We start from the raw sequence: 57,671 nt of genomic DNA on the forward strand, positions 1-57,671 counted from the left end.
TTCTTCGTTGGCCTACCAGTTCCTCGATCGCGCTTTAAGCTAGGCGCATGGAACATCGTTTTAAAAGCATGCGTTTCTTCAACCGGTGTTAAATCTTTGTATTTCGTAACCGCAATTTTAGCTTCAACCCTGTTAGATTGTAATTCTACTACTTCGATAATTTTTTTCTCTATTCCTTTCGAAACTTGATAAACTTCACCAATCTTCACAATAGCCGAAGGTTTAACATTTTGTCCGTTAAATTTAATACGTCCAGCCTTACACGCATCCGTTGCCAAACTACGGGTTTTAAACAAGCGGATTGCCCATAGGTATTTATCAATTCTTAATTTTTCTGCTTCTGCCATTAAAACAATAATAATCAAATCAAAGTTACAGTAATAAATAAAATTCCTTTATTTTGTAAAAAATTAAAATACCATGATCGAAGATTTAAAAAAGCTAATAGAAGCCGCTTGGGAAGACAGAACGTTATTGGCCTATAGCGAATATTGTGAAGCTATTGAAACCGTAATAAAAAGACTTGATGCAGGCGAATTGCGTGTTGCTGAGCCCATCTTAAATACTTGGGGAATTAACGAATGGATTAAGAAAGCGGTAATTATGTATTTCCCTATTCGGGAGATGAAAGAGATAAAAGCGGGTCCTTTTGTATTCCATGATAAAATGGAATTAAAAACTGATTATAAAACTTCGGGCGTGCGTGTGGTTCCTATGGCAAGTGCACGTTATGGCTCATTTTTAGCTAAAGGGGTAATTATGATGCCTTCGTATATAAACATTGGTGCTTATGTAGATGAGGGCACTATGGTTGATACCTGGGCTACCGTAGGTTCTTGTGCCCAAATAGGCAAACGCGTGCACTTAAGTGGTGGCGTGGGCATAGGTGGTGTTTTAGAACCCGTTCAAGCCGCTCCCGTAATTATTGAAGACGATTGCTTTATTGGTTCGAGGGCTATTGTTGTTGAAGGGGTTAAAGTGGAAAAAGAAGCTGTACTAGGTGCAAACGTGGTATTAACCGCCTCTACAAAAATTATTGATGTGACGGGTTCAACTCCAATTGAATATAAAGGAATTGTTCCTTCTCGGTCGGTAGTAATACCAGGTTCGTATACCAAAAAATTCCCAGCCGGAGAATTTCAGGTGCCATGTGCTTTAATTATTGGAAAAAGAAAAGAATCGACCGATAAAAAAACCTCTCTTAATGATGCATTGAGAGAAAATAATGTAGCAGTTTAAGTTTGATGAAAATAGGATTCGATGGCAAACGTGCAGCAAATAATTTAACTGGACTGGGTAATTACAGTCGTTCGTTAATTGAACATATGGCTGATCAGTTTCCAGAAAATGAATATTATCTTTACACTCCAAAGATTAATGCCACCATTAGAAAATATTCCCTATTTTCTAAAAAAAACATTAAACTCCAATTTCCACCAAAAAACAGCACTTCGCCTATTTGGCGAAGCGTTGGTATTGTTTTACAATTGGTAAAAGATAAAATTGATATTTTTCATGGCTTAAGTCACGAAATCCCATTTGGTTTAAAAGAAAATGGAATAAAAAGCATTGTTACTATTCACGATCTAATTTTTCTGGTAAAGCCACACTATTATAATTTGTTCGACCGAATTATTTATAAATATAAGAGTAAGTATGCTTGCAAGCATGCTGATAGGATTATAGCGATTAGTGAGCAAACTAAAAAAGATATCGTGCGCTTCTACCAAATAGATCCTGCTAAAATTGAAGTTATCTATCAAAGTTGTGATGATCAGTTTAAAAAGCTGTTGGGTGAAAATGAAAAAGAATTTCTTCGTAAAAAATACCAACTTCCACTCAATTACATTTTAAATGTCGGCACGATTGAAGCTAGAAAAAATCTTTTATTGCTCATAAAAGCTTTACCACTTATCGATCCAACTTACACACTTGTGATCATCGGAAAAGAGCAATCATATGCCCAGCTGATCCGAAAAGAAATCAACAATTTAGATTTGCATAAGCGTGTAGTCTTTTTAAGAGATGTTCCTTTTAATGATCTTCCCGGAATATATCAAATGGCGAGAATTTTTATCTATCCATCGCACTACGAAGGCTTTGGCATACCGATAATAGAGGCTTTGTTTGGAAAAGTACCCGTTGTTGCTACAACAGGCTCTTGCTTAGAAGAGGCTGGCGGACCAGCTAGTAGATATGTTTCGCCAGATAATAGCAATGAATTAGCTGATGCAGTTAACCACATTTTAACAGACGCGCAATTGCAAGAAAGCATGAAGCAAAAAGGCTTAGCATACGTTCAGAAATTTAACAATAAATTGCTTAGTCAGCAATTATTGAATTGTTACCTAAAAATATAACCCATCTATTTTTTCTTAACTTGGTAAAGCAATATAATTTATTTAAACCCTGATGAAAGTAGTATTTGATTGCGAACGAATGAAATATCCATATACTGGATTATTTGAATATTGCCAAAGATTAGCTTCAAATCTAATTTCATTAAAGCAAAAAAACGATGAAATAGTACTTTATCTGCCTGAAAAAGCTAAACTACATTTTAATGCTGAGGTAAAAATCATCAACCAAAAAAGTTTACACAAATTTATATTCCCAACTATAGATAGCAACATTGATATTTGGCATACCACTCATCAAACATCGTGGTATGTTCCACCAAGGAAACGGCATATTAAACATGTTTTAACTATTCATGATCTCAATTTTTTGCATGAAGAAAAGTCTCTTTCAAAATGCGAAAAATATTTAAAAAAAATTCAAGATAATATTGATCGTTCAGATTGTTTAGTGGCTATTTCTGAATTTACCAAACAAGATATTTTAAAACATCTCAAAGTAGATATACCCATTAGCGTAATTTATAACGGTTGCGATCTAAAAACATTTCCTAATTTTAACTCGCCAAATTTTAGGCCTACGGCGCCATATCTTTTTAGTTTAGGTACCGTAAATCCTAAAAAAAATTTCCACGTGCTACCTTGCCTCCTACAAAACAACACTTATCAATTAATAATTGCAGGCAAAGCTGATAAAAACTATGCCGATAGAATAGTGCAAGAAGCCGAAAAATACGGTGTAGCCGACCGAGTTTTTATTATCGGAGCAATAACCAACGAAGAAAAATATTGGTACTATAAAAATTGTGAAGCCTTTTTGTTTCCTTCCATTGCCGAGGGTTTCGGCATTCCTGTTATCGAAGCAATGAGTTTTGGGAAACCGACGTTCTTATCAAAATCGACTTCGCTGCCAGAAATTGGTGGTAAAAACGCTTATTATTTCGAGAATTTTGATTCGTTAACGATGGTGAAAAATTTCAACGAGGGTTTTGCGCACTATGAGGGAACCAACCCATCAGTGGCAATAATTAATCACGCCAAGCAATTTAATTGGCAAAAATGTGCTAGTGAGTATTTAACCCTGTACAAAAGTTTAATGTAACAATGGAGAAAAACTGTGTAGTTGTTTACCCAATTTATAAGGCCCCGAGTAGTATCGAACTTAACTTTTTAGAAAATGGCATTAAAGTAAATGCCGATTTTGAACAAGTTATCGTTGCTCCAGAAAGCTTAATCATAAACCATTCATTTGGCATTTTGCAGAAGATAAGAATCAAACGGTTTAATGATCGTTATTTTGAAGGTATTGAAGGATATAACTGTTTAATGCTAAGTAAAGATTTTTACTCTTCATTTATAGAATTTGAATTTATGTTAATACATCAACCTGATGTTTATTTATTTAAAAATGAATTAGCTTATTGGTGTAAAAAAGATTACGCGTACATCGGTGCCCCATGGTTTAAACCTGAAAAAATTGGCAGAGGTAAAATTTATGGTTTTTTACACCAAAAAATATGGCAAACTTACCTAACGAAAAAGAGAAAAAACGGGTGGTTATACAACAAAGTTGGTAACGGCGGCTTATCACTGCGCAACATTCAGAAAGCAATTGAAACGCTGAATAAAGCACCTTTAGCTTTAATTAATGCCTATATTGCTACAGTTTCACCTCACTATAACGAAGATATTTTTTGGTCTATTGAGGCACCAAAAATAATCGACTTTAAAATTCCAAAATGGGATGAAGCCCTGCGGTTTGCTATAGAATTTGACCCTAGAAAAGCTTATTCATTTTTAAATCAAAATTTACCCTTCGGGTGTCACGCTCCTTTAAAGCATGAACCCGAGTTTTGGAAAAAATTTATACCTATACTTAACTAATATGAACGTAGAAATTAATAACGCATTACAAGCATTAAAAAGCGGGGGCGTAATCTTATATCCTACCGATACCGTTTGGGGCTTAGGTTGCGATGCCACCAATGAAGAAGCAGCTGCTAAAATAAATGCCATTAAAGGTAGAGCTACTGATAAGAGTTTCATTGTATTGTTAAATTCTGCCAATCAATTACCAAGTTACGTAACTGAAATTCCAGATGTTGCTTATGAGTTAATTGAGTATACAGAAAATCCATTAACCATTATTTTCTCTGGAGCAAAAAATTTAGCAAAAAATGTAATTAATGCCGATGGAACAGTAGGTATACGTGTGGTTGAACACGCATTTTGCGAGCAACTCCTTCAACGTTTTCGTAGACCAATAACCTCAACTTCGGCCAATATTTCTGGTCAGCCTACCCCACAATTTTTTGATGAAATTTCGCAGGAGATTATTGATGCAGTAGATTATGTAGTCGACTTTGAGCAAGAACTTCGCATTCCAAAAAAACCCTCAACGATTATAAAATTAGGTCCGTCAGGACAGTTTGAGTTTATTAGGAAATAGAGCTTAGTAGTAACCCTTTTCCCATTTTACATTTTACATCTTACATCAAACCCGATTGTTTTTACTAATTTCGTCCAATAATTGTCATCCAGCGCGCGGCGAAGGATCTTAACTATGTATAAATCCCTGAAAAATCCAATATTCAATGTTCTTGCAACCTTAGCCGAACAAACCAAAACAGAAGTGTTTGTAATAGGTGGCTTTGTACGTGATGTTTTCTTAAATCGTCCTTCCAAAGACATCGATATTTTGGTAATTGGAAATGGGATAGATTTTGCCGAAAAAGTTGGGCTTAAATTAAAAACAAAAGTTGCGGTATTTAAGAATTTTGGAACAGCAATGTTAAAGCATGGCGATCTAGAGATCGAATTTGTGGGTGCCCGAAAAGAATCATATCGCTCTAATTCGCGAAAGCCAATCGTAGAAAACGGTACTTTGGCCGATGATCAGCTTCGTAGAGATTTCACCATCAATGCATTAGCAATCTCATTAAATAAAGTTAATTATGGAGAAATTGTTGATCCATTTAATGGGATTGAAGATTTAAATCATAGGTTAATACGAACCCCATTAGACCCTGCAATTACGTTTTCCGACGACCCATTACGCATGATGAGGGCCATTCGCTTTGCTACGCAACTAAACTTTGAAATTGACAGTAAAGCAATAGCAGCGATAAAAAATCAGAAAGAGCGCATTAGTATTGTTTCTAAAGAAAGAATTACCGACGAACTTAATAAAATTATCCTAGCAAAAACACCATCAATTGGTTTCAAACATCTATTTGATACGGGGCTTTTACAGCTTATTTTTCCTCAAATGGCAGCACTTTACGGTGTTGAAATTATTAAGGGAAAAGGACATAAAGACAACTTTTATCACACTTTGCAGGTTTTAGATAACATTTGTGAGCATACCGACGATCTATGGCTACGGTGGGCAGCAATATTGCACGATATTGCCAAACCGCCAACCAAAAGATTCGAGGAAGGACACGGGTGGACTTTCCATGGTCACGAAGATAAGGGGGCTCGAATGGTACCTCAGATTTTTGCGCAATTAAAACTCCCTCTCAACGAGAAAATGAAGTTCGTTCAAAAACTGGTACAATTGCATTTACGTCCCATTGTTTTAGCTCAAGAAAAGGTTACGGATTCGGCAGTTAGACGTTTGCTTTTCGAAGCCGGAGAAGAAATCGAAAGTTTAATGATTTTGTGCAATGCAGATGTAACCACAAAAAATGAGTACAAAATTAAAAAGTACCGCAATAATTTCGAACTGGTTAAGCAAAAACTAAAGGATGTTGAAGAAAGAGATCAACTCCGTAATTGGCAACCACCAATAAGTGGAAATGATATTATGCAAACTTTTGGCCTTCAGGCGGGTAAAGAGGTTGGTATTTTAAAAAATGCAATTCGCGAAGCCATATTAGAAGGCGAAATTCCGAACAGCTATGAAGAAGCTTTCCATTTTATGAAACAAAAAGCGACAGAATTGGGTTTAAAAGTAATCAACGACTAAAAAGCCCTCCCAAAATATATTTTATTTCCTTAATTTTACACCCAAGAAACAGCATAACGAATGGCAATTTATAGATTTAGAATTTCTTTTGAAGATTTTGATGATGTGGTGAGAGAAATTGACATCAAAACCAATCAAACCTTCGAAGATTTACACCGTGCATTTCATCGCTCAACCGGATACGATGCAGATAAATCATCCTCATTTTATGTAAGTACCGATAATTGGATAAAGGGAGACGAAATTGCTATGTTGCCAAATCAACGTAAAATAGATAATGGCGTTACGTTAATGGAAAAAGCAAAGCTGAGCAGCTTTGTCGATGATCCTCACCAAAAATTTTATTACATCTATAATTTCGAGCGTCCTTTCGATTTTCATGTCGAACTGATTAAAATTATCTTAGAAAATGATCCTAATATCGAATATCCCTTCTTAGTGAAAAGCACTGGCGAAGCACCAAAAATTATCGATAAAAATAACATGGCTGCGTTTACGGCAAGTGCTGCCGTAGCCTCAAGTGAGTTCGATTTCTTAAATGAGTTAGATTTTGTTCCTGAAGATACCGAAGAGTTAGAAGCCATGGGGGGTAGAGGCATCAATGCTGAAGAAGTTGATGAAGATAGTGAAGCGGAAGAAGAAAAAGACGACTTTGCCGAAGGTGATGATTTTGAAGAAGATTTTGGAAGTTCCAATAATGACGAAGATTATTAGCCCCTCCTTGTTTGTCATTTCGAATGAGAAACGAGCAGAAAACTAGCCACAGATTCTCCAATAGATCTCTTCTATGGTCGAAAGGGCGAATTACGATACTAAAATCCTGATAGTAAATGTCGCAAAAGACTTTAATAGTAGTGGTAGGACCAACGGCAATCGGTAAAACTTCGTTGGCAATAGCCTTGGCCAATTTTTACCATACCGAAATTATTTCAGCAGATTCCCGTCAATTTTTCAAAGAAATGAACATTGGAACGGCAAAGCCTTCGAAAGAAGAATTAGCGGCAGCAAAACATCATTTTATTAACTCACATAGCATAAATACCTTATTTAGTACAGGCGATTTTGAAGTTGAAGCCTTAAAATTAATCGACGAACGGTTTAAAATACACGACATACTGATTATGGTGGGTGGTTCTGGCTTATACATCGATTCGGTTTGTAAAGGATTAGATCAGCTGCCCGAAATAGACCTAAGCATCCGAGAAGAACTTAATCAACAATTTGCAAATCACGGAATAGTTTCTATCCAAAATCAACTTCAAGACGTGGATCCTGAGTACTTTTCTAAAGTAGACCAGTCTAATCCACAACGCATGATTAGAGGGCTGGAAGTTTTCTTATCCACTGGGCAAAAACTTTCGTCTTTCTTAACGGCAAACAAAAAAGTAAGGCCGTTCAATAGTATAAAAATCGGACTAAACTCAGACCGTTCCTTGCTGTATGATCGAATAAACCAGCGCGTAGATTTGATGCTGGAAGCTGGCTTACTTGATGAAGTTAAATCACTAATGCCTTATCGGCCCCTCAATGCCTTAAATACGGTAGGCTACTCAGAATTATTCGATTATTTAGATGGAAAAACAGATTTGGCATCTGCAATTGCGATGATTAAACAGAATACCCGTCGATTTGCCAAACGCCAACTAACATGGTTCAGAAAAGATGAAAGTACGAATTGGTTTGAGCCCGAAGAAACGGAGAAAATTTTAATCCGCATTAGCCAATTAGTGAATTTGCAAATTAGCTAATTTACAAATTCACTATTTTAGGCTTGAGCCGTTGGTCCGCCAAAATTTAAAGGAAAGCCAACTGCTTCCTCTTGCATTTTAATTTTCCCATTTATCGCTTCGAACTTCTCGATATTATCTTGCATAGCCTGCATTAATCGTTTGGCATGCTCTGGTGTTAAGATAATTCTGGATTTTACCTTTGCTTTTGGTACGCCGGGCATTACTCGGATAAAATCTAATACAAACTCTGTATTAGAGTGGGTAATAATGGCTAAATTAGAAAATATACCTTCGGCAATTTCTTCCGATAATTCTATGTTAATTTGATTTTCGTTCTGTTGTTCTTCCATGATGGTCAAAAATAAAAAAAAATCCCGACGTTATGTCGGGATTTAATATAAGTAATCAGATAAATTTTACGCCTCTACTTCTTCTTCAGCTTTAGATGCTAATAATTTATCGTACTCTTCTTGAGAACCTACAATGATACGCTCATAGCCACGTACACCAGTACCTGAAGGAATCAAGTGACCAACAATTACGTTTTCTTTTAAGCCTAACATGTTATCACGTTTACCCGCGATAGCAGCCTCATTTAACACCTTAGTGGTTTCCTGGAAGGACGCAGCAGAGATAAATGATTTTGTACCTAACGATGCTCTAGTGATCCCCTGTAGAATTGAACTCGCTGTTGCAGGTTGTGCATCACGTACTTCAATTTGCTTTAAATCTTTACGTTTTAATTGAGAATTTTCGTCTCTTAATTTACGTAACGATAAAATCTGACCTGGTTTTACCAAATTCGAATCACCCGCATCTACAACTACTTTTTTATCGTAAATTTCATCGTTCTCTACTTGGAAATCCCAACGATCTACCGAGTCATTTTCTAAGAAACGTGTATCACCTGGGTCTTCGATATGCACTTTTTGCATCATTTGGTGTACAATTACTTCAAAGTGCTTATCGTTAATTTTCACACCCTGCAAACGGTAAACCTCTTGGATACCATTCACCAAGTACTCTTGTACAGCCGCAGGGCCTTTAATGGCTAAAATATCGGCTGGAGAAATAGACCCGTCAGATAACGGCATACCCGCTTTAACAAAGTCGTTATCCTGTACCAAAATGTGCTTAGACAATGGTACTAGATATTTTTTAACTTCTCCATCTTTAGACTCAATCGTCATCTCGCGATTACCACGTTTAACACCGCCTAAAGTTACTACACCATCAATCTCAGTTACTACAGCTGGGTTAGATGGATTACGTGCTTCAAATAACTCGGTCACACGTGGTAAACCACCTGTAATATCTCGGGTTTTACCTGTTGCACGAGGTATTTTAACTAGAATTTGACCAGTTTGTACAGATTCGCCTTCGTCGATCGCAATGTGCGCACCTACTGGAATGTTATATCCTCTAATTAAATCCCCTTTTTTATCAACAACTCTAATCGACGGATTTTTTGTTTTATCACGTGTATCGATAATTACTTTTTCACGGTGACCAGTTTGCTCATCTGATTCTTCACGGAAAGTTACTCCTTCAACAATAGCATCGAACTCGATTTTACCTGCAAATTCAGAGATAATAACAGCATTGTATGGATCCCATGAACAAATTTTATCTCCTTTTTTGATCTTATCGCCTTCCTTAACAAATAAGAATGCACCATAAGGAATATTGTTGGTTACAATTATTTTGCCAGTTCCAGGTTCAATAATTTTAAACTCTCCCGAACGACCCAATACGATATCAGTTTTACCTTCTTCGGTATTCGTTTCTACAGTACGTAAGTTTTCGAATTCGATAACGCCATCAAATTTAGCATTGATCTGCGATTCTGCAGCAATGTTCGATGCCGTACCACCTACGTGGAATGTACGTAACGTTAACTGTGTACCTGGCTCACCGATAGACTGTGCAGCAATTACACCAACAGCCTCACCTCTTTGAACACGTTTACCAGATGCTAAGTTACGACCGTAACAAAGGGCACAAACCCCTCTTTTGTTTTCGCAGGTTAATACCGAACGAATTTCTATACCCTCTAAAGGAGATTCTTCAATTGCTTTTGCAATTTCTTCAGAAATATCCTCACCTGCACCAACTAATAAAGCTCCATCTAACGGATTAAATACATCATGAAGTGAAATACGACCCAAAATCCTGTCATATAACGGCTCAACAATATCTTCGTTATCCTTTAACGCGGTAGTGTACATACCTCTTAAGGTACCACAATCTACTGCATTCACAATCATATCTTGTGCAACGTCGTGCAAACGACGAGTTAAGTAACCCGCATCCGCAGTTTTTAACGCTGTATCGGCCAAACCTTTACGTGCACCGTGAGTAGAGATAAAGTACTCAAGTACCGATAATCCTTCTTTAAAGTTAGATAAAATCGGATTTTCAATAATCTCACCACCAGAACCTGATTTTTGAGGCTTAGCCATCAAACCACGCATACCGCATAGCTGACGAATTTGCTCTTTCGAACCACGTGCACCAGAGTCGAGCATCATATACACCGAGTTGAACCCTTGGTTATCGCTCGATAATTGAGTCATCACGAAGGAAGTTAAACGATTGTTAATACGTGTCCAAATATCGATAATTTGGTTGTACCGCTCGTTGTTGGTAATGAAACCCATGTTATAGTTGTTTCTTACCTCTTCTACTTCAGTTGCAGCTTGCTCTAATAAGGTATGTTTCTCTACTGGAATATTTACATCCATTAAGTTAAACGATAAACCACCTTGGAATGCCATTTTGAAACCCAATTCCTTGATATCATCTAAGAAACGTGCCGAACGTGCCATACCCGTCATCTTAACTACCTCACCAATAATATCTCTTAGCGATTTTTTAGTTAATAATTCGTTAATATAACCTACTTCCTCAGGCACCATTTGGTTAAATAGTACTCTACCTACTGTAGTTTCCGTTAATTTATTTACAATCGTGCCATCTTCTTGTTTTACATTCACTTTTACTTTAATAAAAGCGTGCAAATCAATTTTCTTCTCGTTGTAAGCAATAATTACTTCTTCTGGAGAATAGAATGACTGATCTTGACCTTTAACTACGCGTCCCTCATCAGTTCTACGGCCTTTAGTAATGTAATAAAGACCCAAAACCATATCTTGAGATGGAACCGTAATAGGTGTTCCGTTTGCAGGGTTCAAGATGTTGTGTGCAGCAAGCATCAATACTTGGGCTTCCAAAATCGCAGCATGACCTAAAGGTAAATGCACAGCCATCTGGTCACCATCAAAATCCGCATTAAATGCTGTACAAACTAATGGGTGTAATTGGATCGCTTTTCCTTCTACCAATTTCGGTTGGAAAGATTGGATCCCTAATCTGTGCAACGTAGGTGCACGATTTAGCAATACTGGGTGTCCTTTCAATACGTTTTCGAGGATATCCCATACGAGTGGATCTTTTCTATCTACAATTTTCTTAGCAGATTTAACCGTCTTCACTATTCCTCTTTCTATCATTTTGCGAATGATAAATGGTTTGAATAGCTCTGCAGCCATATCTTTTGGTAAACCGCATTCGTGTAATTTTAGGTTTGGACCTACAACAATTACCGAACGAGCAGAATAATCTACACGTTTACCTAATAAGTTCTGACGGAAACGACCTTGTTTACCTTTCAAAATATCTGAAAGCGATTTTAAGGCACGATTACCTTCAGTTTTAACAGCATTTACCTTACGTGAGTTATCGAACAACGAATCTACAGCTTCCTGTAACATACGTTTCTCGTTACGTAAAATAACTTCTGGTGCTTTAATCTCGATCAAACGTTTTAAACGGTTGTTACGAATAATTACACGACGATATAAATCGTTCAAATCTGAAGTTGCAAAACGACCACCTTCTAAAGGTACTAAAGGACGTAATTCTGGTGGAATAACGGGAACAATTTTAATAATCATCCACTCTGGGTTATTCTCAATACGTGTTTTAGCACCACGGAATGCTTCTACAACTTGAAGGCGTTTTAACGCCTCATTTTTACGTTGCTGAGAAGTTTCGTTCGCTGCTTGGTGACGTAAGTTGTACGATAAAGTATCTAAATCAATACGTTTCAGTAAATCTTCTAATGCTTCAGCACCCATTTTGGCGATGAATTTATTAGGGTCTTTATCGTCCAAATATTGATTTTCTTTCGGTAATTTATCTAAAATATCTAAATATTCTTCTTCCGTTAGGAAGTCCATATAATTGATACCTTGATCTGCCATTAAACCCGACTGGATAACTACATAACGCTCGTAGTAAATAATCAGATCTAATCTTTTGGTAGGTAAACCTAAAAGGTAACCGATTTTGTTTGGCAATGAGCGGAAATACCAGATATGCGCAACTGGAACCACCAAGTTGATGTGTCCCATACGTTCTCTACGTACTTTTTTCTCCGTCACCTCAACACCACAACGGTCGCAAACAATTCCTTTATAACGGATACGTTTGTATTTACCGCAATGGCATTCGTAATCTTTTACCGGACCAAAAATACGCTCGCAGAACAAACCATCACGTTCAGGTTTGTACGTACGATAATTGATCGTCTCAGGTTTTAACACCTCACCACTTGAACGCTCTAAGATATTCTCAGGCGACGCCAAGCTAATGGTTATCGAGGTGAAATTGCTTTTTAATTTATTATCCTTTTTGTAAGACATACTAATGTGTTTAAATGTTGGAAGGTTTAAAAAGTTGGAATGTTTAGGCTAACCTTCAACATTCCAACCTTACAACTTTTCAACGTTAGTCTAACGTAATATCTAAACCTAAACCTCTTAACTCGTGTACCAATACATTGAATGATTCTGGTACACCTGGAGTAGGTAGGTTCTCGCCTTTAACAATGGCTTCGTAAGTTTTGGCTCTTCCAACAACATCATCCGATTTAACGGTTAAGATTTCTTGAAGAATATTAGCAGCACCGAAGGCTTCTAATGCCCAAACCTCCATCTCACCAAAACGCTGACCACCGAATTGTGCTTTACCACCCAATGGTTGTTGTGTAATTAGTGAGTATGGTCCGATAGAACGAGCGTGCATCTTATCATCAACCATGTGACCCAGTTTAAGCATATAAATAATACCTACTGTTGTTGGCTGATCAAATTTCTCGCCGGTTAAACCATTATGCAAGTAAGTTCTTCCAGAAGCAGGAACTCCAGCTTTAGCAATCCACTCTTCCACCTCATCATGCTTCGCACCATCGAAAATCGGAGTTGCAAATTTAACGCCCAATTCTTTTCCAGCCCATGCTAAAACAGTCTCATAGATCTGACCCAAGTTCATACGTGAAGGTACCCCCAATGGGTTCAACACGATATCAACAGGTGTTCCATCTTCTAAGAACGGCATATCCTCATCACGAACAATACGGGCTACAATACCCTTATTACCGTGACGACCAGCCATTTTATCTCCTACTTTTAATTTACGTTTTTTAGCTACATAAACTTTCGCCATTTGAACAATTCCTGATGGCAACTCGTCACCAACACTAATTGCAAATTTATCGCGTTTATAAGCACCTAACTCTTCGTTTACACGAATACCATAGTTGTGTAATAACAACTTGATTTGATCATTTTTATCATCATCGGTTGTCCACTTGTATGGATTAATATGTGCATACTCAAGGTCTGCCAATATTTTTTGAGTAAACTTAGCACCTTTAGCGATTAACAATTCTTTGTAAACATTGAATACACCTTGCGATGTTTTACCATTTACAATGGTGAATAATTTATCAACTAATTCGTTTTTAAGGTTCTCTGTAGCTAAATTATACCTCTTATCTAATTTCTCAATTGCCGATTTTTCTTCTGCTTTAGTTGTTTTCTTAGCTCTTGAGAATAATTTAGTATCAATTACTACACCTTTAATCGAAGGGGGAGTTTTTAATGAAGCATCTTTAACGTCTCCGGCCTTATCACCAAAGATGGCACGAAGTAATTTCTCTTCTGGAGAAGGGTCAGACTCGCCTTTTGGCGTAATCTTACCAATTAAAATATCACCTTCTTTTACTTCAGCACCGATACGGATGATACCATTTTCATCTAAATCTTTAGTCGCTTCTTCAGAAACGTTAGGGATATCTGGTGTTAATTCCTCTTCTCCACGTTTTGTATCACGCACTTCCAATTCAAACTCTTCGATATGTAAAGAGGTAAAGATATCGTCTCTAACAATACGTTCGTTAATTACGATCGCATCCTCAAAGTTATATCCTTGCCAAGGCATGAAAGCAACTTTTAAGTTTCTTCCTAATGCCAATTCTCCATTTTCAGTTGCATAACCTTCACAAAGTACCTGACCTTTTGTTACTTTTTCACCTTTCTTAACGATTGGTTTCAAGTTGATACAAGTATTCTGGTTGGTTTTTTTGAACTTCGTTAATCGATAGGTTTTGCTATCACCTTCAAATGAAACTAAACGATCTGCATCGTTACGTACATATTTAATCGTGATTTCGTTTGCATCTACATATTCTACAACTCCTTCTCCCTCTGCGTTGATTAATGTTCTTGAGTCACGTGCAACGCGACCTTCCAAACCTGTTCCAACAATTGGAGCTTCAGGACGTAATAATGGTACGGCCTGACGTTGCATGTTCGATCCCATCAACGCCCTGTTCGCATCATCATGTTCCAAGAAAGGAATCAAAGAAGCAGCAATAGAGGTAATTTGATTTGGTGCAATATCCATTAAGTCTAATTTCTCAGGCTCAATAATTGGGAAGTCACCCTCATAACGCGCTTTAACACGTGTGGTAGTAAAGTTACCCTTATCATCGTATTCTGCATTTGCTTGAGCGATGGTTTTACCATCTTCATCTTCTGCAGAAAGGTAGATTACCTCTTTATCAACGGCAACAATACCATTTTCAACAATCTTATAAGGAGTTTCGATGAAACCTAGATTGTTAATTTTAGCATGTACACAAAGTGACGAAATCAAACCGATGTTTGGTCCCTCAGGAGTTTCAATCGTACATAAACGACCGTAGTGCGTATAGTGTACGTCACGAACCTCGAAACCAGCACGCTCACGTGATAAACCACCTGGGCCTAAGGCCGACAAACGACGTTTGTGCGTAATCTCTGCCAAAGGATTCGTTTGATCCATGAACTGCGACAATTGGTTGGTACCAAAGAATGAGTTAATAACCGACGATAAAGTACGGGCATTAATCAAATCTGTTGGGGTAAATACCTCATTATCGCGAATATTCATTCGCTCACGAATTGTTCTAGCCATACGTGCTAAGCCCACACCAAACTGAGCATATAATTGCTCACCTACGGTACGAACGCGACGGTTAGACAAGTGATCAATATCATCAACCTCTTCCTTAGAGTTGATTAATTTAATTAAGTATTTAACAATCGCAATAATATCTGCTTTTGTTAACACTTTAACATGATCAGGAGTATCCATTTTTAACTTACGGTTAATACGGTATCTACCTACATCACCTAAGTCATAACGTTTATCAGAGAAGAATAAACGCTCAATAATACCTCTTGCAGTTTCCTCATCAGGTGGTTCTGCATTACGCAAAGCACGATAGATGTTTTCAACAGCCTCTTTTTCAGAGTTTGAAGTATCTTTTTGTAAAGTATTGTATATGATGGTATAATCAGCTTGCGATGCGCCATCATCTTTTGACAAGATAATAGTTTTTACACCAGCATCGATGATCATATCGATATGGTCGTCTTCAAGAACGGTATCCCTATCTAAGATTACTTCGTTACGATCTATAGACACTACCTCGCCGGTATCTTCGTCTACAAAATCTTCAACCCATTTTCTTAAAACTCTTGCAGCCAATTTACGCCCAATATACTTTTTCAGACCTGATTTGCTAACTTTTACTTCATCAGCAAGATCAAATAGTTCTAAAATGTCTTTATCAGAATCGTAACCAATTGCGCGCAATAAGGTGGTTACCGGGAATTTTTTCTTACGGTCGATATAGGCATACATTACGTTATTAACGTCTGTAGCGAACTCAATCCAAGAACCTTTGAAAGGAATAACACGAGCAGAGTACAGCTTGGTTCCATTAGTGTGGCGGCTTTGGCCGAAGAACACACCTGGAGACCTGTGCAATTGCGAAACAATTACACGCTCTGCGCCGTTAATCACAAAAGTACCTTTAGGAGTCATATAAGGTATGGTTCCTAAGTATACGTCTTGGATAATGGTTTCAAAATCCTCATGTTCTGCATCGTTACAAGAAAGCTTAAGCTTTGCTTTTAACGGAACACTGTAAGTTAATCCGCGGTCAATACATTCAGGAATGTCGTAACGGGGCGGATCAATAAAATAATCTAAAAATTCTAAAACAAATATGTTTCTTGAATCTGTGATTGGAAAGTTTTCAGCAAACACTTTAAATAAACCTTCGGTGTGACGGTTATCTGAAGTGGTTTCGATCTGAAAAAATTCTCTAAATGATTGCAACTGCACATCCAAAAAATCTGGATAATCTATGATATGCTTACTACGTGCAAAATTTACTCTTTGGTCTACGACTTTATTTGCCAAGGGACTAAATTTAATTTAGTTTAAGAATAAACTATTTGCTTGGTTTGCCTTTAAACGAATCACCAACCAAACAAGATGAAACGTTTATAAACGGGAATAGACTCCGACTTAATAGTCGGAGTCTTAATGCCATGCTAATAACTTTGACAACCTTTGGAAGGTTGTCAAAGTTGGCATGGTAAGCATTGTTGAGAGATTACTTAATCTCAACTACAGCTCCAGCTTCTTCTAATTGTTTTTTAAGAGCTTCAGCTTCGTCTTTAGCAACACCAGCTTTTAATTCTTTAGGTGCACCATCAACTAAGTCTTTTGCTTCTTTCAAACCTAAGCCAGTAAGGTCTTTTACCAATTTAACAACTGCTAATTTAGCACCACCAGCTTCTTTCAATATTACATCAAAAGTAGTTTTTTCTTCAGCTGCAGGAGCAGCTTCAGCAGCAGGACCTGCAACCGCAACTGCCGCAGCAGCTGGTTCGATACCATACTCGTCTTTTAAGATTTGAGCTAATTCGTTAACTTCTTTAACTGTTAAGTTTACCAATTGCTCAGCAAACGCTTTTAAATCTGCCATTTTATTAAGATTTTAAAAATTTACGTAATAATAATTTTGTTTAATTCGAACTTTAGGTGTTCGTTAACCTCTTTCTTGTAGTGTTTTAACAATACCTGCAATTTTCGAACCGCCTGATTGTAATGCCGATAAAACATTCTTAGCTGGTGATTGTAGTAACCCAATGATTTCTCCAATAAGTTCTTCTTTTGATTTAAGACTTACTAATGAATCTAAGTTATGATCTCCAACAAATATTGCTGTATCAATATAGGCTGCTTTTAGTTGTGGTTTATCATTACCTTTTCCTTTTCTAAGGGCTTTGATCAGCTTAGCTGGACCATTACCTACTTTTGAAAACAATAAGGCTGATTGACCTTTTAATGCTACGTGTATCTCAGAAGAGTCGCCTTCCAATCCATCAATCGCAATTTTGATCAATGTATTTTTTGCAACTTTCATTTCGATACCGCTTTCGAAACATTTGCGACGGATGTTATTTACTTTCTCAACAGATAAGCCTGAGGTATCAGCAATATAAAAATTGCCATACTCTTGCATTTTCTCTTGTAGAGCTAAAACTACTTCTTGTTTTTCTTCTCTGTTCATAATTAGATCCCCGCTACTGATTTAGTTTCGATTGCAATTCCAGGACTCATTGTAGAAGACACGTGAATGCTTTTAAAATAAGTTCCTTTTGCAGCAGAAGGTTTTAATTTTGAAATCGTTTGAAGTACTTCTAACGCGTTCTCATATATTTTCTCTGCTGAGAATGATACTTTTCCTATCGAAGCATGGATGATACCAGTTTTGTCGACCTTAAAATCAATCTTACCGCCTTTTACATCAGTCACAGCTTTACCAACTTCGTTAGTTACTGTACCTGATTTTGGGTTTGGCATAAGGTTACGTGGACCTAAAACTCGGCCCAGTTTACCTACTTTTGCCATACAAGCAGGAGTAGTGATAATAATGTCAACATCTGTCCAACCACCTTCAATCTTTGCCACATATTCGTCTAAACCTACGAAATCTGCCCCTGCAGCTTTAGCCTCTTCTTCCTTATCTGGAGTACAAAGAACTAAAACGCGAACAGTTTTACCAGTTCCGTGCGGTAAAGTTGCAATACCACGCACCATTTGATTGGCTTTACGTGGATCTACTCCCAAACTCACATCGATATCAACCGATGCATCAAATTTAGTAGTAGTGATTTCTTTTACCAGCGCAGACGCATCCTTTAAAGAATACGATTTACCGATTTCTAGTTTAGCGTGTGCCAGTTTTTGATTTTTTGTTAATTTCGCCACTGTTGTAAACTGTTATTTGTTAATTAATTTGTCCAGGGTGCATCACCACTAACGGTAATTCCCATACTGCGTGCTGTACCTGCTACCATCTTCATAGCAGCTTCGATAGTGAATGAATTTAAATCAGTCATCTTATCTTCAGCAATTGACTTAACTTGATCCCAAGTCACCGAACCAACTTTCTTACGGTTGGGCTCAGCAGAACCACTCGTTAATTTAGTAGCATCCAATAATTGAATAGCCACTGGAGGGGTTTTGATGATAAATTCGAAAGACTTGTCGACATATACAGTAATTACAACGGGTAATACTTTACCTGGCTTATCTTGGGTACGAGCATTGAATTGTTTACAAAACTCCATGATATTAACACCTTTAGCACCTAATGCAGGTCCTACCGGTGGTGATGGGTTTGCAGCTCCGCCTTTGATTTGTAATTTAACAAGTGCACCGACTTCTTTTGCCATTTTCTGATTTGTTAATTGTAATACTCAATGTTAAATATTGGAAGCATGTAACATTTAAGACCTTTTTACTACATAAAATAGCAAAAGGACTGCAAAGATATGAATTATCTTGCAGTCCTCAAATATTTTCTTTAAATAAATTTTATTCTTTTTCTACTTGCATATAGTTAAGTTCCAAAGGTGTTTTACGACCAAAGATTTTAACCATAACTTTCAATTTTTTCTTTTCTTCGTTTACTTCTTCAATAACGCCCGTAAAACCATTGAATGGACCGTCCATTACTTTTACGTTTTCACCAACATAGTAGGCCACATTCATGGTTTCACCCTGTTGGCTCATCTCATCAACCTTACCTAAAATACGGTTAACTTCTGCTTGACGCATTGGGATTGCATTACCAGCTTTATCACCTAAAAAACCAATCACACTATTTACCCCTTTAATAATATGCTCCAATTCTCCATCTAATGTTGCTTCGATTAAAACATAGCCAGGGTAAAAATTACGTTCTTTTGCAATTTTCTTACCCTCTTTCATCTGGTAGTATTTTTCCATTGGAATTAATACTTGAGGAACTAAATGCGAAAGGCCTAAACGGCTAATTTCAGAATCGATGTATTGTTTTACTTTCTTCTCTTTCCCGCTTACCGCTCTAACTACATACCACTTTAACTGATCGTTCATCTAGTATATAAATTAAATTGAGTTATAAAACGTTTCTAAAATAGCTGTAGCACCTTTATCCATTGCAAAGATTACTACTGCAATAATTAATGAAGCTACCAAAACCAATACAGCCGAATTTTGCAACTGACCCCATGTAGGCCAAGTTACTTTATCGGTCATTTCTTCGTATGATTCTTTAAAAAATTGAACTACGCCAGCCATATTTATATAAAATTAAAAATTAGCTAATTAGTCGCGATAGCATCGGGACTAATTCTCACATTGTTAGCACGGGAACAAGGATTCGAACCCTGATCAAAGGTTTTGGAGACCTCTATTCTACCATTGAACTATTCCCGTAGACACAATTAGCTAATCAGCAAATTTGCTAATTAGCTAATTGATAGTATTTAAAGTAATTAAACCTTATTTTACAATCTCAGTTACCTGACCAGCACCTACTGTTCTACCACCTTCACGGATAGCGAAACGTAGACCTTTTTCCATTGCGATTGCGTTGATCAATTTTACGTTGATTGTAACGTTATCACCTGGCATTACCATCTCAGTACCTTCAGCTAAAGTGATTTCACCTGTAACGTCTGTTGTACGGAAATAGAATTGTGGACGGTATTTATTGAAAAATGGTGTGTGACGACCACCTTCTGCTTTTGATAATACATAGATCTCAGCTTTGAAATCAGTGTGAGGAGTTACTGAACCTGGTTTACAGATTACCATACCACGACGGATATCAGTTTTCTCAATACCACGTAATAACAAACCTACGTTATCACCTGCTTCACCATAATCAAGGATCTTGCGGAACATCTCAACACCTGTTACAGTTGATTTAAGATTTTCAGCACCCATACCTAAGATTTCAACTGGATCACCAGAGTTGATTACACCACGCTCAATACGACCAGTTGCAACTGTACCACGACCCGTGATCGAGAATACATCTTCTACAGGCATTAAGAATGGAAGATCAGTTAAACGTGGAGGAATTGGAATGTAGCTATCTACAGCATCCATTAACTCCATAATTTTTCCAACCCATTTTGGATCGCCGTTTAAGCCTCCAAGAGCCGAACCTTGAATTACAGGAATATCATCACCAGGGAATTCATAGAAAGATAATAATTCACGAACTTCCATCTCTACTAATTCTAGTAATTCTGGATCATCCACCATATCAACTTTGTTCATGAAAACAACTAACGAAGGTACACCTACCTGACGAGCCAATAGAATGTGCTCGCGAGTTTGTGGCATCGGACCATCTGTAGCAGCAACAACGATAATTGCACCGTCCATTTGAGCCGCACCAGTAACCATGTTTTTCACGTAATCCGCGTGACCTGGACAGTCAACGTGAGCATAGTGACGGTTAGCTGTTGAATACTCAACGTGAGCTGTGTTAATCGTGATACCTCTTTCTTTTTCCTCTGGAGCAGAGTCAATCGAATCAAATGAACGCGCCTCAGATAAACCAGCATCAGATAACACTTTAGTGATAGCTGCTGTTAAGGTTGTTTTACCGTGGTCAACGTGACCGATAGTGCCGATATTTAAGTGCGGCTTGCTGCGGTCAAACTTTTCTTTTGCCATGTTTTTATACTTATTAGTAGGTTAACTTTTTTTATTTATTTATTGTTTTGATACAATTTCAATACAAAAAACCTTGTCTATTCTGCTACTACAGATTTAACAAAGTATTTCGTTCCTTTATTATTACCAGAGCCAACTATGGGAATTGAACCCATGACCTCTTCCTTACCAAGGAAGTGCTCTACCGCTGAGCTAAGTCGGCTTTTTTTTCTTTAGCTCATCAGTTCACTTGTTCTTTTGTTCATTAGGCTACTAGTGAACCATTGAACTCATTTCCCAATGAACCTCCTACGAGCGGAAGACGAGGTTCGAACTCGCGACCTATAGCTTGGAAGGCTATCGCTCTACCAACTGAGCTACTTCCGCTTTTTTTAAATTAGCAAATTGGCCATTTAGCTAATTAGAGTGGGGAGAGAAGGATTCGAACCTTCGAAATCTTGCGATAACAGAGTTACAGTCTGTCCCATTTGGCCGCTCTGGAATCTCCCCCCTTTTATTTCGTATACGCACAAAATAAAAAGAGCCTCCTATCGGGATCGAACCAATGACCTACTGATTACAAGTCAGTTGCTCTACCAGCTGAGCTAAGGAGGCTTATATCTGTACAAACGCTTAAAATTAACGTTTTAGATAAAATTTTAATCTTTCATAGAACTTTCATTTCCCTGGCGACTAACGCCCCTTCCGAAATGGAATGCAAATCTACAAAAATTATTCTTTGAAAAAAATATATTTTAAAAAAAAATTGGCGGATTCTGATCCGCCAATTTCGTACTCATTTATATATAGAAATAGTATCCTAATAATCAGACACTTCATTTGTATTAAGCAACTCTTTGTGCTCACTTAATTTTGCGCGCGTTTTATCTTTATGTTTGGTAATCTGTTTTTTTAACGACTCAATAGACAAATCGGTTGCTTCTTCAAACGACTTGCACTGTTCTTTGGCGAATAAGGTTACGCCAGGAACCATTAATTTGATTTCTGATATTTTGTTTGCTTCATCTTCTACATTTTCTAATTTCAAATAAACTTCTCCCCCAATAATCTGGTCGAAAAATAAGTCTAATTTATCTACTTTCTTCTGAATAAAATCTAACAGTTTTTTGTCTGCATTGAAATGGATTGACTGTACTCTAATTTTCATTTTTCCTCCTTTTTTATGCCTTTGGATGGGCTTGTTTATATATTGATTTTAAGCGTTCAACTGAATTATGCGTATAAACCTGTGTGGCAGCTAATCCAGCATGCCCCAATAATTCTTTAATTGCATTTAGGTCGGCACCGCGATTAAGCAAACTACTTGCAAAAGAATGCCGCAATACATGTGGGCTCCTCTTATCCTGCGTTGATATTAGCGTTAGGTAATGATGCACTATTCGGTAAATCATTTTCGGATAAGCAGCCTTTCCTGTATTGGTAACGATTAAGGTAGTGATTTTGTTATTAAATTTTTGCGCATTTTTGAGTGCAATATAAGCTCCTACCTCCTTTAATAGTAATGAATGCAGGGGCACAATACGCTCTTTGTTTCTCTTACCCAATACTTTAATGGTCGATTCGTAGGTGTTTATATCCGTGTCTTTTAAAAGTAATAATTCTGCTAACCGAATCCCCGTCCCAAAAAGCAATTCCACCACAAGCTTGTCGCGCTGAGAAGAAAAGTCTTCATTAAAAACTGTCGTCGAATCTAACAATTGATCCAACTTGTGCTCTTCTACAAAAACAGGTAGACGTTTCGATACTTTAGGCGCACGAATTAGAAGCATTGGGTTAACACTGAGTATACTTTCCCGTTGCAAATATTTATAAAAGCTGCGAAGCGATGAAATTTTCCTATTTATTGCATTTGCGGAAATCTTATCATCCATTAACGATACCATAAAGCTTCGTACATGGACTGCTTTGCTGGTTAATACCGTTAATTCGTAATTAAGCTGAATGTAGTGCTCAAATTGATGTAAATCTCTTTCATAAGCCAATAGCGTATGGGGTGAGTAGCGCTTCTCGTGCTTTAAATAGGTTAAGAAACTGCTGATGAGCATAAGCATTCGTTCTTCGGGAAGTGTGAATATACAAATAATTAGCGAATTATCCAATTTGCAAATTAGCTAATTTATTGCGCATAAAAAAACCTCGAAACAAAGCTTCGAGGTTTTTTATATTTATACAATTAAGAACTATAACGTTCCTTCTTGGTTCATGTTCTGAATGTAAACAGCGTGTTTAATTTCTGTACGACGAGCGACCGATTTTTTCTCGTATGCTTGACGGCTACGTAATTCTCTCAATACACCAGTTTTTTCAAATTTTTTCTTGAAACGTTTTAGCGCTTTATCTAATGATTCGCCGTCTTTAATGTTAATTATAATCATAACGTGAAATACCTCCTCTCGATGTTTTTAGGATTGCAAAGATAGGAAGTAATATTGAAATAAAAAAATGATTTTTAATTACTTTAATATCTCCCTAGCAATTACAATCTTTTGAATTTCTGAAGTGCCCTCACCTATGGTGCATAATTTACTATCGCGATAAAATTTCTCTACCGGAAAATCTTTAGTATAGCCATAACCTCCAAAAATTTGAACAGCTTCAGTTGCACAACGAACGGCAACTTCTGAAGCATAATACTTTGCCATTGCCGATTCTTTGCTCATCGGTAGGTGTCTATTTTTTAAATCAGCCGCTTGGCGGATTAATAATTCTGCCGCTTCAATTTCTGTAGCCATATCTGCTAATTTAAAACTAATAGCTTGGAAGCTCGAAATTGGTGCCCCAAACTGATGGCGTTCTTTAGCATAGGCCAAGGCCGCATCGAAAGCCCCTTTTGCAATCCCTAATGATAGAGCTGCAATAGAAATGCGACCCCCATCTAGCACTTTCATGGCTTGCTTAAAACCATCGCCTTCGGCACCTAAAAGATTAGCTTTTGGCACCCTGCAGTTATCGAAAATCATTTCAGTAGTTTCTGAAGCGCGCATCCCCAATTTATTTTCTTTTTTACCTGCAGCAAAACCTGGCGTACCACGCTCTACCACAATGGCAGAAATTCCCTTTGAGCTTCCCCCATCTCCTGTGCGCACCATTACTACCGCCACATCTCCAGATTTGCCGTGGGTAATCCAATTTTTAGCGCCATTAATTACATATTCATCTCCATCTAAAACGGCTGTAGTTGTCATACGCAACGCATCAGAGCCTGTATTGGCTTCAGTTAAACCCCAAGCACCAATCCACTCAGCAGTAGCTAATTTTGGCAGCCATTTTTGTTTTTGTTCTTCGGTTCCAAAAGCAAGGATATGCCCAGTGCATAAAGAGTTGTGCGCAGCTAACGATAAACCAATGGAGCCGCAAACGCGAGAAACTTCTACAATTACATCTACGTATTCTTGATAGCCAAAGCCCGAACCTCCATATGCTTCAGGCACTAATACCCCCATTAAACCAAGTTCGCCTAATTGCTTAAAAATAGCTATTGGAAAATGTTGCGCCTCGTCCCATTCCATCAACTGCTGACGAATATTTTTTTCGGCAAAATCGCTTACCATTTTACGGATTAAATCTTGATTTTCTGTGGTTTGGAAATTGAAACCTGCTTGCATATGTGATGAGTTTAAAAAAAGAAATTTTGAAATCAAACCTGTTATAACGCGGCTTGAAATCAAAATTTCTATGGATTTATATTTGGTTGGGAGCAATGATAAGCAAATAATATTACAATGCAAGCATAATAAAAGAGCGCAGAAAATAGAACGTTTTGGTATTTGGTTCAATACCTTTATTGAGGAATTTTTTAAGCTTAAAAACTAGAGAAAAAATAATGGAAAAAATTTAATAAAATTGTTAATGAATTTTAAAATGGACGAACAGTCTTATCGAGACTTAAGTATTTTTAAGAGCGACGAAAATATATTTTCGGTATTCGACCTTTTTAAAAAAACCAAAACTCTTGGTGGCAGAGAACTTTTGAAATATTGGATGAGCAACCCATCAAATGATATCAATATCTTACAAAGGCGATCGGCAGCAATTTCCTTTCTACAAAAATCAAAAATACAGCTACAAATTGATCATAATCATGTCGATTTAATCCTTCATTACCTTAATTATGACCATGGTTATTTAAAGAGAAATATAATCGACTCTTTCGTTCCATGGTTACAAAATCAATTTAAACCCAATCAAAACTACTATGTGGTTCAAGTTGGAATAACGAAACTATTAGAATTGATTAAATATGGTGGCGAATTAATTTCTAGGCTGATTGAAAACGATGTTCCCATTCTTTTACAAGAATTGGCTATGAAATTGAAGAATATAATCGATATTCTAAATATAAATTCCATTGTTTTAAATAAAAAATTAAACTTTTCTCAAATCGGACAATTCGATTTTACATTTCGCAAAACGCATCGATTACTTCTTCTCGACTTATTAAATGTTTTTTATGAATTAGATGTTTTAGAAGCTGTTGCGAATGTTGCGAACACTCGTGGTTTTTGCCTTCCAAGCTATACTATTGAAAAAGAAATAGATTTCCAGATTGATGGGTTATTTCATCCAGTATTTCATCAACCTAATAAAAACAGCTTTAAAATAGACAATAACCTTGTTTTCTTAAGTGGGTCGAACATGTCTGGTAAATCATCGCTATTAAAAGCAGTGGGGCTTTCTATTTATTTGGCACATCTTGGCTTTCCAGTACCTGCCAAGCGCATGAAAACAAGCATTTTTAATGGATTAATTACAACAATAAATTTAGCAGATACCATCGAAAATGGATTGAGCCATTATTACAGTGAAGTAATTCGAATAAAAAAAGTGGCCACAATATTGAAAGAACGAAGTAAGATGTTTGTTATATTCGATGAGTTGTTTAAAGGAACCAATGCAAAAGATGCCTTTGATGCGTCTCTTTTAGTAATTAATAGCTTTTCGGCAATATCAAAATCTATTTTTATTATATCTAGCCATATTACCGAACTTGCCGCGCAGTTAAATGCTGAAAAAGTTACTTTTAAGTATATGGAACATCAAACAGTTGATGGACAACCAATATTTACCTATCAACTAAAAGATGGTATTAGCAAAGATGGCACTGGAATGTATTTTATAGAAAAAGAAGGCATTATCAATTTGTTAAAGCAGGCAAAAACTTAACCATTAAATTTTAATCTTAAAAACTTGTTAAGGAAAATATATTTTTAGAGAAGCTATCCAACCTGTCTTTCCCGTTTAAAAAATCTAAGTTTATTAAAAACGAATAACCAGCTACTTTGGCAGCTAATTGTTCAACTAATTTTGAAGCCGCTACTACTGTTCCACCCGTAGCGAGTAGATCATCGTGAATAAGCACGTGTTGTCCAGCAATAAATGCATCTTCGTGCACTTCCAAGGTTGCGCTACCATATTCTAGAACGTACGACTGTTGTATTGTTTTATAGGGCAACTTTCCAGCTTTACGAATAGGGACGAAGGGGACATTTAAAGCTTGGGCCAATGCTAATCCGAATAAAAAGCCTCGGCTTTCTATCCCAGCTACCACATCGATCTTAATGTCTTTTAACTGTAAAGCAAGTGCATTTGTAATTTCGGCACATAGAACAGAATCCATTAATATTGGGGTAATATCTTTAAAAATAATTCCAGGCTTAGGAAAGTCGGGCACATCTCGCAGGGTTTGCTTTATCTTATCTGCTAACATCAAAATTGTAAATAAGGTGTAAGTTGGTCAATGGTTTGCGTGCTCAAGATAAGCAATTTTTTAAGGTCGGCAATGCTCGAATAATTTCCATGTTGCTTTCGGTATTCGATAATGGTATTTATTTGCTTATATTTTAAGTAAGGATGGTTTTTTAAGGACTCAAAATCGGCTGTATTGATATTAATTTTCTTTATTGCGGAAACATCAACCTGAATTTGATCTTTAAGCTCTTTATATTTCACGCTATCTAGTCCATACACCTCCATTAATTGCTCCTTTTTATAAAAACCACCTAGTTTGTTGCGATAATTAGTAATTCTACGGGCAAAAGCTGCTCCAATTCCTTTAATTTTATCTAATGCTAAGGTATCAGCACTATTTATTTCTATCACGGGATATTCCTTTTTTGTATAAGCCTTAACTTCAAATTTCTTCTTTTTCTCTCCTAGTGGATTTACGATTTCTACGTATGGCTGTAACTTTTCGAATAGTTTAGGAGAAATGGTATACATCTTTTTTAAATCTTCAACCTTATAAAATTTACCCCCTTTGTTACGAAAATTTATAATGGATTGTGCTTGCTTTATGGAGAGCCCTAGTTTTTTCCAGTCCTCTAGCAAAATTTGGTTTGGATCGAACTTAAATAAAATAGGTTTTGAAAATACTTCCTTTTCTCTTTTGTGGAATTTGCTAGGAGGCTGTTCATTTAAGGCAATTAAATTTAATTCTTGTATTGCATTTCTTTCGAAATCGGTAATTGATTCTTCTTTCTTGAAAAGTGCATCATATATATAGGGCGTAACAAATGCAAACACTAATAGTCCAAATAAGGCAAGCAGCCCATTATATTCGCACTTTGTTAAACTAAAGTAGTTATTCAACCATTTCTTCATAGAACCATAGGTACTACAATTTTTAATCTTATTTTTGTAACTGCTTTCTTAAAAACCCTAAATCTAGATGAACATCATTACAAAAACAGAGTTTGCAAAAGCTACTAAAATAGACAAATTAGGCGTTCCGGGCCTTGCAACCTTACTTATGGAGGTCATGAAGTTAAATGACATCAACAAGGTATTTTCAATGAATGAACATTTTGCAGGCTTAGAATTTGTTGATAAAATTTTGGAAACCGTAGGTGTTACCATCGATTTTGACGAGGAAGATCTTAAAAATATCCCAAAAACCGGTGCTTTTATTGCCATCGCAAATCATCCTTATGGGGGAATAGAAGGCTTAGCTTTAGTTCGGCTTTTATGTACGGTTAGACCTGAATCGAAAGTGATGGTGAATTTTATTTTAAAGAAAATCCCAAACTTGAGTGAGTTTTTCGTGGCTGTTAATCCTTTCGAAAACGTACAACATTCGTCGAGCATTAGTGGTTTAAAAGCTACTTTTGATCTTTTACAGCACGGAATTCCATTAGGAATTTTCCCAGCTGGGGAGGTGTCAACATTTAATTTAGATAGTCAGGAAGTTACCGACAGATTGTGGCATCCTGTGGTAGGAAAGCTAATTTCGAAGGCTAAAGTGCCTGTTGTGCCAATCTATTTTCATGGAAACAATGGCGTTTTGTTCAACATTTTAAGTTTTATTCACCCTACATTAAGAACTGCAAAATTGCCGTCAGAATTTCTGAACAAGCAGGGTTTGAAAATTAAAGTACGCATAGGAAAACCTATTAAGATTGAAGATATATCTTATAAAAAAGACACCAATAAATTGCTCGATTTTTTACGGGCTCGAACATATGCTTTAGGCACGAGTTTAGAAGAGGAAAAAAAACTTTTTAACCCTATTAATCTTTTTAAACGAAAGAAGAAGCCAGAAAAGGTAGTGGCAGAAACCGACCGTAATTTAATTGTTGATGAAGTTTCGCAATTAGAAGATTTCAAAGTTTGGGAAGAAAAGAATTATGAAGTTTATATAAGCCCTACAACAAATATTCCTCATATCTTAAGAGAAATTGGCAGACTTCGAGAAATTACATTTAGGGAAGTTGGTGAAGGCACGAATAAAAAAATAGATTTAGATAATTACGATATCTATTATAATCATTTATTTATTTGGGACAAGGAACTACACAATATAGTTGGTGCGTACAGAATTGGGAAAGGCGATGAGATTTTAAATACAATGGGTAGAAGAGGATTTTATCTTTCAGAGTTGTTTAAGATTAAAGAGCCGTTTTATCCAGTGTTGAGACAGGGCATTGAGTTAGGGCGTTCGTGGATTAGAAAGGAATATCAACTAAAGCCTTTGCCGCTATTTTTGTTGTGGAAGGGTATTTTGAAATACCTTGTCGATAACCCGAAATATAGATACATGTTTGGTCCGGTTAGCATTAGCAATAATTTTTCTACTTTCTCGAAATCTTTAATTGTAGATTATATTACGAAGAATCATTTCGATTATGAACTTGCAAGCTATGTGAAACCAAAAAATAAATTCAAGGCAGATTTATCGCCTATAGACACCGACTTACTCGTTGAGAGCAGTGGAACGTTAAAAGATTTAGATGGCTTGATTGGCGATATAGAAAATTCCCACATCAAAATCCCTGTTCTTTTAAGGCAATATTTAAACCTTAACGCAAAAATTATCTGTTTCAATATCGATCCCAAATTCTCAGATTGCTTAGATGGATTTTTAGTAGTTGATTTACAAAAAATCCCTGCAGAGATGTTAGAGAAAGTTGGAAAAAACTTTTAGTAGCATCAAGCAGCAGAAAACATTCTTGAAAATTTCTAAAAAGTGAAACCCCGATAACCAGTCGGGGTTTCTTGTTATCAACTAACCTAAACTTTCATTAAATATCAACCAAATATTTAATGACACAAAAGTAAGGCAGTGGTGTTAAGAGAAGGTTAAGGCAGGGTTATAATAATTAAAAAACTTAATGCACGCTATTTGTTAATTTTATATATCTTTAATGTTAACAAATAGTTAAGCAATTGAGTAGAAGAGTTTTTCGTGTCTTTTTTAACCTTATGGTATATGCGGGAATGGCTTTTTCTGGAACATCTACTTATGCTCAAAACTATAGCTTCGAATTTTATGATGGCACATTTAATTTCACCGCTGATGCATCACTACGAATAAAATTTGATACCGAGTTAAACAATCAATCGGTAAATAACTTTTACGGCCTAGTTAACGCAAGTAATTACAAACCACTCATACATTCGCTAATTAGTTATAAAGAAAAATATAATTTAAACGACTGGCTTTATTACCAGCTAATCCGTAAAACAGCGCAGCAGTTAAGTCCGAAAGTCGAAAACTACAATCTTTATACGCTATACAAGTGGTTTTTAATGTGCAAATCTGGCTATGATGCCAAAATTGCAATTGGTAACGATCAGATTATCTTCTATGTTAAAAATGATGAGGATATTTCTGACATTCCCTTTTTTATGATTGATGATAAAAAATACATGTGCTTAAATTACCACGATTATGGGAAATTATTTAAACGAGAAGATGCGTACAAGCCTATTGAAATCGTTATTCCTGACGCAAAATCGTCTTTTAGTTATAAAGTAACTCGAATGCCAGATTTTAAACCCGAAGATTATGAGGAGAAGCAAATAGCCTTTAACTATAAGCATAAAGATTATCATTTTAAGGTGAAGATCAACAAAGAAATTGAAAGCATATTTGCCAATTATCCAGGAGTAGATTTTGAGAGCTATTTTAACATTCCCTTAAGTCATGAAACCTATCAATCGCTAATCCCAAACCTAAAACAAAATTTAAAAGGGATGAACGAGAAGAAAGGAGTTGATTATTTAATGCGTTTTACGCGTTACGCATTTTTGTATGAGAACGATGAAGAAAACTTTGGGAAAGAAAAAAGATTATCTCCGGAGCAAACTTTAGTAAACAAATACAGCGATTGCGATGATCGGGCGGCTTTGTTTTTCTATTTGGTTAAAGAGATTTACAATTTGCCCATGATTGCGTTACTTTATCCTACCCATCTAACAATGGCGGTACAATTTGATAAACCTCTCAATGGTGCTTCTATCCTTTATAATGGCAAGGCCTATACGGTTTGTGAGCCTACACCACAGTTAAAAAACTTACGTATTGGTGAATTATCGACTAGTTTAAAGAATAAGAAGTATGAAGTTGTTTATGCATATGAGCCAAAGATGAGGTAAAAAAAAAGGTTGGCTCTTTACCAAGCCAACCTTTTTTTTTATTTGTAGCTAACATTTTGAGGATCCCATGAAACCCAACCTGTAGTCCAATCTGTTGTACCAACCGCACCAACGAAAGTTGCTTTTTCTAAACTTGAAAGATCGCCTTCAAACTTAGGGGTAACAGTAGTACTTTCTGCAAGCTTTAAATTTGGCATATTTACATTAAATGTTAAGGATGCAAGTACTGAATTCATTTTTGTTTTAGCAAAATCTATAATTGAATTTGCATCTGCAAATATACCAGCTTCATAAGTTTTTGAAGAAGCGGTTCCTGAAACTAGGATATTATTTTGAATTAACGTTCTTCCATCTTTAAATTCCTTAGCAGAAAAGGCATCTCCAAATTCAAGGTTTACCGTTTTAGCATTTGCAATAATAGAATTAGCAAGTACCATTCTAGCGTTACCGATGTGGATATTTGCACCGTGTTTAGCGTCACCGCTGGCACTACCACCTATAAAGGTAAAGTTAGAAAGTATTGGTCTAGAGTACCCAAAATTTGCTGTTTCGGTTACAACACCTTTAGTTTCATTCTCAATATTTCTTGACGTTCCAGCTTGATCTGCAACTGCCGGCGATTTAATAGCTATTGCAAATTGAATTTTACCATTATATCCTTGATCAAAGTCAAAATCATCATCAGTTCCTTTATAGGCAATTAAATTCTTTGCGTTAACAGTACCTCCAAAAAACTCATATGAATCATCACCACCAAAAGACACCATTACATTTTCAATTACAGTTTTACTTCCAACACCACATAGGGTTAAGCCATTAAGCTCCTTATCCTTTTGAACTGGATATCCAGCATACTCAATACGTGCATATTTTAATATTCCCGAATCGTCATCGGCAATATTACCACCATACTTAGCTACATCAGCACCAAGTACGCCACCTTCGTACTGACCTGTACCATCTGCTGTATTTACTAAAGATCTCCCAGCTATTACTATACCGCCCCAATCGCCAGTATTTCTTGAGCCTGCTGGTTGGTTAGAGGTGAAAACAATCGGATTTGAAGCCGTGCCTTGAGCATTGATCTTACCTCCCATTTCTACAATTAATGCAGAGTTGATATTTCCTTTAATAATGGTACCAGCAGGAATAGTTAAAGTAGCCCCACTTAAAACTCTTGTATATGTATCTTTTTTAAGAACATAAATTTTAGTGTTTTCTAAAGTGGTATTCGTATTAATAGTAGCAGATAATTCTACTTCAGATTTGTCTGGTTCTACTGGATCGGGGTCATTTTTTGTCTTTTTACACGATTGCAACGTAAATGCTGCAATTAGTATTGCAGTTGCATAGATTGATAATTTTTTAATTTTCATAATTTAAATATTTAACACAAAAGTAATTTTGCCATATTAATGAACTGTTAATTATCCGTTAATTTTAGCTTAAAATTTATATCCAAATGTGAGTGAAACGTTAGTTCCATATTTAATCTGATTAATTAATTGGTCTTGGTTGGTGTTTTTGTTATATACCTTATCTTTATTAACATCTTGGTATAATATCCCTTCACTATTTAAAATATTTCCAATGTTTAATTTAATTTCACCTTTATTTTTAATTAATTTTTTAGAAAACTGAAAATCTAATAGATCTCTAGGGTTTTCATAAATGTCGGGATAGCTAGCATGGAAATTACCATCAACCATTTGACCTAACCCTACTATAGAAATCCTTCTCCCAATTTTATTGTATAATAATGTTGCCGTCCAACCATTTTCGATAGCATTATAACCCAAGCCAGTATTAATAATATAGGGCGATTGACCCTGCAAAGTACGTTTAGTATTAATTGTAGATAAATACTTGGGATCTGCACCAGTAAAATCTATCTCCGATTTTATCACCGAAGCATTGAAGCTGAATACTAGATTTTTAAAAAAAGCCGACTCGTTATTAAATAAAGAAAGATCTTTCCTTATTTCTATTTCTGCTCCGTAAACATTGGCCACGGGGGCATTCAAAAACGAAATTGTTTTACTAGCAGCAGTTGATCCAGATATGTAATAATTTTCTATCGCATTATTCAACCGTTTATAAAACCCTGAAACAGAAATAAGTTGACCAGCAGATGGATAAAATTCATACCTAACATCTGCATTGTTAATGGTGGTTCTTTTTAATTCAGGATTACCGATTTTTACAACACCCGTTACAAAATCGTAAAAACTAAATGGCGCTAACTCTCTAAATTGTGCTCTTGCCACAGTACTAGAATAACTTAAGCGTAAATTAGTTTTAGTATTTAACTCATATGTTAAATTTACAGATGGCAAGAAGTCTACATAATTATTTTCAATCGACGCAGCATTAGCTTTTGTGTCATCATTAGTTAGCATTTCTATATAATTCTCCACACGTAAGCCAAAACTAGCCTTAATTTTTCTAGCTAAAATAGCATTCATCATCACATACCCTGCATTTAAATCACCGGTACCAGTATATCTACTAAATGGGTTGGTTACATCTTCTAAATAAAACATATCTCTCGCGATGTACTGATCCGACAACACTTCTGCTATAGGTAACCTTCTAACCAATCTACTTTCTTCAACATCGGTAAAATTATTTCTATATCCAAAAGATCTTGAATCGACATTTCTATGTTTATATTGTTTCAATAGGCCCGCCTTAAAAACCTGGGATTCATTTAACCATTTAAAAGGTCGGACATAGTTAACCGTACCTCCGTAAATATTTTCTTGGAGATTACTAAAAAATCGACCACCACTTGTTGTAGTTGGAATATTAGGGATATCTGCCAAAAATGTATCCGATGTTCCATATGCCCTACTGTAAGCAATTCTTCTCAAATCTGGCTGGTCGTCTTTGAATAGACTATAAGAAAGATTCCAGTTTAGTTTACTCTGATTGTCTTTGTTTAATAAATGTTCTCCTTCTAATACCGAACTCAATAAAGTTTTTTGGATAACCTCTTGCTGTGCAATTTTTTTATCGTAATCTCTTTCATCACTAAAACCATTTCTATCTAAAAAGTTGTCTTCAAAATTCTGGTTAATAACATTCTTTAAGGCGTACTTATTCGTTCCTTTTGTATAAGCAACATTCGCTAATAAACTCAATGCTGTACTGTAATTATAGTAGGTATCGGTATAACCAAAAAAATCTTCACCTCTTTTTTCGTCAATTTGAATATCATTAAAGTCATTTCTCACCTGTTCTGAAAGCAATGCAGAATTTCGATAGGTAGCAGCTAAAATGAGCCCGTATTTAGATCCATTTTCTTTTCGGAAAGAATTACCATAAACAACTTGCAGGTTTTGATTTGGCAGCGCAGTACCTAATTTTTGAACGCCCCATGTATTTACAAATTGCTTTGTTGATTCGATTTTTTGATCTATATTTTGGTTTTGGTAACGATTTGCTGAACTAGGAATAGTAGTTGGAAGCTGATATCTGTTTGCTCCAAATGCCAGATAATCTAGTCCTGATCTCTTATTTCCGTAAAAATCTTTAAAAGTTGAGATCGAATTAAATCCCATTCCATAATTAATTTCAAACGTTTTAAGTTCTGGAAAATCTTTCGTTTTAATTTGAATGGCGCCTCCAGCAAAATCACCAGGCATATCAGGACTTGCTGTTTTACTTATTGTTATTTGATCAACCATACTAGAGGGGATCACATCAAAAGAAAACGTCTTTCTATCGGCCTCGGTACTTGGAAGAGGTGCATTATTTAGTGTAGCATTGTTATATCTGTCACTTAAACCCCTTACAATAACAAATTTATTATCCTGTACAGTTGCCCCACTTACTCTTTTTAAAATTTCTCCCGTATTTCTATCAGGCGACTTTTTTATAACATCAGCTGAGATACCATCAGATATGGAAACACTGTTTTTTTGTCTAGCATATAAGCTATTGATTGATTCTTGCTTCGCAGTTCCTGTAATTACAACCTGGTTAAGCAAGTTGGCAGATTCCTCTAATACCACATTCAAGGTGGTTGTAGAATTTGCCTTAACCTCTATTTCTGTAATTTTTTTTGTTGAGTAGGTTATATAAGAGATTTCTAATGTATACTTTCCGTCTGCTAATCCCGAAAGCATGTATTTACCTTCTACATCTGTACCTATTCCCTTTGTAGTACCAGCAATTTTTACTCCTGCGCCAATAAGTGGTTCGCCAGTTTTTTTATCGGTTACAATACCTGAGATTTTTCCAGTTCCCTGAGCGAAAACTACTGCACCAAAACCTATAAAAAGTAAGGTGAAAAATGCTTTTTTAAGTGTTAATTGTGATTTCAATTTGCTTAACTATTTGTTTCAGCAAAAGTATTACCACAATGTTAGCTTGATGTTAGCGTTAGATTACGATTCGTTAACGTTAAAGTTAAGGAATTGTTAAATGAGGGTTCTACTAATACCGTAACCCCATTTTTTTACAGATAAAGTGCAATAGCCATATTGGGCCAATTAACAGGAATTTAACATCATCTAAAAATGAAGGTTTTTTTCCTTCTATTTTATGGCCAATGAACTGCCCAATCCATGCAAGTACAAAAATAACCAAACATGCTACCCAAACCGCTGGTCCACCAGCCGCTTGCCAGTGTTCGAGTTGAACAATAAAAAATGCCATGATGCCAATTACCCAAATCATTAAAAAAGAAAGTACTGGAGAAAGTGTGTAATAGTAGTAAACTGAAAATGCGATTAAAAAAGACCCCCAGTTTAAAAAGGTATTGTATTGCCCTAAAAAACCAATATGCGGAAAAGGAATGCTCCAAACCAATCCCAATAAGCTAAACACAATAAGAGGCACGCAAATCCAATGAATGGTTTCGTTGGTATGATTTTGATGACTTTCGGCATACTTATCGAAAAGGATATCGACCGGGCGTTTTTCTGGTTTGTTCATGGGTTCAATAGTTCATGGTTTATCATTTCCGTCACCGGATGAGTATAGGCAAAATATCGATACTCATCCGATGACGGCTATTTATACGTATAAAATTAAAAAAAGCGATGAATATTCACCGCTTTTAAGTCAGAATCTTGGCCATCCTAAAATCTTGATTATCTAGCCTTATTTCGCAAACGCAACCGATCTCGTTTCTCTAATCACAGTAACCTTGATTTGTCCTGGATAAGTCATTTCAGTCTGGATACGGTTAGAAATATCGGCTGCTAGTAATTCTGCTTGTTGATCGCTAATTCGCTCGCTTTCAACAATTACGCGTAGTTCTCTACCTGCCTGAATGGCAAATGTTTTTTCTACACCTGGATAAGACAACGCTAATTCTTCAAGTTCTTTTAAACGTTTGATGTAACTCTCTACCACTTCACGTCTTGCTCCTGGCCTTGCCCCAGAAATTGAATCGCAGGCTTGAATAATTGGAGAAATCATTGAGGTCATTTCGATCTCGTCGTGGTGGGCGCCAATAGCATTACAAATTTCCGGATGTTCTTTATATTTTTCGGCCAATTGCATCCCTAAAATTGCGTGTGGCAATTCAGGATTATCATCAGGCACCTTACCTATATCATGTAATAAGCCTGCGCGTTTAGCCATCTTTGCATTAAGACCAAGTTCGGCTGCCATAGTTGCACAGAAATTAGCTACCTCACGCGAGTGATGCAATAAGTTCTGACCATACGACGAGCGGTAACGCATGCGCCCAACCATTCTGATCAGTTCAGGATGCAAACCATGAATTCCCAAATCGATAACGGTACGCTCGCCAATTTCTACAATTTCGTCTTCAATTTGCTTCTTTGTTTTTGCTACAATTTCTTCGATACGTGCTGGATGTATACGTCCGTCGGTTACCAAACGATGAAGTGCCAAACGAGCAATTTCCCGTCTTACTGGATCAAATCCAGAAAGAATAATTGCTTCTGGTGTATCATCTACAATAATTTCAATACCAGTTGCTGCTTCTAAAGCACGGATATTTCTTCCTTCTCTACCAATTACACGGCCTTTAATCTCGTCATTATCGATATGGAAAATAGACACGGAGTTTTCGATGGCTGCTTCGGCAGCAGTACGTTGAATAGTTTGAATAACTACCTTTTTAGCTTCTTTACTTGCAGTAAGTTTGGCTTCATCTACAATATCCTTCACTTGCATCATGGCTTGCGATCGTGCTTCGCCCTTCATGTTCTCGATCAATTGGTTCTTGGCTTCTTCTGCACTTAAACCAGCAATGGTTTCCAATTGTTGAACATGTTGATTTTTTAGCACATCTACTTCTTCTTGCTTTTTAACAGCCAGCGCAGTTTGTCTTTCAAGATTAGCTTTATGCGTATCTAATTCTTGTTCTTTCCGGTTCATGTTCTCTAATTTTTGATTTAGAGATTGTTCCTTTTGTTTAATTGAATTTTCGCGTTGATTAACTTCGTTATTTCTTGCATTTACTGCTTGCTCATGTTCTGCCTTCATCTGCAAGAATTTCTCTTTTGCTTCTAAGAGTCTGTCTTTCTTTAAGATTTCGGCATTGCTTTCGGCATCCTTAAGTATTTTTTTTGCTTTGCTTTGCGCAGCAACTTCTTGTTGTTTAAATAAACTTCGCAATAAATATCGTCCTAAAACAACGCCAACACCTAAGCTGACCAGTATACATCCTATTATTCCTAATATCTCCATTTCTTATTATATAAAAAAACCGTAACTAAATAATTATGATTCATGCGCAATACATTTTACTCCATTAAAAATGGTATAAAATGCACAAATTGAAACATAAAAATTTAGCCACGGCCAAATTCTATGAGCTATAAAGAACTATTTTTTATTTAGCGAAAAATCCGTTTAATAAACTATCTAAATCTTCAACCTTTTCAGCAACAGCAGTATCTTGGTTTTGCACCTTATGCTCTGTTCTCAATACTGCTGTTGCATAATGCAACACTGCCATTGATAGCAAATCCTGCTTATCTCTGACCGCATAATTTTCTTGGTAGTCTTTTATACGCTCATTAATAATTTTAGCAGCCCGTCTTACAATTTCTTCCTCTTCAACATTTACCTTTAGTGGGTAAATACGGTCGGAAATAGTTATTTTAATCGAGATTTCTCCCATTTTTGTAGCTTTGTTTCAATATTATGTTGCTTATTTCTTAAGTAACACTACGCACTTATCAATTTCACGCACAAATTCGTTAATTTTTTGCTTTATATCAAGTGTCTTTTCACTTGTACCTTCAATACTCTTCGCTAATTTGAGTAATCTTATTTTTTCGTCTAATTCTAAACCCCTATTTTTTGCAGTTTCAAGGGCTAATTTTGTTTGTTTATTTTCTGCAGCTAACAACTCATTTTCTTCCTGTAATGCGTTACAGAGTGCGATTAGGCGACTCGTTTTTTGTATTACATGATCTAATTGACTGGCAACAGAAGACATCGTTAACTTAAAATTTAAATATTTAAAAAACCTCCAAAAATAATAAGAAACATTACTTTCTTATTTCCGCATTTGCAGTTTGTGCTAAGTTATGTATAATCTTTTGCATAATTGCATCAATTTGCTTATCTGTTAAAGTTTGTTCTTCATCCTGTAAAGTAAAGTTTAGGGCGTACGACTTTTTACCTTCTGGCAATTTATTTCCTTCGTACACATCGAACACCTGTACATTTTTAACAAATTTCTTTTCTGTTTTATACGCAATGCCCTTCAATTCGTCGAAGGTAACTTGTTTGTCGACCAGCATCGATAAATCTCTTCTCACTGCAGGGTATTTTGGAACTTCTTTATTTATTACTCTATTTTTCTTTACCGAATCAAGCAGTGCCGACCAATCAAAATCGGCATAAAACACCTCTTTATCTACATCCGTCTGTTTTCTGTCGGCCATAGTAACGGCGCCGAAAGTCACCAACACTTTATCCCCTCTAAAATATTTTAAGCCAAAAGCAAAGTTTTCGTCATTAATTTCTTCTGTCTGATAATTTCCAATTCCTAGTCTAGCAATCACTGCATCAACTGCCGCTTTTATGTTATAAAAAGTAGAAGGTGAAGCTACATGATTCCATTGCTCACTTTGCTTGCTGCCCGAAAGTAAGATCAACAAACGAGGGCGTTCTATATATTTTCCATCAATTAGATGATACGTTTTACCAAATTCATAAAACTTAAGATCTGCGTTTTTACGATTCTGGTTATATGCCACACTTTCTAAAGCAGGTTGCAGTAAACTTTGGCGCATTACATTTAAATCAGAACTCAGCGGATTTAAAATCTGAACGGCCTCTTCTGGTTTTTTAGAGAAGCTTGCACGCGTTAATGAGTTGCACCAAATTTCTAAAAACCCATTAGCAGTTAGCATGTCGGCAATTAGATTTTGAATGTTCTCCTTATTAGGTTTTTCGGTGAAAGCCAAAGAGGCATTTACTTTGGTAGGAATAATAATGTTATTGTACCCATAAATCCTTAATACTTCTTCTGTAATATCGCATTCGCGTGTTACATCGACTTTATAAGGGGGCACTTTTAAGCTTAAGCCTTCATCGTTTTCTGCAACTATGGTGATCCCTAAGGCTAAAATAATTGCCTTAATTTCTTCGTTTGATATCACCTGCCCAATTAGCTTCACAATGTTCAGGTAGTTCACTTCAACCTCAAAAGGTTCTGTTTTAACCGGGTAGTAGTCGGCAACGGCCGATGAGATTTCTCCACCGGCAACTTCCTGAATTAATAAAGCAGCTCTTTTAAGTGCTGTAACTGTTATTTCTGGATCCGTACCACGCTCAAAACGGAAAGACGCATCGGTTTTTAAGCTATGTCTTTTCGAGGTTTTACGCACTGAAACAGCATTGAAATAGGCACTTTCTAAGAAAATATTGGTTGTCTGTTCGCTTACGCCAGAAGATTTACCACCAAAAACTCCAGCGATGCACATGGGTTCATCAGCATTGCAAATCATCAAATCTTCTGCACTCAACTTACGTTCTATATCATCAAGCGTTACAAAAGGAGTTCCCTCAGCGCATTTTTTCACAATTACTTGCTTGCCCTTTATTTTATCGGCATCGAAGGCATGTAGGGGCTGACCAAGCTCATGCAACACATAATTGGTTACATCTACAATGTTATTTATCGGCCGGATGCCAATTACTTTTAACTTATCCTTTAGCCAATCGGGCGATGATTTTACCGTTACGCCACTGATGGTAAGGCTACTGTAACGTGGACAAGCTTCGGTATCTTCTACTTTTACATTGATGCTCAAAGTTTCGTTCGCAACTTTAAATGCACTGATATCTGGCATTTCGTAGCTCGTTCGCAAATAAGCAGCTAAATCTCTTGCTACGCCTAAATGCGAAGCTGCATCTGCTCTATTTGGGGTTAAACCAATTTCGAACATAAAATCATCGTCCATTTTGAAGAATGATTTTGCCGCTATTCCAATTTGGGTATCTTCTGGCAAAACCATAATTCCAGCATGAGAGGTACCTAAACCAATTTCGTCTTCCGCACAAATCATACCTTCAGAAACTTCGCCTCTTATTTTCGATTTATTGATTTTAAATGGCTCGCCTTCGTTCGGGTAAACGGTTGTACCCACTGTAGCCACCACTACTTTTTGATCGACGGCAACATTTGGAGCACCACAAACAATTTGTAACAGTTCGCCACTGCCTACATCTACTTTAGTTACTCGTAGCCGATCGGCATTCGGATGCTGCATACAATCGACCACATGGCCAATTACCAATCCCTCTAAGCCACCCACTATAGGTTGTACCTTTTCTAAACTTTCTACTTCCAAGCCAATATCCGTTAGGATTAAAGAAATTTCTTGAGGGGTTTTTTCGGTTTGTATAAATTGCTTAAGCCAACTGTATGATATTCTCATTAGTTTTTTATTATTTTTAATTGCAATGAGGCTATCATGATTTTATTGCTTTTACATCGAATTGGTAAAATCATGATGGTTTCATTATTTTAGTATCTAGTATCAAGAGACGAGCGCTTGAAATAACATCTAGGATTAAATGCAAAGATATTATTTAATGCGGAAAGGAGAAAGGTGGTTTGCGATTATCACGTTATTTTTTTATGATAATGGGACCATTTAGCCTTCCTTTTTCGACACCATTGAGCCAAACATTTTGCAATATTATATTCGACCCATCGTCGTCATTAAATTCCCCAACCAATTTATCCTCGCTACCGTCTTTATAAGTAATAAACATGGTTACTTTTTTATTCGTAAAAGATTCTTGCTGAATATCAAAATAAAACTTCATAAAATATTTCTCAGTTGAGGAACCATAAATTTTAAAGTTCTTTGGAGCATCCATCATTCCATTATATAGTCGAACACGTACTCCATTTCTTACTGCATATACATCAATATCTTCTGCCTTTAAGGCATTAGATGTTCTTGGGTCAAGTAGATCCTCACCATTGCTATTCTGATACTTTAAGGTAACATCAACAGAATAATTAGTACAGCATTTCCTGTCACATGAAGCAAAAAAAAGCAATACTGCAAGTAAAATTAAAATCCTTTTCATTTAAAAAGTTAACCTAGCGAATACAGGTAAATGATCTGAATAGTAACGCTGATCTTTGCTATCCGATAAGGTAGCATGTTTTTGCACCTTAAATCCCGTGTTTACAAATATGTAGTCGATGGTTTGTTTTAACTCGCTATTAAAATTAAACGCATTAAATGTTCCGTTTGGCCCATAATGAGGTTCAACAGAAATATCTTTCGAATCAGTTAAAAAGGATTTAATCGTAGCAATCGCTTCAGTTTCTGGAGTTACATTTAAATCGCCCGTAAACACTACAGGTAGCTTTGGTGCGATTTCTTGTATTTTCTGTTTAATAAGCTTTGCTGCTTCAATTCTTGCCTTAACACCCACGTGATCAAAATGGGTATTGAAAACCATGAATTCCCTTTTATTTACTTTATCGTATAATCGAATCCACGTACACACCCGTTTTAGCGCTGCATCCCAACCAATACTTGGTACATCTGGGGTTGTTGACAGCCAAAAATTACCCGTTTGCTTTTTCACAAATCGCTCCTTATTAAAGTAAATTCCTGAAAATTCGTTTTTACGGATCCCATCGTCCCTCCCTACACCAACCGCATCGAAATTTGAGTTCTCCAATAAATAATCAAATTGATTGGCCATGGCCTCTTGCACTCCAACAATATCGGCATCATAAAATTTAAGCAAGGCTTTCACATTAGCCTTTCTATTTTCCCACATATTCACACCATCTGTAGTATTACTATACCTAATGTTATACGTAATTATATTAATTGGTTGATTTTTTTGAGCAAAGGTTAGCGACTTAACTAAAAGACACAAAACCAATATGGAGATTCTTTTCATACGATGCTAATTTACAACTATTTTATGAACCCCAAATCGGCCATGCTGATAAAAGTATTATCTGCTAAAATAATATGATCAAATACAGGCAATTCTAACAACTTCCCTCCCTCTACTAGCTTCTTCGTAATGTGAATATCCGACTTACTTGCGCTTAAGTTTCCCGATGGGTGATTATGTCCGAGTATAATCGCTGCAGCATTTTGTTCGAGCGCTATTTTAAATACAACTTTAGGGTCTACAATTGTCATTGCCTGTCCGCCCGTGCTAATACGCTGCTTCGCCATTACCCGATTTGCCCTATTAAGCAGCAAAATCCAAAATTCTTCGTGTTCCAAATCGGCTAATTCTGCTCTAAAAATAGTGAAAGCATCAACTGAGGAAATTATTTTTGGCAGGGCTTTATCACTTTCATTTTCCTTTCGCCGCCTACCTAGTTCTAATGCGGCTATAATGCCCAGGGCTTTCGCCATGCCAATGCCTTTAAATTTAGAGAGTTCTTTAATTCCCAGTTTGGCAACCCTGGCCAGATCGTTTTCGTAATATGTAAGTATTCGCTTACTTAAATCAACCGCTGTTTCAGCCTTATTTCCCGACCCAATTAGGATGGCTATTAATTCGGCATCCGTTAAGGCTCTCCGGCCTTGCAATATTAATTTTTCTCGGGGTCGATCTGCATCGGCCCAGGTTTTTATTCCTAATTTTTGGGTATAGTTTTCCATCCAGGCATTGGTTAATCATTCTAAAGAAGGATAGGGATGGATTTTGGTGAGCTAAGATAGGAATTTTGATGCAAAAAAAAATCCCGACTAAAAGCCGGGATTATATCGTTAATAAAACGAAACTATTTTAATCCGTTAACGAATTTTGTTAATTTAGATTTATTGTTAGCCGCCTTATTTTTGTGAATTACATTCTTTTTAGCTAAACGATCTAACATAGAAATTACTTTAGGTAATAACTCAGCACCAGTTTTTTTATCTTCAGCAGCACGTAATCTCTTAATAAAAGTACGTGTAGTTTTTGCTTGATATCTGTTACGTAGACGTTTTGTCGCGTTTGCTCTAATTCTTTTTAAAGACGATTTATGATTTGCCATTATTGTTTAGCCTTTTATCTTCTGTGTTTACTATTTTTCGGACTGCAAATATAGAGTTTATGTTTTTAAAATGCAAAATGCTTTTTAAATATTTTTTTATTATCTGCTATATGGTGATGAATGCCTCGTAAATTATTGCTCAAAATTGATAAATAATAGAAAACACTTTCATTACTAGGCTAAAATGCTATTTTTGAAAAAACATCTTAGGTTAACTAAATTATGAAGAAACGTATTGCCATTTTTGCTTCAGGATCAGGATCGAATGCTCAAAAACTAATGGAGCATTTTAAACGTAGCGCAGAAGTAGAAATTGCTTTAGTGTTAACAAACAATGCCGATGCATATGTTTTACAACGTGCAGATAGCTTCGAAATTCCATCGCATATTTTCGATCGCCACGAATTTTATCAGACGGACAGCATTATCGACCTCCTTAGAAACCTAGATATCGACTTAATTGTGCTTGCTGGATTTTTATGGTTAATCCCCAAAAATCTTATTCAAGAATATCCTGGAAGGATAATTAATATACACCCGGCTATCTTGCCCAAATATGGGGGGAAAGGAATGTATGGAGATTTTGTGCATAAAGCGATTATGGAAGCTGGCGAACCAGAAGGCGGCATCACCATCCATTATGTAAATGAGAATTATGACGAGGGAGAATATATATATCAAGCTAAGTACCGAATAGATAAAGGCGACAGCCTAGAAATGATTAAATTTAAAGGCCAGCAATTAGAACATTTGCATTATCCCCGGATTGTAGAAGGAGTTATTAAAAAGATTAAAAAGTGAGGCGTTTTTATTTGAAAATTCCTTAACAAAAATCAACACGATTTTGTACCTTTGCGGCTTAAAATAATACCCCCCAATGAGCCAGTCAATTCAAATCAAAAACGCTTTAATTTCAGTTTATTACAAAGACGGGTTAGCGCCTCTTGTGCAGCAATTAGCAAAACAAGGTGTAACCTTATTTTCAACCGGTGGAACCGAACAATTTATCAAAGATTTAGGCCTTCCTGTAACAGCAGTTGAAGATTTAACAGGCTATCCTTCGATTTTAGGTGGACGTGTTAAAACGTTGCATCCAAAAGTATTCGGTGGGATTTTAAATCGTAGAAATTTAGCAAGCGATCAAGAGCAAATTGCTCAATACGAAATACCTGAAATTGATTTGGTAATTGTTGATTTATATCCATTCGAAGAAACCGTAAAAGCGGGCGGAACCGATGCTGAAATTATTGAAAAAATTGATATTGGTGGCATTTCTTTAATCCGTGCTGCGGCAAAGAACTTTAACGACGTTGTAATCATTGCTTCGAAAGACGATTATGGCACCTTGCTTGGCGAATTGCAGAGTCAAGACGGGGCAACAACTATTGCTCAACGTAAGTCGTATGCAAAAAAAGCATTTCATACTTCTTCTCATTACGATACTGCCATCTTCAATTATTTTAACGCCGAAGAACCGCTTAATGTATTCAAGCAAAGTGTTAAAGAATCACAAACATTACGTTACGGAGAAAATCCTCATCAAAAAGGCACCTTTTACGGTAATTTAGATGAGATGTTTATCAAATTGAATGGAAAGGAATTAAGCTATAATAATTTAGTAGACGTGGATGCAGCGGTATCCTTGATTGATGAGTTTACTGAACCAACTTTTGCCATTTTAAAACATACCAATGCATGTGGTTTAGCTTCGAGAACTACAGTTTTGGAGGCCTGGAGAGATGCGTTAGCATGTGATCCCGTTTCTGCCTTTGGTGGCGTGTTAATTACCAACCAAGAAGTAGATCTAGCTACAGCGAGAGAAATTAACAATTTGTTTTTCGAAGTATTAATTGCCCCTTCGTATCAGACAGAAGCGATTGAATTATTTAAAGCAAAGAAAAACAGGGTGATTTTACAACGCAATGAGGTTGAATTAAGCAAAAAACAATTTAAAACATTGTTAAACGGCGTAATTGAACAAGATAAAGATTTGAGTTTAGAGACTGCTGAACAGATGACTGTAGTAACTGACCGAAAACCATCTGAAGCTTCTATTCGGGACTTAATTTTCGCTAATAAAATTGTGAAACATACCAAATCGAATACCATTGTTTTTGTGAAAGACAATGTGTTATTGGCGAGTGGAGTGGGTCAGACCTCCCGGGTTGATGCCTTAAAGCAGGCCATTGTGAAGGCCGAATCATTTGGTTTTAGCTTAAAAGATTCGGTGATGGCATCGGATGCATTTTTCCCTTTTCCAGATTGCGTTGAATTGGCTGCGGATGCTGGAATTATTGCTGTTTTACAGCCTGGCGGATCGATTAAAGATCAGGATTCGATAAATATAGCTAATCAAAAAGGCATTTCGATGGTAACCACGGGAGTAAGACACTTTAAGCACTAGGGAGCTGGAAGATGTGGCATGCAACTCTCAACCCTAAAGATTTTTAATTTTAAATATAATAAAAACACTATTTTTACATTTGAATAGTATACATTAACGAGCATATAAAAATTACAAGATATAAATGGGTTTATTTAATTGGTTTACACAAGAGGTAGCTATTGATTTAGGTACCGCGAACACCCTCATCATACATAACGACAAAGTAGTAGTAGACGAACCTTCCATAGTTGCTTTTGATAGGCAGACAAACAAAATCATTGCCATTGGTCGCCAAGCCATGCAGATGGAAGGTAAAACACACGATAATATTAGAACCGTTAGGCCACTTAAAGATGGTGTAATCGCTGATTTTAACGCTGCTGAAGCCATGATTAAAGGCATGATTAGAATGCTAAATGGCGGTAAAGGCTGGATGTTTCCTTCATTAAGAATGGTAATCTGCATCCCCTCGGGCATTACAGAAGTAGAGAAACGAGCAGTGAGAGATAGTGCCGAAATTGCAGGTGCAAAAGAAGTTTATTTGATACACGAGCCAATGGCTGCTGCTGTAGGAATTGGGATTGATGTAGAAGAGCCAATGGGAAATATGATTATCGATATTGGCGGTGGTACGACCGAAATTGCGGTAATTGCCTTATCAGGTATTGTATGCGATCAATCTATCCGCGTTGCGGGAGACAATTTCGACTCAGATATTGTAAATTATATTCGTCGCCAACACAACATTATGATTGGCGATCGTACTGCCGAAAAAATTAAAATCGAAGTAGGGGCTGCTTTACCAGAATTAGCTGACCCTCCAGCAGATTTTGCTGTTCAAGGGCGAGATTTGATGACAGGTGTACCAAAGCAAATTACGGTTTCGTATACAGAAATTGCCCACTGCTTAGATAAGTCGATTTCTAAAATTGAGGAAGCAATTTTAAAAGCATTAGAGATTACTCCGCCAGAGCTTTCTGCTGACATTTACCAAACTGGTATCTATTTAACTGGTGGTGGTGCATTATTGCGTGGCTTGGATAAGCGTGTAGCAGCTAAAACAAAACTACCTGTTCACGTAGCCGAAGATCCACTTCGTGCTGTAGTACGAGGAACGGGCATCGCACTAAAAAATATCGGTAATTTTAAATTTTTAATGCAATAACTAAGTTTGGAGTTCGGAGGTTTGAGTTGGGAGTGTCCCCTCAGCACTCTAAACTCCAAGCTCCAAACTCACAACTGGAATGCGTAACCTTTGGATTTTCTTCAGCAGATATAACGCATTCTTTTTCTTTGTTATTTTCTTTATTGTTGGCATTATCCTCTGCATTAAAAACAATGCCTATCAAAAAAGTATTACGCTAAATTCTACAAATGTGATAATAGGTAATGCTTACGAGCGATTAAATGTTGTTAAACGATACTTAAATCTAGGCCAAGTTAACGATAGTCTAGCGCTCGAAAATGCCAAACTAAAAACCGAGCTTATTAACCTTAGCACTATAGACAGCACTCAAATCTTAAAGATTAGCGATTCGCTTTACAAGCAACAATATACGTTGCTCTCTGCTAAAGTGATAAAAAATTCTATAAACCAACGCAATAATTTCATCACCGTTAATAAAGGAAGTAATGATGGAATTGTAAAAGACATGGCCGTAATCTCTCCAAATAAAGGTGTTGTAGGTTTTGTTACGGAGGTATCACCAAGTTTCTCTATCATCCGTTCGCTATTGAATAAAGAAACACTAATAAGTGTGGTGATCAAAAAAAATGGGGCATTTGGCTCGTTGGTTTGGGGAGAGGGAAATTTCGATATAAGAAAGGCCTATGTAAAAGAAATTCCTAACCATTATAAAATTAACCTAAGAGACACGATTATTACTTCTGGAGCGGGCGGCTTCCCTAAAGGCATTGTTGTAGGTCGTGTGAGCAAGACACAAATTGCTACTGGCGATAACTTTATGACTTTAGCAATCGATCTTTTTAACGACTTTGGCACTTTGCAATACGTGTACATCATAAAAGACCGACTTGCAATTGAACAAAAAACTTTAGAAGAAAAATTACCAAATGAACAGTAGAATTATACTTATTAATGTATTGAGGTGGGTTGTACTTTTATTTGTACAAATCTTCTTACTGCGTAATATTGGCTTCTATAATCTATCTACACCATTTATTTATATCTTATTTGTTTTAGTACTTCCCTTTAATGTACCCAATTTATTGTTGTACATTCTTGCTTTTTCAACTGGTTTAACGATAGATGCTTTTTACGATACTTTAGGGGTTCATGCTACGGCATGTGTGGTATTGGCCTTCGCTCGTATTTCATTTATATCGATAAGCTTAAACCGAGAAGCAGTAGATGAGCCAGAACCTTCTTTAGGCAATATGGGATTTCGTTGGTTTGCGTTGTATGCTTTATTATGTATTTTCTTGCATCATTTGCTTGTGTTTTTTCTTGAAGCCTTTAAACTATCTGAATTTACCTATACCTTAGGCAGAACGCTTTTAAGCACTAGCTTATCGCTATTCGTTATCCTACTAAGCGAATTTATTTTTCATAATCGAAAATCGAGCTAATGGAACAATTGTTTAATAGAAGATTTGTTATTCAAGGATTATTTATTCTATTGGGACTAATTTTGATAGGCAAATTGTTTTATATGCAAGTTGTTAGCGATAAATATTTTTTAGATGCTAATAGTAATGCACTTCGTAGAGAATATGTATTTCCAGCAAGGGGAGCAATTTTTGATCGTAACCACAACGTATTAGTTCAAAATCAACCTACTTATAATTTATTGGTTACCCCGTATTTAGTAAAACCTTTCGATACACTATCCCTTTGTAAGATTTTAGGAATTGATACGGTAGAATTTAATAAACAGTTTCGTAAAGCAGTGGGATATTCTCGTACTGCGCCATCTATTTTCCAGAAATTATTATCAGTCGAAACGTATGCTGCACTTCAAGAGAAAATGCCGAATTATAGAGGATTTGAAGTTCAAAAAAGAACCATACGATATTACCCGGATAGCATAGCCAGCCAGTTTCTAGGCTATGTAAAGGAAGTAAGACCAAGAGATTTAGAAATGTACAATGGTTATTATAAATCTGGCGATGATATTGGAAAAAGTGGAATAGAATTGTCTTACGAACCTTGGCTTAGAGGAACAAAAGGCGTGAAATATGTTTTATATAATAATAAAAATGTTGCACAAGGAAGTTATGCAGATGGCAAGCTCGATTCGTTAGCCATATCAGGAGAACCCTTAATTACTACCTTAGACAGTAAAATACAAAAGCTTGCCGAACAATTACTCACCAACAAACTAGGAAGTGTAGTGGCGATAGAACCCAGCACTGGTGAAGTGCTGGCTTTTGTAAGTAGCCCAGGCTATGATCCAAATAAAATTATCGGAAAAGAAGGTGGCAAAAATTTCGCTGAATTAAGTAAAAATTTATATAAACCCTTAGTAATTCGACCAATTTCAGGCCAATATTCACCAGGTTCTGCCTTTAAACCCTTAGATGCATTAATTGCCCTGCAAGATGGCATCATTACTCCTGCTTCAACTATCTATTGCCCAGGATATTTTACAGTAGGAAAAACGAAGTTCAGATGTGAGCATCAGGATGGAAATACAAACTTAAGATGGGGACTTTCTCGTTCTTGCAATACTTATTTTTGGACTATTTTTCAAAGAATGATTACTAAGAACGGGCTTAGAAACCAAAAAACTGCTTATGAGGAATGGCAAAATAAAGTACGAAAATTTGGAATTGGCGATACATTAGGCCTCGATTTACCTGGAGAGAAAGCGTTTAAACTATTCCGAAAAGCAGATTACGATAAAAAATTTGGAAAGTATTGGGGGTATGGTTCCATTTTATCTATAGGGATTGGACAGGGAGAAATAACTACGACTCCTTTACAAATGGCAAATATTATGGCAATTATTGCCAACAGAGGATATTACATTAAGCCCCATGTAGTAAAAGCCATCGGCAACAATAAACCCATCGATAAAAAATATTACGAAAAACATTATGTAGGTATTGATAAAAAACATTTTGAGCCTGTAATTGATGGTATGCAGGATGCTGTAAATACATCAACTGGAACAGCAACAGAATCGCGTTTACAAAACATCATCATGTGCGGTAAAACAGGAACTGTTCAAAATGCTGGAAAAAATCACTCTGTATTTATTGGCTTTGCACCCCGAGAAAATCCAAAAATCGCTATTGCAGTAATTATCGAAAATGGGGGTTATGGAGGTGCTTATGCCGCACCAATTGCCAGTTTTATCACTGAAAAATATTTAACGGATAGTTTAAAAGGAAGATTAATCAACGGTAGTACATTAGAGAAATATAAGGCAGCCAATTTATTGCCCGTTTTAAAAAGCAAAATTGTAAAACCTGTGCTTCCTAAAGACAGTGTTACCAAACCAGACGGCATCCATAAATCGGTGCCTGGTAAAAGTAAAACTACACCCAGTAAATTAAACTCGAACGCAATCATTCAAAAAAAATCAACGCTTAAGCAAAAAAATTAATGCAACAGCAGAGCAACCGTTTTTTCTTCAATGTAGATTGGGTAACCATACTGATCTATATTGCCTTATGCGCAATTGGGTTCTTAAATATTTACTCAGCGGCATTTGACCCGGACAAGTCAGAAGCGTTTAGTTTTGCCGCAGAATATGGGAAACAACTTATTTTTATAATTACTGGTCTTATTTTAGGCTTAGCCATCTTATTATTTGATGCAAAATTTTTCAGTGTGTTTGCCCCTGTTGTATATGGAGTTACCATACTGCTTTTAATGGCAGTTCTTCTAGTGGGTCAAAAAGTTGGTGGTAATCAGGCTTGGATCGCCATCGGGTCTTTTAAACTCCAGCCCTCTGAGTTTGCAAAATTTGGAACTGCATTATTGTTGGCACGATACATCAGTACCTTTAATATCAAGTTAAATACGATAAGACCTGTTTTAATTGCTGGCGCAATTATCTTGTTACCCATGTGTTTAATCATGTTGCAACCAGATGCAGGATCGATGTTGGTATTTTTATCATTCATGTTTCCCCTCTACCGTGAGGGTTTACCCGGAAATTTTTTGCTTCTATTTTGGGGAATGGTTGTATTATTTATCCTTAATTTGTTTTTGAGCCAACTTATTTTAATCTCTTCCATTATAGCAATCGGTGGTCTAATTATTTATTTTAATCGTAAAAAACAGCAAAAAATAATCAGGATTGGAGTAATAACCTTTTTAGCGATTGGCTATTTATTCGTGGCTAAATTTGTTTTTTTAAATGTTTTACAACCTCATCAGCAAACACGTATAGAACTAATCTTAGGTCTTAAAACCGACAAAAAAGGAGCTGGGTATAATGTAATTCAGTCTAAAATTGCGATTGGTGCTGGACAAGTTACCGGTCGCGGTTTTTTACAAGGCACACAAACAAAATATCGCTATGTGCCCGCACAAAGTACCGACTTTATCTTTTCTACGATTGGTGAAGAATGGGGCTTTCTAGGCTGTACGGTAGTGATTGGGCTTTTTTTATTTTTATTGCTGCGCATTATCAATATGGCCGAAAGACAACGATCAGTTTTTTCGAGGGTATATGGCTATTGTATTGCCTGTATTATCTTCTTCCATGTCTTTATTAACATTGGCATGGCCATCGGCATTATGCCAGTTATCGGCATTCCATTACCATTTATTAGCTATGGGGGCTCTTCGTTGTGGAGCTTTACGGTACTGTTGTTTATCTTTTTGAAACTCGATTCGAACAGGATGGGATTTATTTAGCGTTTTAAGCTACTTAAACCTTTGATTCAACAACGCATAGAACTTATCAACCGTTGCTTGTTTTTCGGCCCAATTATTTTTAACGGCATAATTTTTCTTGAAGAAATTATCTGCAGATTCAAAATTTGGTAACTTATTGGCTAAATCTATCGCTTCGGCATAGGCAAGATTATAGCCATTAAAAAGGTCTTTAGTGTAAAGTAATTTGTCGTTTAAGTTAATGCCCTGTTTTAAATCGCTAATGCGATTAGCGCCATTGCTATCGTTTACTCCTTTATCACTTTTTGCAGCAAGTAAATCGTTTAAGGTTGGCTTGTAGCTCGGATCTTCTACCGCTACTTGCGCTGTATTAATAATGGGTTCAACTGCTTCTTCTAAGGTTAAATCTTCTTCTTCGATTGGAAATTCTGCAGCCACAGTTTTCGATACAAGAAAGGGCTCTGGACCGATTTCATCATCCTCTACAGGCGCTTCAATGCTAATTTCATTTAGTTTTCTTTTTTGAGCAAGTATGTTTTCTTCTTCTTGACTTAATGGACGATTAAAAAGTTCATCAACAGATTTCTCTTCAAACTCGAATTTTTCATCGTTTTTTATTTTGTTATAATCTGCCATGAAGTTATCATTTTGAACATATTGATTTCTATTTTCTTGTGGTATGTTCTCCATAGTTTTGTTATCTTCAGGTAAACTACCGTTCTCTGCAGAATCCTTCAATATAAACTCAAATGACGAAGGCGTTTGGTCTAGCTTAAAAATTTCTTTGGGTTCTTTGGTAAAGGTAATTTCTTCTTGCTGCTCTTCCTGTAACGAATCCCCATAATACTTCATTTCAAGCTCGTCGCTTCTATCTTCAATTGCATTATCGATTTTAGGCTCATTGGCTGCAACTTTAATTTCAAGAGGTGTTTCCGTACGCTTACTTACTTTGATAAGGATTTGTGCGTGATCTGACAAAAAATCGGCATTTGCATGAAAGAGATCTAGTTCCAATTCATTGAGCTTTTGAGGGTTTTGCGCTAAAAATTCGTATTGGGTATTTAGCTCATTCAATATCAATCCAATTTTCTTAAAAAGGTCTTCAGTGTTCATCTGTTGCTTTATTTAGTATCAATGGTTAGACGGAGCCTTTGACAATCACAATAATATTTTAAAGATTATATTGATTATGTCGGGTTCATCATAGCAATTAAACGAAAAAATATTTTGTTTATGTTAATAGCGTATTCAAAAGTAAGATAAAAATCTGTTACTTGCGTGGAGTTTATCCTAATTTTCCCTAAGTTTGAAGCATGTTATTTAGTGAGCAAAACTTTAGAAGAGGAGAATTTTGCGGAAGCATCGAGGTGATTTGTGGCTCTATGTTTTCTGGTAAAACGGAAGAATTAATCAGAAGATTAAAGCGCGCACAAATTGCAAAGCTAAATGTAGAAATTTTTAAACCCAAAACTGATACACGCTATGATGAAACGGCTGTAGTATCGCACGATTTAAATTCTATACAATCTACACCCGTAGGGCATTCCTCATCAATCTTACTTTTAGGCACCAATACTCAAGTGGTGGGTATAGATGAAGCTCAGTTTTTTGATGAAGAGCTACCTGATGTTTGTAATAAACTTGCATTAAAAGGTATTCGCGTAATTATAGCCGGCTTAGACATGGATTTTCAAGGTAAGCCGTTTGGTCCAATACCCGCATTATTAGCCATTGCCGAACATGTTACTAAAGTTAATGCAGTTTGTATGCAATGTGGTAGTCCAGCAGTATATTCTTATCGTACAGCTGCTAGCGATGCGAAGATTTTATTGGGGGAAAAAGATAGTTATGAGCCAAGATGTAGAGCATGTTACAATGCCTTGGGGTAGTTCTACATAATACTATTTCACCACCATTAATTTAAGAGTCTTCCGATAACTTCCCGCTCGTAATTCATAAAAATATACCCCAGGATCTAATTTTGTTAAATTAAACGGCACACTATAACTTCCAGCATTTAGTATTTCGTTTACCAAGGTTTGAATTACCTTTCCATTTACGTTTGTTACCGTTAATTTTGTGAGCGATTTTTCGGCAAGGTTAAATGGAATATTGGTTAATGATTTTGCCGGATTCGGATAATTTTGCTTCAACAAAAAGCCTCCCAGCTCGCCAGATGTAGGATCGGTTGTATTATTGGGTAAAGTCGAGTATTTTGTGAGTGCTGCATTCCCGCTATTTAGCAAATCAGTTAGATTATCGCCGCTAATAAAAGCATAGGCAACTGTTATTGAACCACTTGCAGCAATGTTATAAGGACCAGTTCCAATGCTATACATAATGTCGTAACCATTCCCTGAAGTACCCAAGCTTGTTGCTTTAATCCCCGAACTTAGGGCTTGATATTTTTCGGCGACTGTAAATTTATTATCCGCTAATGGATCACCAGTTAACTGATACGACATTGGGTAATATAAAGCAGGTGCGGTATTGGTTAATAATTTTACTCCAGCATATGGATAGTCTGCATTTTTTCGCGCAAAGGCATAAGCCGTTTTAGTTGCAGCATCGTATTGTGTAGCATTAGAAGATGCTTCATCTAAATCCCAATCGGTAAACATACCCGTATAAATTCCCTGCAAAGCAGTAGAAGAAGTATTGGTTATCACATACTCTACAATAACGTATTTATCGTCTGGGGCGCTAGCATAGGCCAACATTCTAGATTTCACTTTTAATCCTATCGGATTAGTGGCTTTCTCATCACTAAATGTAGCTACCCCTTCGAACGCAGCAGTAGTTCCACCTACTTTTGAAGCACTAATTAGTTTACCGAAATCCTCACTATAATTACCATCATTTCGAGCATTATTTGATACCTGGGTAGCCGATTTACCAATCATTAAAGCAGCTTCATAAAGCATAGGTTCATCTTTATAAATAAATCCCAAACCACCTGCTGCATCACCTTTGCTAAAACCTACCCTACCATTAGAACTCAGCGTAGTACTCACTTTGTTTACAGTTATGTTTAAATAATCGAGATTCACCGTAACTAAAATGAACTCCGAATCCGTAAAACTTCCGCCAACGTTTGTACCTGAATACGTAAGTTTAAAGGTAACATCGTTATTTTGCGGTGCAGTTCCAAGGATCTTTATCCTTATCGGACCAATATTTTCTTTAGTCTCTAATGTTGCCATATTTCCTACAGAAATAGTAGGATCGAGTACTTGTACATACTGACTTGTGCTCGAAATACCTACTGTTAGCCCACTTATCGGCGCTAAAAAGCTCTTTAAATCTAGATTTAGGGTAATATCGTTTCCAGGGGCTCTGCTACCCCCCGTTTGATCGTTTACCGTAATCTGTTGGTAACGTACTGATGACGTAGTTTGCGTTAACGCATTAAATACATTTAACCTACCTTTTCCAATTTTATTGGCGAAAGTTGGGTTAAGGTTATCAATCGGATCGGCTGTAGTTCTTAATACTTCACCTATCTGTAAACCATTGTAAGAGGGATATTTTGCTTTTACCAATGCTGCAGCACTTGCAACCATTGGGGTAGCCATCGAAGTCCCGCTTAACGAGCCGTATTTATTTGCATTTAACGTATTGTAAATGGACGAACCCGGCGCCGAAATATCTACTGTGTAGCCGTAATTCGAAAAACTCGATTTTATATCACTATTGTTTACTGAAGCCACCGAAAACACACCCTTATACGCTGCCGGATAGCTCGGGTCTTCTGTAGATTCGTTACCTGCTGCTGCAATAACCAAACTCCCTTTGGCTACTGCATAATCGATCATCTCTTGTCCAAACTGCCCTCCCCCTGGACCACCCCAAGAACAATTGATGATTTTTGCACCGTGATCTGCTGCGTATTTAATGCCTTCGTAGCCCTTATAGATTGATGTGGCATTATTATCTGCACCAGTTTTCACAATCATCAGCTTTGCATTAAAGGCAATGCTTGCAACTCCTTTTGCATTATTGCTCACGGCACTGGCAATACCACTCACATGAACACCATGATCGGTCGAATCGCTCGTTACATCTGGATTGTTATCGGCAATCATGGTCGACGCTGAATTACCTACAAAATCCCAACCAAAATAATTATCAATATAACCGTCTTTATCGTCATCAATGCCATTTACTGGATCGCCTGCATTTACATAAATATTACCTGCTAAATCTTCATGTTGTAAATCAGACCCCGAATCTACGATGCCAATAATTACTGAACTCGCATCTTTAAGTACGTCCCAGGCTTGAGTTACTTGCAATTTTGTAAAATAAGTCTGCAAAGAAAAACTAGCGTCATTAGGTACAAAAGAAGTTCTATAAACATAACTTGGCTCGGCATATAGAATTTGTTCGTCTTTTAACAAGGCATTTATTACGGCAGTAATATTTTTATTGCCTTCATATCTTGCAACGTAGAGATCACTTAAATCGGGTAATGAACCTTGAGCTAAAGCTTGTGTTCCAACTGTTTTTGTTTCGTTTGAGAATAATTTATTAAGACTAATAATCGATACTCCATTAGCCGTAAGTGCTATTTTTGCACTCGAAGCAATGCTATTTACCTGTTTATTGGCCGATTTCTTAAATTTAATGATAAGGGTATTAGGTAGATAATCTTTAGCATTTACCCCTTTAGGCAGTACGAATTTAGCTCTTGTAGCAAGTGATTTTGGGTCTTCTTGCTTAAAGGCTAAGAGTATAAAGAGGAAAAGTAAAAAGGGGTAGAGTTTCTTCATTCAGTAATTTATAGCGTACATCACGAATATATTGAGAATCAATGTTTAATGCAAGCATATTCTTATTTATGCTACGGTTCTTTAGGGCAATTGTCGCATATACCCCTCTTTTTTGTCTGCTTTCACCAGCGCGTATTTCAAAAATAATACCCACCTTTAAATAACCTTAAAATAAAATTATGACAAAAGAAATCTGGTTTAATTTACCCGTAGCAAATATTCAGAAATCGGTAGATTTCTTTTCCAAAATAGGATTTACGCCTAATACACGTTTCCCATTTACCGAGACCATGGCCTCGTTCTTTATCGGAGAGAAAAAGGTGGTGATGATGTTGTTTATCAATGAACAAATTGCCGAATTTAGTGGCAATAAAATTGCGGATACTAGCAAAGGTACCGAAGTTTTATTTTCAATTGATGCGGAAAGCAAAGAAGAAGTAGATGAAATGCTTCAAAAAGCTGAAGCTGCCGGTGGCACTATTTATGCACATGGAGGAGAAAAAGATGGCTGGATGTATGGCGGGGGGTTTGTAGACTTAGATGGGCACAGATGGAATTTATTATATATGGATTTTAGCAAAATGAAAGGATAATATGGATTTTAAAATCGAAATTAATGCCCCAAGAGAAAAAGTATGGGACGTACTTTTTGGGAAAAACACCTATCCGATATGGACCAAAGCTTTTGCCGAAGGCTCTCGTGCTGAAACCGACTGGAAAAAGGGAAGTAAAGCTTTGTTTTCAGATGGAAGCGGCAAAGGAATGATTTCTCGCATAGCCGATAATGTGCCTAACGAGTTTATGTCTATTGAACATTTGGGTATGTTCGATCACGGTGTTGAAGATTATGACAGTGAAAATGTAAAGAGTTGGGCAGGTGCGAAAGAAAATTACACCTTAGTGGATTCGAATGGTAAAACCGATTTGCTTATATACATGGAAATGGACGAATCGGAAAAAAATAAACCGATGATTGATATGTTTGCCCAGATGTGGCCGAAGGCGCTGAAAAGCGTGAAGGAACTTGCAGAAAGTTAAGTTAAACCTCGCAGGTTCCGGACCTCGCAGGTTGCCAACCTGCGAGGTC

The 57,671-nt window shown here is 36.5% G+C and carries 51 protein-coding genes and 5 tRNA genes (1 of these 56 cut by a window edge); 21 read left to right on the forward strand and 35 right to left on the reverse strand.

What is annotated here, in order from left to right; genetic code table 11:
* Window positions 1-347, reverse strand: partial view of an RNA-binding S4 domain-containing protein gene (locus WG904_RS07830; RefSeq protein ID WP_339578759.1) — the 5' portion only. The gene continues 58 nt to the left of window position 1, outside the view; the window shows 347 of its 405 coding nt (coding positions 1-347); its start codon is at window positions 345-347; its stop codon lies off the left edge, out of view.
* Window positions 348-420: 73 nt separating this feature from the next.
* Between WG904_RS07830 and WG904_RS07835 the strand changes: the two genes are divergently transcribed.
* From WG904_RS07835 to miaA, 8 genes are all read left to right on the forward strand, one after another.
* The gene (locus tag WG904_RS07835) at window positions 421-1,239 is read left to right on the forward strand and encodes a 2,3,4,5-tetrahydropyridine-2,6-dicarboxylate N-succinyltransferase (RefSeq protein ID WP_339578760.1); all 819 of its coding nucleotides are present in this window, start codon (window positions 421-423) and stop codon (window positions 1,237-1,239) included.
* A 5-nt stretch (window positions 1,240-1,244) separates the two neighbouring features.
* Window positions 1,245-2,360, forward strand: coding sequence for a glycosyltransferase family 4 protein (locus tag WG904_RS07840; RefSeq protein WP_339578761.1), 1,116 nt, complete (start codon window positions 1,245-1,247; stop codon window positions 2,358-2,360).
* A gap of 52 nt (window positions 2,361-2,412) precedes the next feature.
* Window positions 2,413-3,459, forward strand: coding sequence for a glycosyltransferase family 4 protein (locus WG904_RS07845; protein ID WP_339578762.1), 1,047 nt, complete (start codon window positions 2,413-2,415; stop codon window positions 3,457-3,459).
* Between the two features lie 2 nt (window positions 3,460-3,461).
* Window positions 3,462-4,241: a DUF5672 family protein gene (locus WG904_RS07850; protein ID WP_339578763.1), complete on the forward strand. Its 780-nt coding sequence runs from the start codon at window positions 3,462-3,464 to the stop codon at window positions 4,239-4,241.
* A gap of 1 nt (window position 4,242) precedes the next feature.
* A complete protein-coding gene (locus WG904_RS07855; protein ID WP_339578764.1) occupies window positions 4,243-4,806 on the forward strand; it encodes an L-threonylcarbamoyladenylate synthase in 564 nt (187 codons plus the stop codon).
* 114 nt (window positions 4,807-4,920) lie between these two features.
* Window positions 4,921-6,327: a CCA tRNA nucleotidyltransferase gene (locus WG904_RS07860; protein ID WP_339578765.1), complete on the forward strand. Its 1,407-nt coding sequence runs from the start codon at window positions 4,921-4,923 to the stop codon at window positions 6,325-6,327.
* Window positions 6,328-6,387: 60 nt separating this feature from the next.
* Window positions 6,388-7,041 (forward strand): IS1096 element passenger TnpR family protein, encoded by a 654-nt coding sequence (locus tag WG904_RS07865; protein WP_339578766.1) that lies wholly within the window; start codon window positions 6,388-6,390, stop codon window positions 7,039-7,041.
* Window positions 7,042-7,157: 116 nt separating this feature from the next.
* Complete coding sequence (gene miaA / locus WG904_RS07870) at window positions 7,158-8,075, forward strand: tRNA (adenosine(37)-N6)-dimethylallyltransferase MiaA (RefSeq protein ID WP_339578767.1); 918 nt, start codon at window positions 7,158-7,160, stop codon at window positions 8,073-8,075.
* 17 nt (window positions 8,076-8,092) lie between these two features.
* On the opposite strand, the gene WG904_RS07875 is transcribed toward miaA, so the two are convergent.
* The 19 genes from WG904_RS07875 to WG904_RS07965 all read right to left on the reverse strand — a co-directional run bounded on the left by WG904_RS07875 (window position 8,093) and on the right by WG904_RS07965 (window position 24,868).
* Window positions 8,093-8,407 carry a DUF3467 domain-containing protein gene (locus tag WG904_RS07875; RefSeq protein ID WP_339578768.1) on the reverse strand — a complete coding sequence of 105 codons (315 nt, stop codon included), beginning with the start codon at window positions 8,405-8,407 and terminating at the stop codon, window positions 8,093-8,095.
* 66 nt (window positions 8,408-8,473) lie between these two features.
* Window positions 8,474-12,763, reverse strand: a complete 4,290-nt coding sequence (rpoC, locus tag WG904_RS07880; RefSeq protein ID WP_339578769.1) for a DNA-directed RNA polymerase subunit beta' — start codon at window positions 12,761-12,763, stop codon at window positions 8,474-8,476.
* An 85-nt stretch (window positions 12,764-12,848) separates the two neighbouring features.
* Window positions 12,849-16,655 carry a DNA-directed RNA polymerase subunit beta gene (gene rpoB, locus WG904_RS07885; RefSeq protein ID WP_339578770.1) on the reverse strand — a complete coding sequence of 1,269 codons (3,807 nt, stop codon included), beginning with the start codon at window positions 16,653-16,655 and terminating at the stop codon, window positions 12,849-12,851.
* Window positions 16,656-16,851: 196 nt separating this feature from the next.
* Window positions 16,852-17,226, reverse strand: a complete 375-nt coding sequence (gene rplL, locus WG904_RS07890) for a 50S ribosomal protein L7/L12 (RefSeq protein ID WP_339578771.1) — start codon at window positions 17,224-17,226, stop codon at window positions 16,852-16,854.
* Window positions 17,227-17,289: 63 nt separating this feature from the next.
* Window positions 17,290-17,814, reverse strand: coding sequence for a 50S ribosomal protein L10 (gene rplJ, locus WG904_RS07895; RefSeq protein ID WP_339578772.1), 525 nt, complete (start codon window positions 17,812-17,814; stop codon window positions 17,290-17,292).
* Window positions 17,815-17,816: 2 nt separating this feature from the next.
* Entirely contained in the window at window positions 17,817-18,515 is a 699-nt protein-coding gene (gene rplA, locus WG904_RS07900) for a 50S ribosomal protein L1 (RefSeq protein WP_339578773.1), read from the reverse strand.
* A gap of 23 nt (window positions 18,516-18,538) precedes the next feature.
* Window positions 18,539-18,982: a 50S ribosomal protein L11 gene (gene rplK / locus WG904_RS07905; protein ID WP_339578774.1), complete on the reverse strand. Its 444-nt coding sequence runs from the start codon at window positions 18,980-18,982 to the stop codon at window positions 18,539-18,541.
* Window positions 18,983-19,124: 142 nt separating this feature from the next.
* A complete protein-coding gene (gene nusG, locus WG904_RS07910) occupies window positions 19,125-19,667 on the reverse strand; it encodes a transcription termination/antitermination protein NusG (RefSeq protein ID WP_090994170.1) in 543 nt (180 codons plus the stop codon).
* A 12-nt stretch (window positions 19,668-19,679) separates the two neighbouring features.
* Window positions 19,680-19,871: a preprotein translocase subunit SecE gene (secE, locus tag WG904_RS07915; RefSeq protein WP_339578775.1), complete on the reverse strand. Its 192-nt coding sequence runs from the start codon at window positions 19,869-19,871 to the stop codon at window positions 19,680-19,682.
* Between the two features lie 67 nt (window positions 19,872-19,938).
* Window positions 19,939-20,009: transfer RNA gene (locus WG904_RS07920), tRNA-Trp, on the reverse strand.
* A 66-nt stretch (window positions 20,010-20,075) separates the two neighbouring features.
* Window positions 20,076-21,263 (reverse strand): elongation factor Tu, encoded by a 1,188-nt coding sequence (gene tuf, locus WG904_RS07925; protein WP_173090975.1) that lies wholly within the window; start codon window positions 21,261-21,263, stop codon window positions 20,076-20,078.
* 130 nt (window positions 21,264-21,393) lie between these two features.
* Window positions 21,394-21,465 (reverse strand) — tRNA-Thr (locus WG904_RS07930).
* A gap of 91 nt (window positions 21,466-21,556) precedes the next feature.
* Window positions 21,557-21,629, reverse strand: a tRNA-Gly gene (locus WG904_RS07935).
* Between the two features lie 40 nt (window positions 21,630-21,669).
* Window positions 21,670-21,752: transfer RNA gene (locus WG904_RS07940), tRNA-Tyr, on the reverse strand.
* Between the two features lie 32 nt (window positions 21,753-21,784).
* A tRNA-Thr gene (locus tag WG904_RS07945) sits at window positions 21,785-21,857 on the reverse strand.
* A 205-nt stretch (window positions 21,858-22,062) separates the two neighbouring features.
* The gene (gene hpf / locus WG904_RS07950) at window positions 22,063-22,410 is read right to left on the reverse strand and encodes a ribosome hibernation-promoting factor, HPF/YfiA family (RefSeq protein WP_339578776.1); all 348 of its coding nucleotides are present in this window, start codon (window positions 22,408-22,410) and stop codon (window positions 22,063-22,065) included.
* Between the two features lie 13 nt (window positions 22,411-22,423).
* Window positions 22,424-23,308: a tyrosine-type recombinase/integrase gene (locus tag WG904_RS07955; RefSeq protein WP_431844420.1), complete on the reverse strand. Its 885-nt coding sequence runs from the start codon at window positions 23,306-23,308 to the stop codon at window positions 22,424-22,426.
* A 135-nt stretch (window positions 23,309-23,443) separates the two neighbouring features.
* Window positions 23,444-23,638: a 30S ribosomal protein S21 gene (rpsU, locus tag WG904_RS07960; RefSeq protein ID WP_055132547.1), complete on the reverse strand. Its 195-nt coding sequence runs from the start codon at window positions 23,636-23,638 to the stop codon at window positions 23,444-23,446.
* Window positions 23,639-23,716: 78 nt separating this feature from the next.
* Window positions 23,717-24,868, reverse strand: a complete 1,152-nt coding sequence (locus tag WG904_RS07965) for an acyl-CoA dehydrogenase family protein (protein WP_339578778.1) — start codon at window positions 24,866-24,868, stop codon at window positions 23,717-23,719.
* A gap of 244 nt (window positions 24,869-25,112) precedes the next feature.
* Between WG904_RS07965 and WG904_RS07970 the strand changes: the two genes are divergently transcribed.
* The gene (locus tag WG904_RS07970) at window positions 25,113-26,426 is read left to right on the forward strand and encodes a MutS-related protein (protein ID WP_339578779.1); all 1,314 of its coding nucleotides are present in this window, start codon (window positions 25,113-25,115) and stop codon (window positions 26,424-26,426) included.
* A gap of 16 nt (window positions 26,427-26,442) precedes the next feature.
* Here WG904_RS07970 and WG904_RS07975 read toward each other — a convergent pair whose 3' ends face one another.
* Window positions 26,443-26,970 (reverse strand): adenine phosphoribosyltransferase, encoded by a 528-nt coding sequence (locus tag WG904_RS07975; RefSeq protein ID WP_339578780.1) that lies wholly within the window; start codon window positions 26,968-26,970, stop codon window positions 26,443-26,445.
* Entirely contained in the window at window positions 26,970-27,863 is an 894-nt protein-coding gene (locus WG904_RS07980; RefSeq protein ID WP_339578781.1) for a ComEA family DNA-binding protein, read from the reverse strand. Before WG904_RS07980 ends, WG904_RS07975 begins: the two co-directional genes overlap by 1 nt.
* A gap of 67 nt (window positions 27,864-27,930) precedes the next feature.
* On the opposite strand from WG904_RS07980, the gene WG904_RS07985 reads away from it, so the two are divergent.
* Window positions 27,931-29,682, forward strand: a complete 1,752-nt coding sequence (locus WG904_RS07985) for a bifunctional lysophospholipid acyltransferase family protein/GNAT family N-acetyltransferase (RefSeq protein ID WP_339578782.1) — start codon at window positions 27,931-27,933, stop codon at window positions 29,680-29,682.
* A gap of 242 nt (window positions 29,683-29,924) precedes the next feature.
* Complete coding sequence (locus WG904_RS07990; protein WP_339578783.1) at window positions 29,925-31,136, forward strand: hypothetical protein; 1,212 nt, start codon at window positions 29,925-29,927, stop codon at window positions 31,134-31,136.
* Window positions 31,137-31,174: 38 nt separating this feature from the next.
* Here WG904_RS07990 and WG904_RS07995 read toward each other — a convergent pair whose 3' ends face one another.
* The 11 genes from WG904_RS07995 to rpsT all read right to left on the reverse strand — a co-directional run bounded on the left by WG904_RS07995 (window position 31,175) and on the right by rpsT (window position 43,614).
* Window positions 31,175-32,512, reverse strand: a complete 1,338-nt coding sequence (locus WG904_RS07995) for a hypothetical protein (RefSeq protein WP_339578784.1) — start codon at window positions 32,510-32,512, stop codon at window positions 31,175-31,177.
* Window positions 32,513-32,581: 69 nt separating this feature from the next.
* Window positions 32,582-35,464, reverse strand: coding sequence for a TonB-dependent receptor (locus WG904_RS08000; RefSeq protein ID WP_339578785.1), 2,883 nt, complete (start codon window positions 35,462-35,464; stop codon window positions 32,582-32,584).
* A 112-nt stretch (window positions 35,465-35,576) separates the two neighbouring features.
* A complete protein-coding gene (locus WG904_RS08005; RefSeq protein ID WP_339578786.1) occupies window positions 35,577-36,077 on the reverse strand; it encodes an Mpo1 family 2-hydroxy fatty acid dioxygenase in 501 nt (166 codons plus the stop codon).
* A 168-nt stretch (window positions 36,078-36,245) separates the two neighbouring features.
* The gene (rny, locus tag WG904_RS08010) at window positions 36,246-37,808 is read right to left on the reverse strand and encodes a ribonuclease Y (protein WP_339578787.1); all 1,563 of its coding nucleotides are present in this window, start codon (window positions 37,806-37,808) and stop codon (window positions 36,246-36,248) included.
* Between the two features lie 145 nt (window positions 37,809-37,953).
* On the reverse strand, window positions 37,954-38,244 hold the full coding sequence (locus WG904_RS08015; protein WP_339578788.1) for a cell division protein ZapA: 291 nt from the start codon (window positions 38,242-38,244) through the stop codon (window positions 37,954-37,956).
* Between the two features lie 30 nt (window positions 38,245-38,274).
* Window positions 38,275-38,565, reverse strand: a complete 291-nt coding sequence (locus tag WG904_RS08020; protein WP_339578789.1) for a hypothetical protein — start codon at window positions 38,563-38,565, stop codon at window positions 38,275-38,277.
* A gap of 52 nt (window positions 38,566-38,617) precedes the next feature.
* A complete protein-coding gene (gene pheT / locus WG904_RS08025) occupies window positions 38,618-41,017 on the reverse strand; it encodes a phenylalanine--tRNA ligase subunit beta (RefSeq protein WP_339578790.1) in 2,400 nt (799 codons plus the stop codon).
* A gap of 193 nt (window positions 41,018-41,210) precedes the next feature.
* Window positions 41,211-41,681 carry a hypothetical protein gene (locus WG904_RS08030; protein ID WP_339578791.1) on the reverse strand — a complete coding sequence of 157 codons (471 nt, stop codon included), beginning with the start codon at window positions 41,679-41,681 and terminating at the stop codon, window positions 41,211-41,213.
* Complete coding sequence (locus WG904_RS08035; RefSeq protein WP_339578792.1) at window positions 41,682-42,515, reverse strand: endonuclease/exonuclease/phosphatase family protein; 834 nt, start codon at window positions 42,513-42,515, stop codon at window positions 41,682-41,684.
* Between the two features lie 17 nt (window positions 42,516-42,532).
* Window positions 42,533-43,237 carry a RadC family protein gene (gene radC, locus WG904_RS08040; protein WP_339578793.1) on the reverse strand — a complete coding sequence of 235 codons (705 nt, stop codon included), beginning with the start codon at window positions 43,235-43,237 and terminating at the stop codon, window positions 42,533-42,535.
* A gap of 122 nt (window positions 43,238-43,359) precedes the next feature.
* Window positions 43,360-43,614, reverse strand: coding sequence for a 30S ribosomal protein S20 (rpsT, locus tag WG904_RS08045; RefSeq protein ID WP_055132277.1), 255 nt, complete (start codon window positions 43,612-43,614; stop codon window positions 43,360-43,362).
* Between the two features lie 222 nt (window positions 43,615-43,836).
* Between rpsT and purN the strand changes: the two genes are divergently transcribed.
* From purN to rodA, 7 genes are all read left to right on the forward strand, one after another.
* Window positions 43,837-44,415, forward strand: coding sequence for a phosphoribosylglycinamide formyltransferase (gene purN / locus WG904_RS08050; RefSeq protein ID WP_339578794.1), 579 nt, complete (start codon window positions 43,837-43,839; stop codon window positions 44,413-44,415).
* A gap of 76 nt (window positions 44,416-44,491) precedes the next feature.
* Window positions 44,492-46,018: a bifunctional phosphoribosylaminoimidazolecarboxamide formyltransferase/IMP cyclohydrolase gene (gene purH / locus WG904_RS08055; protein WP_339578795.1), complete on the forward strand. Its 1,527-nt coding sequence runs from the start codon at window positions 44,492-44,494 to the stop codon at window positions 46,016-46,018.
* Window positions 46,019-46,142: 124 nt separating this feature from the next.
* Entirely contained in the window at window positions 46,143-47,165 is a 1,023-nt protein-coding gene (locus tag WG904_RS08060; protein WP_173272216.1) for a rod shape-determining protein, read from the forward strand.
* A gap of 79 nt (window positions 47,166-47,244) precedes the next feature.
* On the forward strand, window positions 47,245-48,084 hold the full coding sequence (gene mreC, locus WG904_RS08065) for a rod shape-determining protein MreC (protein WP_339578796.1): 840 nt from the start codon (window positions 47,245-47,247) through the stop codon (window positions 48,082-48,084).
* On the forward strand, window positions 48,074-48,589 hold the full coding sequence (locus WG904_RS08070) for a rod shape-determining protein MreD (protein WP_339578797.1): 516 nt from the start codon (window positions 48,074-48,076) through the stop codon (window positions 48,587-48,589). Before mreC ends, WG904_RS08070 begins: the two co-directional genes overlap by 11 nt.
* Window positions 48,589-50,571, forward strand: a complete 1,983-nt coding sequence (gene mrdA / locus WG904_RS08075; protein WP_339578798.1) for a penicillin-binding protein 2 — start codon at window positions 48,589-48,591, stop codon at window positions 50,569-50,571. Before WG904_RS08070 ends, mrdA begins: the two co-directional genes overlap by 1 nt.
* The gene (rodA, locus tag WG904_RS08080) at window positions 50,571-51,833 is read left to right on the forward strand and encodes a rod shape-determining protein RodA (RefSeq protein WP_339578799.1); all 1,263 of its coding nucleotides are present in this window, start codon (window positions 50,571-50,573) and stop codon (window positions 51,831-51,833) included. Before mrdA ends, rodA begins: the two co-directional genes overlap by 1 nt.
* Before the next feature lie 9 nt (window positions 51,834-51,842).
* On the opposite strand, the gene WG904_RS08085 is transcribed toward rodA, so the two are convergent.
* Window positions 51,843-52,925: a DUF8457 domain-containing protein gene (locus tag WG904_RS08085; RefSeq protein WP_339578800.1), complete on the reverse strand. Its 1,083-nt coding sequence runs from the start codon at window positions 52,923-52,925 to the stop codon at window positions 51,843-51,845.
* A 200-nt stretch (window positions 52,926-53,125) separates the two neighbouring features.
* On the opposite strand from WG904_RS08085, the gene WG904_RS08090 reads away from it, so the two are divergent.
* The gene (locus tag WG904_RS08090) at window positions 53,126-53,701 is read left to right on the forward strand and encodes a thymidine kinase (protein WP_339578801.1); all 576 of its coding nucleotides are present in this window, start codon (window positions 53,126-53,128) and stop codon (window positions 53,699-53,701) included.
* 12 nt (window positions 53,702-53,713) lie between these two features.
* On the opposite strand, the gene WG904_RS08095 is transcribed toward WG904_RS08090, so the two are convergent.
* Complete coding sequence (locus tag WG904_RS08095) at window positions 53,714-56,584, reverse strand: S8 family serine peptidase (RefSeq protein ID WP_339578802.1); 2,871 nt, start codon at window positions 56,582-56,584, stop codon at window positions 53,714-53,716.
* 179 nt (window positions 56,585-56,763) lie between these two features.
* Between WG904_RS08095 and WG904_RS08100 the strand changes: the two genes are divergently transcribed.
* Window positions 56,764-57,177: a VOC family protein gene (locus WG904_RS08100; protein WP_339578803.1), complete on the forward strand. Its 414-nt coding sequence runs from the start codon at window positions 56,764-56,766 to the stop codon at window positions 57,175-57,177.
* Window position 57,178: 1 nt separating this feature from the next.
* Entirely contained in the window at window positions 57,179-57,622 is a 444-nt protein-coding gene (locus tag WG904_RS08105; protein ID WP_339578804.1) for an SRPBCC domain-containing protein, read from the forward strand.
* Window positions 57,623-57,671: the final 49 nt, after the last annotated feature.

The organism is Pedobacter anseongensis (genome assembly GCF_037482965.1).
GTDB classification, from domain to species: Bacteria; Bacteroidota; Bacteroidia; order Sphingobacteriales; family Sphingobacteriaceae; genus Pedobacter; species Pedobacter anseongensis.

Coding starts and splice junctions, on each gene's coding strand:
- WG904_RS07835 (WP_339578760.1), top strand. CDS start 421: ATGATCGAAGATTTAAAAAAGCTAATAGAAGCCGCTTGGGAAGACAGA.
- WG904_RS07840 (WP_339578761.1), top strand. CDS start 1,245: ATGAAAATAGGATTCGATGGCAAACGTGCAGCAAATAATTTAACTGGA.
- WG904_RS07845 (WP_339578762.1), top strand. CDS start 2,413: ATGAAAGTAGTATTTGATTGCGAACGAATGAAATATCCATATACTGGA.
- WG904_RS07850 (WP_339578763.1), top strand. CDS start 3,462: ATGGAGAAAAACTGTGTAGTTGTTTACCCAATTTATAAGGCCCCGAGT.
- WG904_RS07855 (WP_339578764.1), top strand. CDS start 4,243: ATGAACGTAGAAATTAATAACGCATTACAAGCATTAAAAAGCGGGGGC.
- WG904_RS07860 (WP_339578765.1), top strand. CDS start 4,921: ATGTATAAATCCCTGAAAAATCCAATATTCAATGTTCTTGCAACCTTA.
- WG904_RS07865 (WP_339578766.1), top strand. CDS start 6,388: ATGGCAATTTATAGATTTAGAATTTCTTTTGAAGATTTTGATGATGTG.
- miaA (WP_339578767.1), top strand. CDS start 7,158: ATGTCGCAAAAGACTTTAATAGTAGTGGTAGGACCAACGGCAATCGGT.
- WG904_RS07875 (WP_339578768.1), bottom strand. CDS start 8,407: ATGGAAGAACAACAGAACGAAAATCAAATTAACATAGAATTATCGGAA.
- rpoC (WP_339578769.1), bottom strand. CDS start 12,763: ATGTCTTACAAAAAGGATAATAAATTAAAAAGCAATTTCACCTCGATA.
- rplL (WP_339578771.1), bottom strand. CDS start 17,226: ATGGCAGATTTAAAAGCGTTTGCTGAGCAATTGGTAAACTTAACAGTT.
- rplJ (WP_339578772.1), bottom strand. CDS start 17,814: ATGAACAGAGAAGAAAAACAAGAAGTAGTTTTAGCTCTACAAGAGAAA.
- rplK (WP_339578774.1), bottom strand. CDS start 18,982: ATGGCAAAAGAAGTCGGTGCACTTGTTAAATTACAAATCAAAGGCGGA.
- nusG (WP_090994170.1), bottom strand. CDS start 19,667: ATGAACGATCAGTTAAAGTGGTATGTAGTTAGAGCGGTAAGCGGGAAA.
- secE (WP_339578775.1), bottom strand. CDS start 19,871: ATGGCTGGCGTAGTTCAATTTTTTAAAGAATCATACGAAGAAATGACC.
- tuf (WP_173090975.1), bottom strand. CDS start 21,263: ATGGCAAAAGAAAAGTTTGACCGCAGCAAGCCGCACTTAAATATCGGC.
- hpf (WP_339578776.1), bottom strand. CDS start 22,410: ATGAAAATTAGAGTACAGTCAATCCATTTCAATGCAGACAAAAAACTG.
- WG904_RS07955 (WP_431844420.1), bottom strand. CDS start 23,308: ATGCTCATCAGCAGTTTCTTAACCTATTTAAAGCACGAGAAGCGCTAC.
- rpsU (WP_055132547.1), bottom strand. CDS start 23,638: ATGATTATAATTAACATTAAAGACGGCGAATCATTAGATAAAGCGCTA.
- WG904_RS07965 (WP_339578778.1), bottom strand. CDS start 24,868: ATGCAAGCAGGTTTCAATTTCCAAACCACAGAAAATCAAGATTTAATC.
- WG904_RS07970 (WP_339578779.1), top strand. CDS start 25,113: ATGAATTTTAAAATGGACGAACAGTCTTATCGAGACTTAAGTATTTTT.
- WG904_RS07975 (WP_339578780.1), bottom strand. CDS start 26,970: ATGTTAGCAGATAAGATAAAGCAAACCCTGCGAGATGTGCCCGACTTT.
- WG904_RS07980 (WP_339578781.1), bottom strand. CDS start 27,863: ATGAAGAAATGGTTGAATAACTACTTTAGTTTAACAAAGTGCGAATAT.
- WG904_RS07985 (WP_339578782.1), top strand. CDS start 27,931: ATGAACATCATTACAAAAACAGAGTTTGCAAAAGCTACTAAAATAGAC.
- WG904_RS07995 (WP_339578784.1), bottom strand. CDS start 32,512: ATGAAAATTAAAAAATTATCAATCTATGCAACTGCAATACTAATTGCA.
- WG904_RS08005 (WP_339578786.1), bottom strand. CDS start 36,077: ATGAACAAACCAGAAAAACGCCCGGTCGATATCCTTTTCGATAAGTAT.
- rny (WP_339578787.1), bottom strand. CDS start 37,808: ATGGAGATATTAGGAATAATAGGATGTATACTGGTCAGCTTAGGTGTT.
- WG904_RS08015 (WP_339578788.1), bottom strand. CDS start 38,244: ATGGGAGAAATCTCGATTAAAATAACTATTTCCGACCGTATTTACCCA.
- WG904_RS08020 (WP_339578789.1), bottom strand. CDS start 38,565: ATGTCTTCTGTTGCCAGTCAATTAGATCATGTAATACAAAAAACGAGT.
- pheT (WP_339578790.1), bottom strand. CDS start 41,017: ATGAGAATATCATACAGTTGGCTTAAGCAATTTATACAAACCGAAAAA.
- WG904_RS08030 (WP_339578791.1), bottom strand. CDS start 41,681: ATGAAAAGGATTTTAATTTTACTTGCAGTATTGCTTTTTTTTGCTTCA.
- WG904_RS08035 (WP_339578792.1), bottom strand. CDS start 42,515: ATGAAAAGAATCTCCATATTGGTTTTGTGTCTTTTAGTTAAGTCGCTA.
- radC (WP_339578793.1), bottom strand. CDS start 43,237: ATGGAAAACTATACCCAAAAATTAGGAATAAAAACCTGGGCCGATGCA.
- rpsT (WP_055132277.1), bottom strand. CDS start 43,614: ATGGCAAATCATAAATCGTCTTTAAAAAGAATTAGAGCAAACGCGACA.
- purN (WP_339578794.1), top strand. CDS start 43,837: ATGAAGAAACGTATTGCCATTTTTGCTTCAGGATCAGGATCGAATGCT.
- purH (WP_339578795.1), top strand. CDS start 44,492: ATGAGCCAGTCAATTCAAATCAAAAACGCTTTAATTTCAGTTTATTAC.
- WG904_RS08060 (WP_173272216.1), top strand. CDS start 46,143: ATGGGTTTATTTAATTGGTTTACACAAGAGGTAGCTATTGATTTAGGT.
- mreC (WP_339578796.1), top strand. CDS start 47,245: ATGCGTAACCTTTGGATTTTCTTCAGCAGATATAACGCATTCTTTTTC.
- WG904_RS08070 (WP_339578797.1), top strand. CDS start 48,074: ATGAACAGTAGAATTATACTTATTAATGTATTGAGGTGGGTTGTACTT.
- mrdA (WP_339578798.1), top strand. CDS start 48,589: ATGGAACAATTGTTTAATAGAAGATTTGTTATTCAAGGATTATTTATT.
- rodA (WP_339578799.1), top strand. CDS start 50,571: ATGCAACAGCAGAGCAACCGTTTTTTCTTCAATGTAGATTGGGTAACC.
- WG904_RS08085 (WP_339578800.1), bottom strand. CDS start 52,925: ATGAACACTGAAGACCTTTTTAAGAAAATTGGATTGATATTGAATGAG.
- WG904_RS08090 (WP_339578801.1), top strand. CDS start 53,126: ATGTTATTTAGTGAGCAAAACTTTAGAAGAGGAGAATTTTGCGGAAGC.
- WG904_RS08095 (WP_339578802.1), bottom strand. CDS start 56,584: ATGAAGAAACTCTACCCCTTTTTACTTTTCCTCTTTATACTCTTAGCC.
- WG904_RS08100 (WP_339578803.1), top strand. CDS start 56,764: ATGACAAAAGAAATCTGGTTTAATTTACCCGTAGCAAATATTCAGAAA.
- WG904_RS08105 (WP_339578804.1), top strand. CDS start 57,179: ATGGATTTTAAAATCGAAATTAATGCCCCAAGAGAAAAAGTATGGGAC.